Annotated in this window: 51 protein-coding genes, 2 tRNA genes and 1 pseudogene (1 of these 54 running past the window's edge); 18 read left to right on the top strand and 36 right to left on the bottom strand. The window is 43.6% G+C overall.

Features of this window, described 5'->3' with window-relative positions; all coding sequences use genetic code 11:
- The 4 genes from VB077_RS03610 to VB077_RS03595 form a co-directional block, all read right to left on the bottom strand.
- Positions 1-146, bottom strand: the start of a protein-coding gene (locus VB077_RS03610) for an NAD(P)/FAD-dependent oxidoreductase (protein ID WP_323413851.1). The gene continues 1,459 nt to the left of window position 1, outside the view; only the first 146 of its 1,605 coding nucleotides appear in the window; it begins with the start codon at positions 144-146; its stop codon lies beyond the left edge, outside the window.
- A 35-nt stretch (positions 147-181) separates the two neighbouring features.
- A complete protein-coding gene (locus tag VB077_RS03605) occupies positions 182-1,411 on the bottom strand; it encodes a YbbR-like domain-containing protein (RefSeq protein WP_323413850.1) in 1,230 nt (409 codons plus the stop codon).
- A 2-nt stretch (positions 1,412-1,413) separates the two neighbouring features.
- Entirely contained in the window at positions 1,414-2,226 is an 813-nt protein-coding gene (gene cdaA, locus VB077_RS03600) for a diadenylate cyclase CdaA (protein WP_323413849.1), read from the bottom strand.
- A gap of 203 nt (positions 2,227-2,429) precedes the next feature.
- Entirely contained in the window at positions 2,430-3,578 is a 1,149-nt protein-coding gene (locus tag VB077_RS03595; protein ID WP_323413848.1) for a DUF362 domain-containing protein, read from the bottom strand.
- Positions 3,579-3,760: 182 nt separating this feature from the next.
- Here VB077_RS03595 and VB077_RS03590 point away from each other — a divergent pair, with 182 nt between their 5' ends.
- The 5 genes from VB077_RS03590 to VB077_RS03570 all read left to right on the top strand — a co-directional run bounded on the left by VB077_RS03590 (position 3,761) and on the right by VB077_RS03570 (position 9,839).
- The gene (locus VB077_RS03590; protein ID WP_323413847.1) at positions 3,761-4,582 is read left to right on the top strand and encodes a CAP domain-containing protein; all 822 of its coding nucleotides are present in this window, start codon (positions 3,761-3,763) and stop codon (positions 4,580-4,582) included.
- 485 nt (positions 4,583-5,067) lie between these two features.
- A complete protein-coding gene (locus tag VB077_RS03585; RefSeq protein WP_323413846.1) occupies positions 5,068-5,709 on the top strand; it encodes a hypothetical protein in 642 nt (213 codons plus the stop codon).
- Positions 5,710-5,794: 85 nt separating this feature from the next.
- A complete protein-coding gene (locus tag VB077_RS03580) occupies positions 5,795-7,429 on the top strand; it encodes a hypothetical protein (protein ID WP_323413845.1) in 1,635 nt (544 codons plus the stop codon).
- A gap of 214 nt (positions 7,430-7,643) precedes the next feature.
- On the top strand, positions 7,644-8,651 hold the full coding sequence (locus VB077_RS03575) for a glycosyltransferase family 4 protein (protein ID WP_323413844.1): 1,008 nt from the start codon (positions 7,644-7,646) through the stop codon (positions 8,649-8,651).
- 156 nt (positions 8,652-8,807) lie between these two features.
- Positions 8,808-9,839 carry an ATP-binding protein gene (locus tag VB077_RS03570; protein WP_323413843.1) on the top strand — a complete coding sequence of 344 codons (1,032 nt, stop codon included), beginning with the start codon at positions 8,808-8,810 and terminating at the stop codon, positions 9,837-9,839.
- 79 nt (positions 9,840-9,918) lie between these two features.
- Here VB077_RS03570 and gap read toward each other — a convergent pair whose 3' ends face one another.
- The 11 genes from gap to VB077_RS03515 all read right to left on the bottom strand — a co-directional run bounded on the left by gap (position 9,919) and on the right by VB077_RS03515 (position 22,759).
- Positions 9,919-10,923, bottom strand: a complete 1,005-nt coding sequence (gene gap, locus VB077_RS03565; protein WP_323413842.1) for a type I glyceraldehyde-3-phosphate dehydrogenase — start codon at positions 10,921-10,923, stop codon at positions 9,919-9,921.
- 49 nt (positions 10,924-10,972) lie between these two features.
- Positions 10,973-12,412: an NAD-dependent succinate-semialdehyde dehydrogenase gene (locus VB077_RS03560; RefSeq protein WP_323413841.1), complete on the bottom strand. Its 1,440-nt coding sequence runs from the start codon at positions 12,410-12,412 to the stop codon at positions 10,973-10,975.
- Between the two features lie 66 nt (positions 12,413-12,478).
- Positions 12,479-13,657, bottom strand: a complete 1,179-nt coding sequence (locus VB077_RS03555; RefSeq protein ID WP_323413840.1) for a diphosphate--fructose-6-phosphate 1-phosphotransferase — start codon at positions 13,655-13,657, stop codon at positions 12,479-12,481.
- 35 nt (positions 13,658-13,692) lie between these two features.
- Entirely contained in the window at positions 13,693-14,796 is a 1,104-nt protein-coding gene (locus VB077_RS03550) for a M24 family metallopeptidase (RefSeq protein ID WP_323413839.1), read from the bottom strand.
- Positions 14,797-14,816: 20 nt separating this feature from the next.
- Complete coding sequence (locus tag VB077_RS03545) at positions 14,817-15,959, bottom strand: Gfo/Idh/MocA family oxidoreductase (RefSeq protein WP_323413838.1); 1,143 nt, start codon at positions 15,957-15,959, stop codon at positions 14,817-14,819.
- 9 nt (positions 15,960-15,968) lie between these two features.
- Entirely contained in the window at positions 15,969-17,342 is a 1,374-nt protein-coding gene (locus VB077_RS03540; RefSeq protein ID WP_323413837.1) for a Na+/H+ antiporter NhaC family protein, read from the bottom strand.
- A 23-nt stretch (positions 17,343-17,365) separates the two neighbouring features.
- Positions 17,366-18,697, bottom strand: a complete 1,332-nt coding sequence (locus VB077_RS03535) for an L-fucose/L-arabinose isomerase family protein (RefSeq protein ID WP_323413836.1) — start codon at positions 18,695-18,697, stop codon at positions 17,366-17,368.
- 81 nt (positions 18,698-18,778) lie between these two features.
- Entirely contained in the window at positions 18,779-19,624 is an 846-nt protein-coding gene (locus VB077_RS03530) for a carbohydrate ABC transporter permease (RefSeq protein ID WP_323413835.1), read from the bottom strand.
- A gap of 37 nt (positions 19,625-19,661) precedes the next feature.
- Positions 19,662-20,429 carry a sugar ABC transporter permease gene (locus VB077_RS03525; RefSeq protein ID WP_323413834.1) on the bottom strand — a complete coding sequence of 256 codons (768 nt, stop codon included), beginning with the start codon at positions 20,427-20,429 and terminating at the stop codon, positions 19,662-19,664.
- Between the two features lie 142 nt (positions 20,430-20,571).
- Positions 20,572-21,891 carry an extracellular solute-binding protein gene (locus tag VB077_RS03520; RefSeq protein WP_323413833.1) on the bottom strand — a complete coding sequence of 440 codons (1,320 nt, stop codon included), beginning with the start codon at positions 21,889-21,891 and terminating at the stop codon, positions 20,572-20,574.
- Positions 21,892-21,967: 76 nt separating this feature from the next.
- Positions 21,968-22,759: a GntR family transcriptional regulator gene (locus VB077_RS03515; RefSeq protein ID WP_323413832.1), complete on the bottom strand. Its 792-nt coding sequence runs from the start codon at positions 22,757-22,759 to the stop codon at positions 21,968-21,970.
- A 239-nt stretch (positions 22,760-22,998) separates the two neighbouring features.
- Here VB077_RS03515 and VB077_RS03510 point away from each other — a divergent pair, with 239 nt between their 5' ends.
- Complete coding sequence (locus VB077_RS03510) at positions 22,999-23,841, top strand: class II fructose-bisphosphate aldolase (protein ID WP_323413831.1); 843 nt, start codon at positions 22,999-23,001, stop codon at positions 23,839-23,841.
- Between the two features lie 76 nt (positions 23,842-23,917).
- Here the strand turns inward: VB077_RS03510 and VB077_RS03505 are convergent, their stop codons facing one another.
- The 6 genes from VB077_RS03505 to VB077_RS03480 all read right to left on the bottom strand — a co-directional run bounded on the left by VB077_RS03505 (position 23,918) and on the right by VB077_RS03480 (position 30,372).
- The gene (locus VB077_RS03505) at positions 23,918-24,688 is read right to left on the bottom strand and encodes a GntR family transcriptional regulator (RefSeq protein ID WP_323413830.1); all 771 of its coding nucleotides are present in this window, start codon (positions 24,686-24,688) and stop codon (positions 23,918-23,920) included.
- Positions 24,689-24,783: 95 nt separating this feature from the next.
- Complete coding sequence (locus VB077_RS03500; RefSeq protein WP_323413829.1) at positions 24,784-25,803, bottom strand: helix-turn-helix domain-containing protein; 1,020 nt, start codon at positions 25,801-25,803, stop codon at positions 24,784-24,786.
- Positions 25,804-25,855: 52 nt separating this feature from the next.
- Complete coding sequence (locus VB077_RS03495) at positions 25,856-26,953, bottom strand: sn-glycerol-3-phosphate ABC transporter ATP-binding protein UgpC (RefSeq protein WP_323413828.1); 1,098 nt, start codon at positions 26,951-26,953, stop codon at positions 25,856-25,858.
- A gap of 108 nt (positions 26,954-27,061) precedes the next feature.
- Positions 27,062-28,507 (bottom strand): lactate racemase domain-containing protein, encoded by a 1,446-nt coding sequence (locus tag VB077_RS03490; protein ID WP_323413827.1) that lies wholly within the window; start codon positions 28,505-28,507, stop codon positions 27,062-27,064.
- 103 nt (positions 28,508-28,610) lie between these two features.
- Positions 28,611-29,540 (bottom strand): triose-phosphate isomerase family protein, encoded by a 930-nt coding sequence (locus VB077_RS03485; protein ID WP_323413826.1) that lies wholly within the window; start codon positions 29,538-29,540, stop codon positions 28,611-28,613.
- A 46-nt stretch (positions 29,541-29,586) separates the two neighbouring features.
- Positions 29,587-30,372, bottom strand: a complete 786-nt coding sequence (locus tag VB077_RS03480; RefSeq protein WP_323413825.1) for a sulfite exporter TauE/SafE family protein — start codon at positions 30,370-30,372, stop codon at positions 29,587-29,589.
- Positions 30,373-30,710: 338 nt separating this feature from the next.
- Here VB077_RS03480 and VB077_RS03475 point away from each other — a divergent pair.
- The 4 genes and pseudogenes from VB077_RS03475 (at position 30,711) to VB077_RS03465 (ending at position 34,439) form a co-directional block, all read left to right on the top strand.
- Positions 30,711-30,786: transfer RNA gene (locus VB077_RS03475), tRNA-Thr, on the top strand.
- A 172-nt stretch (positions 30,787-30,958) separates the two neighbouring features.
- Positions 30,959-31,831 (top strand): annotated as a pseudogene (locus VB077_RS16550) (ABC transporter transmembrane domain-containing protein); the annotation flags it as partial.
- A gap of 252 nt (positions 31,832-32,083) precedes the next feature.
- On the top strand, positions 32,084-32,704 hold the full coding sequence (locus tag VB077_RS16545; protein ID WP_416337021.1) for an ATP-binding cassette domain-containing protein: 621 nt from the start codon (positions 32,084-32,086) through the stop codon (positions 32,702-32,704).
- A complete protein-coding gene (locus VB077_RS03465; protein ID WP_323413823.1) occupies positions 32,694-34,439 on the top strand; it encodes an ABC transporter ATP-binding protein in 1,746 nt (581 codons plus the stop codon). The genes VB077_RS16545 and VB077_RS03465 overlap by 11 nt, the downstream gene beginning before the upstream one ends.
- Here VB077_RS03465 and VB077_RS03460 read toward each other — a convergent pair.
- On the bottom strand, positions 34,436-35,212 hold the full coding sequence (locus VB077_RS03460; protein ID WP_323413822.1) for a histidinol-phosphatase HisJ family protein: 777 nt from the start codon (positions 35,210-35,212) through the stop codon (positions 34,436-34,438). The two genes, VB077_RS03465 and VB077_RS03460, sit on opposite strands and share 4 nt — an antisense overlap.
- A gap of 207 nt (positions 35,213-35,419) precedes the next feature.
- On the opposite strand from VB077_RS03460, the gene VB077_RS03455 reads away from it, so the two are divergent.
- The gene (locus VB077_RS03455) at positions 35,420-35,704 is read left to right on the top strand and encodes a hypothetical protein (protein WP_323413821.1); all 285 of its coding nucleotides are present in this window, start codon (positions 35,420-35,422) and stop codon (positions 35,702-35,704) included.
- 187 nt (positions 35,705-35,891) lie between these two features.
- Positions 35,892-37,163, top strand: coding sequence for a [Fe-Fe] hydrogenase large subunit C-terminal domain-containing protein (locus VB077_RS03450; protein ID WP_323413820.1), 1,272 nt, complete (start codon positions 35,892-35,894; stop codon positions 37,161-37,163).
- Positions 37,164-37,169: 6 nt separating this feature from the next.
- Here VB077_RS03450 and citF read toward each other — a convergent pair whose 3' ends face one another.
- From citF to citD, 3 genes are read right to left on the bottom strand one after another with little or no spacing between them, the layout of a single operon-like run.
- Positions 37,170-38,714, bottom strand: coding sequence for a citrate lyase subunit alpha (gene citF, locus VB077_RS03445; RefSeq protein WP_323413819.1), 1,545 nt, complete (start codon positions 38,712-38,714; stop codon positions 37,170-37,172).
- A 33-nt stretch (positions 38,715-38,747) separates the two neighbouring features.
- Positions 38,748-39,452, bottom strand: coding sequence for an HpcH/HpaI aldolase/citrate lyase family protein (locus VB077_RS03440; RefSeq protein WP_323413818.1), 705 nt, complete (start codon positions 39,450-39,452; stop codon positions 38,748-38,750).
- Positions 39,453-39,494: 42 nt separating this feature from the next.
- Positions 39,495-39,767 carry a citrate lyase acyl carrier protein gene (citD, locus tag VB077_RS03435; protein WP_323413817.1) on the bottom strand — a complete coding sequence of 91 codons (273 nt, stop codon included), beginning with the start codon at positions 39,765-39,767 and terminating at the stop codon, positions 39,495-39,497.
- 264 nt (positions 39,768-40,031) lie between these two features.
- On the opposite strand from citD, the gene VB077_RS03430 reads away from it, so the two are divergent.
- From VB077_RS03430 to VB077_RS03415, 4 genes are all read left to right on the top strand, one after another.
- A complete protein-coding gene (locus VB077_RS03430) occupies positions 40,032-40,508 on the top strand; it encodes a DsrE/DsrF/DrsH-like family protein (protein WP_323413816.1) in 477 nt (158 codons plus the stop codon).
- A gap of 530 nt (positions 40,509-41,038) precedes the next feature.
- Positions 41,039-41,113, top strand: a tRNA-Thr gene (locus tag VB077_RS03425).
- A gap of 534 nt (positions 41,114-41,647) precedes the next feature.
- Positions 41,648-42,637 (top strand): virulence RhuM family protein, encoded by a 990-nt coding sequence (locus VB077_RS03420; RefSeq protein ID WP_416337020.1) that lies wholly within the window; start codon positions 41,648-41,650, stop codon positions 42,635-42,637.
- A 386-nt stretch (positions 42,638-43,023) separates the two neighbouring features.
- Positions 43,024-43,623, top strand: coding sequence for a 4Fe-4S binding protein (locus tag VB077_RS03415; RefSeq protein ID WP_323413814.1), 600 nt, complete (start codon positions 43,024-43,026; stop codon positions 43,621-43,623).
- On the opposite strand, the gene VB077_RS03410 is transcribed toward VB077_RS03415, so the two are convergent.
- The 9 genes from VB077_RS03410 to VB077_RS03370 all read right to left on the bottom strand — a co-directional run bounded on the left by VB077_RS03410 (position 43,609) and on the right by VB077_RS03370 (position 53,780).
- A complete protein-coding gene (locus VB077_RS03410; RefSeq protein WP_323413813.1) occupies positions 43,609-44,370 on the bottom strand; it encodes an alpha/beta hydrolase in 762 nt (253 codons plus the stop codon). The genes VB077_RS03415 and VB077_RS03410 overlap by 15 nt on opposite strands.
- A gap of 114 nt (positions 44,371-44,484) precedes the next feature.
- Positions 44,485-45,819, bottom strand: a complete 1,335-nt coding sequence (locus tag VB077_RS03405; RefSeq protein ID WP_323413812.1) for an acetyl-CoA hydrolase/transferase family protein — start codon at positions 45,817-45,819, stop codon at positions 44,485-44,487.
- 49 nt (positions 45,820-45,868) lie between these two features.
- Positions 45,869-47,005 carry an acyl-CoA dehydrogenase family protein gene (locus tag VB077_RS03400; protein ID WP_323413811.1) on the bottom strand — a complete coding sequence of 379 codons (1,137 nt, stop codon included), beginning with the start codon at positions 47,003-47,005 and terminating at the stop codon, positions 45,869-45,871.
- Positions 47,006-47,020: 15 nt separating this feature from the next.
- Positions 47,021-48,199 carry a thiolase family protein gene (locus VB077_RS03395; protein WP_323413810.1) on the bottom strand — a complete coding sequence of 393 codons (1,179 nt, stop codon included), beginning with the start codon at positions 48,197-48,199 and terminating at the stop codon, positions 47,021-47,023.
- Entirely contained in the window at positions 48,199-49,062 is an 864-nt protein-coding gene (locus VB077_RS03390; protein ID WP_323413809.1) for a 3-hydroxybutyryl-CoA dehydrogenase, read from the bottom strand. Before VB077_RS03390 ends, VB077_RS03395 begins: the two co-directional genes overlap by 1 nt.
- Before the next feature lie 339 nt (positions 49,063-49,401).
- The gene (locus VB077_RS03385) at positions 49,402-50,232 is read right to left on the bottom strand and encodes a methyl-accepting chemotaxis protein (RefSeq protein ID WP_323413808.1); all 831 of its coding nucleotides are present in this window, start codon (positions 50,230-50,232) and stop codon (positions 49,402-49,404) included.
- Between the two features lie 170 nt (positions 50,233-50,402).
- The gene (locus tag VB077_RS03380; RefSeq protein ID WP_323413807.1) at positions 50,403-50,861 is read right to left on the bottom strand and encodes a ferritin-like domain-containing protein; all 459 of its coding nucleotides are present in this window, start codon (positions 50,859-50,861) and stop codon (positions 50,403-50,405) included.
- A gap of 226 nt (positions 50,862-51,087) precedes the next feature.
- Positions 51,088-52,383, bottom strand: a complete 1,296-nt coding sequence (locus VB077_RS03375; protein ID WP_323413806.1) for an aminotransferase class I/II-fold pyridoxal phosphate-dependent enzyme — start codon at positions 52,381-52,383, stop codon at positions 51,088-51,090.
- Between the two features lie 20 nt (positions 52,384-52,403).
- A complete protein-coding gene (locus VB077_RS03370) occupies positions 52,404-53,780 on the bottom strand; it encodes an aminotransferase class V-fold PLP-dependent enzyme (RefSeq protein ID WP_323413885.1) in 1,377 nt (458 codons plus the stop codon).
- A gap of 483 nt (positions 53,781-54,263) precedes the next feature.
- Between VB077_RS03370 and murC the strand changes: the two genes are divergently transcribed.
- Both murC and VB077_RS03360 read left to right on the top strand, forming a co-directional pair.
- Positions 54,264-55,613: a UDP-N-acetylmuramate--L-alanine ligase gene (gene murC / locus VB077_RS03365; protein ID WP_323413805.1), complete on the top strand. Its 1,350-nt coding sequence runs from the start codon at positions 54,264-54,266 to the stop codon at positions 55,611-55,613.
- Positions 55,614-55,860: 247 nt separating this feature from the next.
- The gene (locus VB077_RS03360; protein ID WP_323413804.1) at positions 55,861-56,187 is read left to right on the top strand and encodes a nitrous oxide-stimulated promoter family protein; all 327 of its coding nucleotides are present in this window, start codon (positions 55,861-55,863) and stop codon (positions 56,185-56,187) included.
- On the opposite strand, the gene VB077_RS03355 is transcribed toward VB077_RS03360, so the two are convergent.
- Together VB077_RS03355 and nadE are read right to left on the bottom strand one after the other, a co-directional pair.
- Entirely contained in the window at positions 56,129-56,722 is a 594-nt protein-coding gene (locus VB077_RS03355) for a 5' nucleotidase, NT5C type (protein ID WP_323413803.1), read from the bottom strand. The genes VB077_RS03360 and VB077_RS03355 overlap by 59 nt on opposite strands.
- 34 nt (positions 56,723-56,756) lie before the next feature.
- Positions 56,757-57,524 (bottom strand): NAD(+) synthase, encoded by a 768-nt coding sequence (nadE, locus tag VB077_RS03350; RefSeq protein ID WP_323413802.1) that lies wholly within the window; start codon positions 57,522-57,524, stop codon positions 56,757-56,759.
- Positions 57,525-57,671 lie beyond the last annotated feature (147 nt).

Genomic DNA, 57,671 nt, shown 5'->3' with positions numbered 1-57,671 from the left:
TTCTTCCGTGCATCCAGTGAGCGTCGGATAATTCTTAATCCTGAAATCGATTGAGGCGGGACTTTCAATTTATGGGCCATCTGGGAAGGGAGAAGGGACTCTTCCTCCTCGACAGGTACACGAAAGTTTGTCCAAATGAGGTCCAACCCAATACCCTCCTATAACTTGATCATCGAGTTAACTATTTCACTTTTAAACTGTAGGAAACACTGGGAGTGGATATCATCTTTACTCCCGAGGGAAGCTGCCAATAGACCTTTACATCCGAATGGCTTCCTTCTGCTTGGCCTGCGGCATCAACCCAGAGTAAGATTTGACCCGCTGTTAATTGGTTTAGAATTTCCGGTATCGCTTCCACCGTAATCTCAATCTTACCTGGGGGCTGATCAAGCACCAATTCATTGGGGATATTTCTGACTTCAACATTCATATCTGTCAGCGTTTTCGTTTGAGCTGCCTTCCCAATACTGGCAACCACGGTGAAGTTTGTGCCCGAACTCATGGAAACCCCCGCGGGAAGGTTCACTTTTTCGGAGTTAATTTGAAAGGTTTTATTCTCTGATAAGCCCGCGATGCTTACCGTCCCAAGGTCAAGTGCATTAATCGCATTCAAATCCCCGGGTTTTCCCCAAACCTGAACCCGATCCGGCACCGCCTGAAGCGAACGCAAGTTCATTCCTACAGCCGGTTCCCCTTCACTTTTAATGCTTACGGGGATCGTCTTACTGGCCGCATCCTTGGCCATAATGGGTACGATAACCTCAACACTCCCCGGACTGGCAAAGAGTGTCTCCATATTCGGGGCTGAGCTAAAGATACTTTGCCCTTGCTTATCTCTAAACATAATGGGAAGCGATTTCGTCACTGACTCCGTAGCTTCGGCTATGCTCATCTCAACGGTAACTTTGTCTAAGCCTGCAAGAACAGAACCCGGCCCGCGAACATTGACAATGGAAGGTTTAATAATAGGCTCCCCTGCCATCAATCCTTCCGCAGGAGTCCCGGTAATATTCGCTTGAACAGGAAGCATCTTTTCCTGAACTGTATCAATCGTTAAGTTAACCGTTTTAGGAGTCAGTTCGACGATTTGAACCCCGGGGATGGGATCCATTTGGATTGTATATTGATGTTCACCCGGATCCGCCCCTGACAGATCAACATACGTATACAGATCATTGACATTCACGCTTGGATTATTTCCTTTCAGCCGAACACGAACAGAGGGAAGTTTTGTCATCACGATGGAATTACTCGGAATATTTTTAGTCACCAACGTTACCGTTAATGTTTGATCTCCATTCAACGTTTGCGTGGGTGTTGTATTTGTATTTGTCACCCAGAGCCAAAATAATATGGCCAAGAGCAGGGAAACTATTTTATAACCTAGATTCCTTTTTAATACCTCATGCATTTTTACGACCTCCAAAAAGGTACATAGCTCTTGCTCGTTTTCACTTGCAATTTCGTTATCAATAAGTCCCTCAGCATTTTTTCATCCAAAAAGCGCGTGATTATACCATCTATGGCAACGGAAACAGCGCCTGTCTCCTCAGAAACGATAATAACCAGTGCGTCAGAGACCTCCGATAAACCGATTGCGGCCCGATGCCGAGTCCCCAGTTCCTTTTGAATATTGGGATTCTCCGATAAAGGCAAAAAGCAGCCCGCCGCCGCCACACGATCCCCGCGAATAATCACAGCTCCGTCATGAAGCGGCGTATTCGGAATAAAAACGTTCACCAGGAACTCTGATGAAACTACGCCATCGATTTTAATGCCGGTTTCAATAAACTCCTGCACACCTGTCTCCCGTTCAATCGCCATTAATGCTCCGATCCGGTTTTTCGATAAGACCTGACTGCAGCGCACTAACTCTTCGACCACTTGCTCAAAGGCCTCTTGTCCCAAAGCTGAGGTATGACTTATAAAAAAGCGACCACGGCCAATTTGTTCAAGCGCCCTACGCAGCTCCGGTTGGAATACAACCGGCAAGGCCACAAAGAGCATCGTCCAAACTCTATCCAAAAGCCAATCGATCGTATTCAGATGCAGGGACTTTGAAATATTCGAAACAATAAGGAGAACAGCAAGTCCCTTCAAAAGTTGTACGGCACGAGTTCCCTTTATCAGCATGATTAACTGATAGAGCACGACCGCAACAACAACAATATCTATGATATTACGCCAATCCAATGGTACGCGGATCTGCGAAAGAAACTGGGCCACGGTCTACCTCCTTTGTTAATCTGAAAAATCTTGTTCGTTATTTTCTTACTACATTTTCTTTCTACGGCCTAACGGAGAATCCCTTGCCTGTCTCGAAAATTAATTTTACACTTTTATTATCACAATTGAAATAAAGTTTTTATTAAATTTAGGAGGAAAAGCCACACTACTTTATTATACCCTTTTTTATAATTAAAGGAAAATCACTTAAAAATTGCCCTCCCCAGTCTTGGTTTCTTGATTTCAACAGCTTGATGAGGACAGAGCTCTTGACAGCAAAAGCAGCGAATACAAGCGTCAAGATCAACAACCGGTCGATTCTCTTCATTCATGACCAATGCTTTAGGCGGGCAATTATTAAAGCAATCTTTGCATCCGACACACAATTCATGCCGGAAATACGGACGCGGTCGAACCCGATTCATAATAAAGCCTCGTGCCGTTTTCGGCAAAGGGACCCTGTCGATAAAATTAACCGAAGATGTTTTCGGAAGAACGAAGTTCTGAATCCGCCAAAGGGAACGCGGATCTCCTATCCATTCCACCTCTTCCAAACGGCTTGCCAGTCCCTGTTCTCGGGCGGCCATAATCGTGGGAACCTTTTCCGGTTTTAACCCAATCAAGGACGTTGCAACAACATCTAGGGCAAAAGGATCCTGACTGATCAACAATGCACCAACAGAACGGGGTTTGCCTCCCGAAGGGCCATCTCCTTCCATTCCTACGATCCCGTCCATAATACTTAAAGCAGGTTTAATGCAAGTCGCAATGTCTACTAACAACCCGGCAAAGATTTTCAGATCCGGCATTTTGAGATGATACTCTGCTTTCAAAAGTCCGGGTATAACCCCAAACAAAATCTTTACGGCACCGGTAAAGGTCATCATCCCGTGGGTTTTCAGCTTCGATAACGTAATCACGACATCAGCATCAATCACGCTCTTCGTCACGGCAAGGCTCTTCACAATTTTGCCTTCCGGATGAGAAACCAACGTTTGCCCCACATCCCAATTTAAGAGGGCCCCTGTGCGATCGGCAACCTCTTTCATTCCCGAACGTGCATAAATTCCCTGCAAAGCGCCTGTAGTATAAGGCCCGCCGGGACTGTCGCCGATGATGGGAATACCTCCCGCCTCCTGTACTAAATGAACCACTGCTTCAACGACACTGGGATGCGTCGTAACCGCTTCTTCCGGTCTTTTTTTCATGAGAAGATTCACCTTGAGCAATACCTTTTGACCAGGCTTTACAAAAACTGACATTTCGCCCAGTCCTTGCAACCCTTGGCGTAGAATCTTTTCGACATCGGCAGTATATTCCGGACAATATTTCACAACAACTTTCGGCTGCATAACTCCTCCATGCAATTTTAATGCTAAAATATTATACACTTATTTTATTACAGATCGAAAAAATTTGCCCGAAAAAATGGAACAATGTACCGGTAGGCTTGTTTAATCGCTAATGTTATACTAAGGACGATCCGAACAGACAACTTCATTTTCTTTTAAAAGTTTTAGGAGGTAATAATTAAATGAAGAAGTTTTCAAAAGTCGCAATAAGTTTAACATTCATTTTTTCAATGGGAATAGCAGTTCCCGCACAAGCAGCAATCTATGCAGCGAACAATTATTCCTCTTCAAGCGGATACAGCATACCTTTACGCAGCTATGTTTATACATCTCCCACACAAGCAGCAGCTTCCACCCCCACGAATACAACGACCAATACGGGTGCTAATACAACTATAACACCACCGGTCGCCTCACAAGCAACCCCAAGTGCCGGCTCAAGTGTGATTTCCTTAAAACCATACTTCTTAAGTTACCCGACAACCAACACTACCCCATCTACCCCTGCTCCTGCTCCTGCTCCATCACCTACACCCGGTACCCCTGTTCCGGCTCCGGCTCCGGCCCCAACTCCTGCTCCAACAACCCCAACTAGTTCAAAGACAATTCCGGCCGCAACTTCAATCAGCACGCAAGAGCAGCAGATGATTGATGAAATTAACAAAGAACGAGCCAATGTCGGTCTGGCACCGCTCAAAGTGGATCTTCGCCTAGTGGGTGTTGCTCAGGTTAAGGCCAATGACATGAAAACCAATGGATATTTCAGTCACACTTCTCCGACGTACGGCAGCCCTTATGACATGATGAAAATGGCCGGAATCCAATACTATTCTGCCGGTGAAAATATCGCCCGCAACATCTCTGTTGATGCCGCCATGGCTGCCTTCATGAGCAGCTCCGGCCACAAAGCCAATATTCTCAATGCAAACTACACCCACGTCGGTGTCGGCATCGTTTACAGCAGTTCCGGAACGTATTTTGTTCAGGAATTTGCCAGAGAATAGATATTAAATAAACTATCGAATAAACTACCAATAAAATTTGAGTCAATTCAAAGCGCGGCAAGTCCGCGCTTTTTTTATATTATCTGAAGCCACAGCCAAAATTTAGCTTGTTTATACTCTATATCACACTATTCGAACATATTCTATATCGAGAAGCAATACACCATTACCTATAAACCGATCATTGGCTACAGCGACGCAATCGCACCGTGGCTGGACTGGGGTTTACTTCTATTTCTTATTCAGGCCTTTATCTAGCTTCCGATTCCGCCCTCTTTTCCGCAGCCTTAAGCAAAGCATCCGATGCAAAAAGTACATCATTAGGCGGGGACTTTGTTCACGAAAACGACTGGCAGAGACGGGCTATGGAAATTCAAAAACATCTCCCAGAAATTGCTTCTGATCCCTCTTTCTAATTCGTCACACTTAATTTCAGAATGAATATGATACCCCGAAACCAGGATTAAAGGAGGGATATATAACCCATGACAGATGCATTTCAATTCGATCCATATCAAGAAAGGGTTTGTATCATTGTCGAGAAAGTATTTTTCAGCTGCCAACAAAGAGAATGTTTCCCCGACTTTGAAGTCGAACTTCCGCAGTCAGGAGGACCCTTTACCTTTGTCAGTATCGCCTTTAACAATGGTATAATTCTCCCCGACAGCATTGTCATTACCCCAATCCCCGGGCGTCCAAACTTTGCCCGAGCTCAATTCACCGTTCGCATTTGCTTCACAGTTACCATTAGGAATGCCGTCGGCACCCTTATCCCTATCACTGGCTGCCTTCCGGATATTCAAAAAGACATCGTTATTTTCCATCCGCCGACACGCTCAGAATTCGACTTTAACCTTCGCGTCGAAACCCGCAGCGAACTCTTAGTTCCCGCAGTCGTTTCCGATGATGACCTTGTTCTTACGGTAGGTTCCTTTGTCATCTCAAAACTCACCGGATTTGTGCAGCTTTCAATTGATGCTTTCGGCTATTGCCCTGAGCCGCCTTTCTGTGAAGAATTCCCGTCAGAAACACCGTGCGTCGATTTCTTAAATCCAAACCTAACGCCTTTCCCAACCGATTTCTTCCCGCCTCAATTACCCCAAATCCTTAAGGATCTCAACAAATAGTCCCTTCTCTTGTTAATCCTTTAATCTGTAAAAACACTAGGGCTGTCTCAGGACAGCCCTAGCCTATAACAAGGAGGTGTATCCATTGCCCTATTTTCTTCCGGTCTCACAAACGTTAATCATTAATCAACATGCATCCTTCTTCCTTGATATCAATAATGAAGGACTCTCTTTATGCTCCAACTCAAATAAGCAGATGCTCTTCGAGTTGAAAGAGCCTGTCATACTTGCCCAAGGGATCGCCGAAAACCCTAACCGAGTTCATCTCGCTTATCTTAAAAAGACGGGGGAGCTCTGTTATTCCATTGTCACGATCACCGGTGAACATCAAACCATGACACTCGGAAAACTCGATACCCGGAACAGCCGCTATGATCGCCTCATTCTTCTTCCCGTGGAAAAGGTGATACATATCTTTTATGCCGCCTCGCATGACGCCCTTCCCGATGTTTGGCGCATCAATCATCTTTTATGGAACGGGCAAACTTGGAAATCGGCACAATTAGGTGATGTCGTCCACCCGCGTCATCCCCTGTATCATGTCTTTCTGGATTCAAAATCAAATCTCCATCTTCTTATGATGACTTTTCTCGGCAATCACTCTGTCCTCCTATCCAATTTCTTTAATGGAAGCTATCATATTTGGGCCAAAAACCAAGAATCCTTAACCATCCCACGCGAAGTCATCGATATGGCAGCCCTTATCACCCCTAATAATACCGGCTGCCTATTTTGGGGAGCAAAACAACCCGGCTCTGACAAATTTGAAATCGGCTTTGCAACTCAACCCAATATGTGTGACTTTACGAGCGCTTGGCGGATTGAACCTAATCCCGTCAATGATCTCAACGGCCCGTGGAAAGGCTTTGGCGTACTCAATTCCGAAGGAATCCTCAATATGCTCCTCAATACCGATCAAGAAAGACTGTTTCAGTTCCAGTTTAAACAGAAACACTGGACTTTCGCAGCAAGTTCCCCTCCTAAGCATTCAACACTCCACCTTATTCAAAAGACAGAGTCTGTAATCAATTACACGGAATGGCTGTTGAATCACGAGGAACCGTATACCCCGTTATTTCCCCATGAAATTCAGCTCTCATTTGAACTGCCTAAGAACTCAATCCCTCAAGCGCCCATAGAAGCCTCAAATTCGGTCCCCGTCTTTAAACAAACGGCTTCCTCGCAAATTCAGCCCGCTTTCGATCCCCGCTCCCTCCCCAAGGCGGTTCATGAATCAGAAAGTTCCCTAGCCAAGGTTTCGGGTAATAGGAATATAGCAGGGACGGGGATAGGGGCAGAAACAGAAATAGAAGCTAGGGTTGCAGTTGGGCCTGCTGTTGATACTGCAGTTGGATCTGCTCTTGAGTCCGCTATTGATACCGCTGTTGATACCGCTGTTGATACCGCTGTTGAGCCCGAACCCGTGCTTGACGAACCCGGGCTTGAGACCACCCATGAAACCGGGAAGGGGAGTGACTCCGCCGCACTGCTCAGTGATATTAATGAAAAACTCGAGGGTATTCCCGAATCCTTGAGGGAACTCCTTCAGGAAAAAACAGCCTCACTTATTGACACGATAGAATATCTTACCCTGCAAAGCCTTGAAACACAGGAAGCCCTCACTTCCCTAGAGAAAAGAGTTGACGATCTGATCGATTCTCAAGAATTGAAAAGGAAGAAAGGATTTTGGGCACGATGGTTAACATCCATGAAAGAATGAATTTAGGGGAACTGTTAAAGGAGCATCCGGAACTAAAATCTATCCTTGTTAGACATGGTATTCCGGCCGCCGGTTGAAAAGCACGCTATCTACTCTATATGAGTGTTGGGCAGGTTGCTCAGCAATACAATGTGAATGTTAAGACCTTAATCAAAGCTTTAAAAATCCATGCTAAATCTAAACCTTGAATTCAATTAATAAGGGGTTTTTCAATGTGAAAGTACTTTTCCAACTTCGATCAGACTATCGAAAGAATCCCGCGGGAGATACTGTCCAACTCCTGGGCACAGCTCAAGCCCTGCAAAAACTCGGCGTTCAAATATTTATATCAGCTGATCCCCATATTGAACTCAGTGAATATGACTTAGTTCATATTTTCAATGCCACTCGCGCTTCTGATGCTTCGATGTATATTGAAAATGCCAAACGCCAGAAAAAGCCTGTCGTTCTTTCCCCGATCTATTGGAATATGCAAAAATATCTAGAGAAGCAGGATGCAAACTCTATGGCCTTAAGACAATGGGAAGAACATCAGCCTTGGCGCAGCCAATTACTCAAAGACTGTGATCTGCTGCTCCCTAATGGTCAATTAGAAATGGACATGATCCGGGAAGATTTCCAAATCAATACGCCCTATCAGGTTATCCCGAATGGATTTCCCGAGGAATATCTCACGGTTGACGAAACTCTTTTCCGAGAGAAATGCCCCGGCTTACCGGATCAGTTTGTTCTTTCCATTGCTCGTATTTCCTCTCGCAAGAACCAAGTCTTACTGGCAAGATACTGTTATGAGCTCGGGCTAACCCTCGTTTTAGCGGGGCCTATCAATGACCCTTCTTATTTTGAACAGGTTCAGTCATATTCCAATGTGATCTATTTGGGAACCTTACAGGGACGTCTTCTTGCCTCTGCCTATGCTTCCGCAAAAATCCATGCGCTCCCCAGTTGGTTTGAAACGCCGGGACTCTCGAGCCTTGAAGCAGGAGCATGTGGCGCTGTTGTCCTATCTACCGACCAAGGATCGACCACCGAATACTTTAAAGATATGGCAGTTTATATGAATCCTTTCCAAGAAGCCAGCCTCAAAACTGCTCTGGAAACTTCTTTAGACTTTTCACCGGAACCTTTAACGAATCACATTCGCCATAATTTTACCTGGTCCAAGGTTGGCGAACTGACACTCGCCGCCTACGAAACTGTCCTAAATACACCATCAGTTTAAACTTTTCGGGAAGAAAAGGAAATGCATAGAATACGGGCATATCATAAATCTTCTGATAACTTCATTTCAAATCATTTGATCTTTAAAGGATTTTTCTTTTTTAAGTCGAATACTAAACTTGGTTTTTAAAGGATATTTAATTGGGAGGTCCTGACTTTGCTTGGTTATCCAGCATCTCTCGAACAGGTCATAAATAAAGAGAGCCTTGTTGACTTACTCGATACCTTGCCCGATTTTGTCTTTCTTCTGGCCCCCGATTTTACAATACCCTATTACAATCTCGCTTTTCGGCAATTGTTTGGAGATCCAAAACAGAAAAAATGCTTCCAGCTCATTCAGAAATGTGATCATCCCTGCTCAGACTGTCCCTCTGTTAAAACCAGAGTTTCTACAGGTCCTCATCAATGGGAAATGGAAACTCTGGATTCAAGAACATTTAATATTAACGAACGTCTTTTTATTGGACCGGACAATATCCCCTATATTTGTAAGAGCGGCGAGGAAATCACTGAAAAAAACGCCTATGCCCACTTCGACCGTCTTAACCTGCTTGCTGAAATGGCTGCAAGCCTTGCTCATGAAATTCGAAATCCAATCACGACTGTCAAAGGATTTCTTCAGATCCTTGGATCGAAAAATGAGTTTAGCTCATATCGGGATTATTATAATATCATGATAATGGAACTGGAGCGGGCAAACACGCTGATTACTGAATTTCTGTCCCTCACCAAAAACTCAACTCAGGATATGCGTATTCAAAATCTCAACACCATTATTGAAACCCTCTCCCCTTTAGTCCAGGCCGATACTATAAATGCAGGCATTACGTTAATATTGGAATTAGGAGAAATTGAAGATATCCTGCTGGGTGAGAAAGAAGTCCGTCAACTCATCCTTAACTTATTCCGCAATGCGATCGAAGCGACTGAACCCGGCAAATGTTTAACTCTAAAGACCTTTATGGATTCGGGACAAGTTATCCTAGCCATCCGTGACGAAGGCCCGGGTATTAGACCCGAAGTACTCGCTAAACTCGGCGTTCCCTTTTTTACAACGAAAGAAAAAGGCACAGGTTTAGGGCTGGCGATCTGCAATAATATCATAAAACGTCATCACGCGGAAATGGATATTGAAACTTCTTCTAAAGGGACAACCTTCTATATTAAGTTCAAGACATCCAAAAGCTAACTCCATACCTATCTTATTTATTCATAACTCAAACAGTGAACCGGATGATATCTGTAAAGGAAGTCATCCGGTTCTATCATTACTTATTTGCAATATATCTCACAAGATCAACGACACGATTGGAATAGGCCCATTCATTATCATACCAAGCCAGAACTTTAACCATCCGATCGCCAATCATTCGGGTTGAAAGACCGTCCACGATCGAACTATGAGGATCTCCGTTAAAATCACGGGAGACTAAAGGAAGCTCTGTATAGGATAAATATCGTTTAAGCGTTCCTTCTGATGCTTCCTTTAATTTAGCGTTGACTTCTTCTACCGTTGTCGGTTTTGATACGTTAGCCACAAAATCAACCAGGGAAACATTGGGAGTGGGAACCCGTACAGCTAACCCTGTAAGTTTTCCCTTGAGTTCAGGTAAGACTAACGCAACTGCTTTAGCCGCTCCTGTTGTGGTTGGAATCATAGATTGGAAGGCGGCACGTGCCCTGCGCCAATCATTATGTTCCAAATCCAATATTCGTTGGTCATTGGTTACGGAATGAGTTGTGGTCATCATCCCCTGCTCAATTCCGAACTCTTCAAGTAAAACTTTAGCAATAGGGGCTAAGCAGTTCGTCGTACAGGAGGCATTCGATAAAATGTGATGTTGGCTAGGGTCATATTGACCTTCATTCACTCCCATTACGATGGTAATATCTTCGTTTTTTCCCGGAGCGGTAATAACGACTTTTTTAGCCCCTCCTTTTATATGAAGGGCTGCCTTATCGCGTTGTGTAAAGCGACCGGTTGCCTCTATAACAATATCTACCCCCAGTTCTCTCCAGGGGAGTTTTTCCGGGTCCTTTTCAGCGAATAAACTGATAGATTGTCCATTAACCCTCATTGTTTTCCCATTGACTTTAACTTCAAAGGGAAGAGTCCCATGGGTAGAATCATATTTAAAGAGGTGTGCTAATAGATCTGGCTCTCCTAAATCATTAACTGCGACGATGTCAAGGGGGGATTCACTCTTGAGGGATGCTCTCAAGGCTAGTCTACCGATTCGTCCGAAACCATTAATTGCAACACGTACTGACATATGAACCTCCATTCCGCCGCTGCCACAGGCGGCACAACTCGACACGCTGTTAAAATTCTGCTGCCACGTACTTGATTTCCATAAATTCCATCAGACCCATTCTTGCCCCTTCACGACCCAGACCACTTTGTTTGACACCCCCCATCGGTGCATAGGCGACTGAAGGCAAGGCGTTATTGAGACCGATAATTCCAAACTTCAGGGCTTCTGTAACCCGGGTGGATCGCGCTAAATCATGGGTATAGACATAGGCCGCAAGCCCCATATCCGAATGATTTGCTTTTTTAATAACTTCATTCTCATCAGTGAACTTGAATATCGGCGCAACCGGAGCAAATAATTCTTCATGGGCAAGTGTTGCGCTTTCCGGGACGTTTTCCATAATAATCGGCGGAACATAATAACCTTCCGCAGGGACTTTGGCTTTGGGTACTAAATATGTCGCCCCAAGTGCTTCCGCTTCACTGACTATTTTTTCAACCCTGTTTTTGCTTTTTAAATCAACCATAGGTCCCAGATCAAGATTCTTCTCTTCCATGGGGTTCCCGATCTTCATTTTCGATATTTTATCAGCAAAGGCCGCGGCAAATTTGTCATAGACTTTTTCATGAACATAGAAGCGATTTGCACCGATGCAGGATTGGCCGTTGTTTCTGAATTTCGTAATCATCGCACCATTAACCGCTTTCTCGATATCCGCATCTTCAAATACAATGAAAGGTGCATTTCCGCCGAGTTCTAACGATAGATGCAATATTCCTTCGGCCGCTTGATGCATCAGACTCCGCCCTACGGCAGTGGAACCTGTAAAGCTCACGACACGTACGGCAGGATGTTTCATCATCGCCTCTGTTGTCGCGGCAGCCGGACCTTGAATTAAATTCGCCACTCCCTTTGGAATACCGGCATCTTGCAAACATTTGAATAACTCGACTACACTTAACGGCGCTAATTCAGAAGCCCTTGATACGACAGTACAGCCTGCCGCCAGGGCGGGTGCTAATTTTCGTGCCTGAATCGAAACCGGAAAATTCCAAGGCGAAAGGCACAGGGCAACCCCGGCCGGTTGTGAATAGGCAATATGACGTTTGTTCACCGCATCACTGGGGATCATTTCACCATAAGGTCTTCTGATCTCTTCAGCAAACCACTGAAAATATTCCGCCGCAAACATGATCTCCCCAACTGCCTGGGGAATTGGTTTTCCGGATTCGGCGGCCAATATTTCGGCGATATGATCTGCCCCTTGACGCAAGAGATCAGCCACACGATTTAAGATATTGGCCCTTTCACGTACAGAGGTTGAAGACCACGATACAAAAGCGGACTTGGCAGCCTCAACCGCTGCTAAAGCATCATCAACTCCGCCGTAACCTATCTCACAAAATACCTTTCCGGTCGCAGGGTTAACGATCCCCTTTTTTTCTTTTTTAATGGGCTCTTTCCATTCTCCATCAATAAAGAGTGACTTTTTAATCTCGCTGTACACAATCCTTTTCCTCCAGTCGATTTTCATTGTATCATTACTTATTCCTCAAAGTGACTTGTTTGATTTCTATTGGCAAGCCGCAAGCTTCCAGACTCGCAGGGCACTGTTTTCTTCGATCAAGGGATCCACTAAAGCGAGTTCCAACCATTCGGCAAAACAATCCGCAATCCCATTCTCAGTTAAGAAGCGTGGCTCGAGTGCACGTTCCTTGGAGGCAACCTTAGCCAATTGGATTAAATGCGCCGCATCACCCCTTAAATCTAACCCCGGACCTTTCAGTCCAACCATGACTTTGTTTTCTCCTTGCTTTAAAACATCATAAGCCTTCTGTCCTAAATAAATCGCCTCTTCCCGATCTCGTTTGGCAACAGTCCATGTGTTTGATCGTTGTAAAACACCAAAGTTTTCACTGCGGCAGGAAACTCCCTGTTGACGCAGAACATTTGCCAAAAATACGCCAACACCGCCGGGAATAGTGTTGCTTTCGTCTCCGCCGATTCTTTGGTCGGCAATCGCCGCATCGTTATCATCTTTAACACCCTCACTTACGACCACAAGTACACAAGGTTCGGTTTTCAAAAGCATCTTTATTCTCGCCACAAATTTTTCGATACTAAATGCCTTTTCCGGAGGATAAATTTCAATGGGAAGAAATCCCGGTATTTTCTTTCTTGTCAGTGCAGCCGCGGCCGCCAGCCATCCAACATTCCGTCCCATCACTTCAACGATACGAACCCTCTCAAAATTGCGCATGGACCAGAGATCGAAGGCCAGCGATCTCACACCTTCGGCGACGAACTTAGCGGCGCTTAAATAGCCGGGGGCATGATCCGTAAACCAAATATCGTTATCAATCGTTTTGGGAATCCCGACGATTTGTACTTCCGGTGCAACGGCCGCGATTTGATTAGCGGACCACATGGTTCCGTTCCCACCGATGAACACAAGCTGATCAATCTTCTTTTCGCGTAAGACATTTTTAACGAGCTGCATCCTTTCCTCAGTTAACGGATATCTCCCGGACCCCAGCACCGCCCCGGGCTGTCGTTTTAAGGCTTGAATTTCCCGATCGCTGATTCCACTCAATTCCAGTGTCCAGCCCTTGACCATTCCCTCGATCCCGTTTTGGAAACCAAGAATCTGCTGATTTTTATGATCAGATTTACATTCTTCGATAAACCCTGCCAAACTTGAATTCAACACGGATGTCGGTCCACCCGCTTGAACAACAGCAATATTTCCCATATTCTCACCTCAACTTATGCAGATATGGCATAGGGCTACCTTTCCAAAACAAGTGGTAATTGGATTTCTTGATTCGGAAGGGTTATCTTTTCTTGCGGCCACCACTCGGGAACAGAGGTTAAAACTTTCAGTTGATTATCGGGCATGAGCAATACTGTTTCCTCGACTTTTGTCCCGTCCACTGTCGGATTCCAAGCCAGCATTTGATTCGGTTGAAAAACTTCATGCTGAGTTTCCCCTATTCTGTATTCCCTGGGGATATAGCCAATCGCTCCGCCTTGGTGGTGACGCTTCCATTCATCAGGGAACCCGGCATTTGCATAGGCTTCGTTCCCTTTTTCAAACACTGTATTGCAATCAACGCCAATCTTGCAATTTTCCAAAAAGGTCTTTTCCACCGCTAAAGCAGCCTTGTAGTTATTTCTCAGTGTATCAGGCAAGCTTCCAAAATAAACAGAACGGGTAAGAGCGCTGTGCAGCCCGCCTTTTTCCCCTACCAAACCGATGATGACATAATTTTTAAGCCGTTTCGCCGTTGTTACAGGATGACGGAACCTTTTCCTTTCGTCTGCTGCCACGAGAAGAACGGCCGGTCGAACACCTTGGCTCATCAGTCTTTTTGAGAGTTCAGCCTGAATATCAAATTCAGATTGCCCAGGCACAATACTCAGGCACGTCGCCGCTATTTCTCTTGAACAAATCTCCGAAAGTTCTTCAGCCCTTTTTACTTCCTCTGCCGTTAAACTATACCGCAGCCGATTCAGCTCAGCCCCGAGTACCGGCCATTCGCCCATCGGCGTATCTGTCCCGATTTTCCGCTCCTTTACCAATTTCTTGATCGCATTGACTCTGCTTTCATACCATTCATAGGTCCACGGTTCAAAGCCTAGCCCCTGAACTTGTTCCTCCATAAACCGTTTGATTTCATTTTTAGGGGCAATCACATACTTCTTCTCGCCGAGTATGACAATCGCAGCCGCTCCGGTTTCCGACCCTGTAACGACTCGATTAATTCCGCCACCCGTTATCCATGAGAAATTATAAGCTTTTGATAAGCAAACCCCTTGTAAATTCAGCTTAGCCAACAGCTTTTCAATTTTCCGTAGCTTCTGGTCCACTTCTGACTCTTGCTCAGTCATGATATCGTCTCCTTTATATCCTATACGTTAATCCAGCGGCCTTCGTCAGAAGACTGTAATGCTGCCGAAATAATTTCCTGACAGCGCAATCCATCTTCAAATGTTGCTCCCCAGGGCGCTATATCTTCCCCTGTGGCAATGCAACGTAAAAAATGTTCAATCATATGGATGTGATAATGTTCCCATCCGAGATTATGACCGCGCGGCCACCAATATTTAGCATAATCGTGAGCTTCCGGTTCTGTGGCATTGATGGTTCGCATTCCTTGCAAATAAAGGGGATCATCCTTCGTAAAAAATTGGAGGTCATTGCCCTTTGATAAATCGAAGACAATACCGCCCTTACTGCCGTGGATTTCAATGCGCCACATTGTTTTATAGCCTGTGGCGACCTTACTCGCCTCGAACGTTGCCATAGCCCCATTCTCAAGTTTAAGCCACAGCGCGGATGCATCATCGGTATCAATCGGATGGACAATACCGTCAGAATCGTATCTTTTATCAATAAAAGTGGTATTCCAAGCCATGACCGACAGGGGTTCCGCTTGAAGTAAAAACCTCATCATATCTATCGCATGAGAGTTCAAATCCCCAAGCACTCCGCTGCCGGCTTGTTTTTTATCCAGACGCCATATAAATGGCGCCTGCGGATCTGAGAAACGATCCAGCAAGTATTGGGAACGGAAATGATAGATCCTTCCCAACCGGCCCTCCGCAATGATCCGGCGGGCCAGTCTTAAGGCCGGAGCAAACCGGTAATTAAAAGCAACAATACTCTTAATCCCTTTCTTATCGGCTTCCTTTGCCGCATTTGACATCCTTTTCGCTTCTTCTAAGTTAAGCGCGAAAGGTTTTTCAACGATCACATGCTTACCCGCCTGCAAAGCAGCAATGCAGGGTTCCTCATGCACGTTGTTGCTTCCGGTATTATCAAAAATATTAATGTCCGGGGCGCAAATCATTTCTCGCCAATCCGTATTCCATCTTTGATAGCCGTAACGTCGGGCCGCCTCTCGAACTTTGTCTTCGTTACGTCCGCAGATACTGATTAACTCCGTCTCGACAGGCATGGGATAAAATATATAATTTGCTTTTTTGAAAGCATTGGTATGAGCTTTACCCATGAACCCATAGCCGAGCATACCCACCCCAAGTTTTTGCACCAATTCCAGTCACTCCGTTTCATCAACACTTTTTTTTCCGAAAAATCCCGAAATAAAAGCAACCGACAACAAAATTATGGGAAAGAAGTTATAAGGTGCAGTTTGAAAGGCTCCTATTCCCAGTGTCCCTAAAACAAGGAAGTTCATATTTGACCATGGAACGAGGGCTGCAATCGCAAAGGACCCTTCAATCAAATCCTTGGACAGATGTTCGCTTTGCCAACCGGCCAAACGATATTTTTCCATCAGAAAAGGAGAGGGGACAAGAATAGCGGGAATAATCGCGCAGGTCATAGCTGAGATCAGCGTTCCCAGGAGCGTCGCCAAAGCATTGATCTTGCCGTGAAATATCTTCCGATTCATGAGACTGTTTAAAATAAGTTTAATCACACCGATCCGTTCCATTGTTAAGGCCCAGGCCGATGCCAATAACATCAGTTCAACCACATTGCCAAAGTTAATAACCCCGCCGCGCGTGAGTATTTGACCCAAAAGCGAATTTTGATTCAGGGTATAGCCAAAACTCATGGCTTGTATCACCGACATCAAGGAAAGGCCCTGCACTTTCATGGCAATTGCCGATGAAAACAGTAAATTAACGCCTAAAGCCGGAATAATCGGAACCCTGAAGAGGATGAGTAAAAACAAGACGACTACCGGTAAAAATAACCACGGACTAATTTGGAATAACGATAAAAGACCGTCACGAAGATATGAAACATCCGGAAGGGTCGTGTTTTTCAACCCAACCATACCGTAGAGAAGATAAAGAACCGCCGAGATCAAGAACACGGGAAGACCTCGTCTCAAGAGTAACCGTATCAATGTAGGAAGTTGACCCCCATTTTGACTAATGGCTAATGCCGATAAGTCACTCAGGGGTGAAACAAGGTGACCCGCCAGTCCTCCGGAAGTAATCGCCCCCACAATAATAGGCATCGGTAAACCCAAGGCTGTTCCCAATCCCAGCAAAGCAACCCCAATAGTACCAAAGGCCGCGGCATCCGAACCTGTGACAAGGGCCATGATAAACGTCAAGATAAAGGACTCTGTCAAGAAAAATGGGGGGGATAACCACTGAAGTCCATAAAATATGAAGGACGGGATAATCCCTGCCGCCATCCATATTCCAATCGTGGCGCCAATCAGCAATATGATAAGGACGGCAAAACTGCATTGACCCATTCCGTCCAAGGCCGCGCCTTCAATATCTGTCCAATGATAACCGAGACGGACCCCGATAAAACCCGAAAGAAAGATTCCAAAAATAAATGGGATTTGCAGCGGCAAGCCCACTTGACTTGCCGCAATAAGAGCCAAGATGGCAGGAACGGTTGCTATTAAAGCATATGACTTCGTAATGACTTTCGGTTCCGTTGCCATATCATTCAGATCCTTAACTATTATTAAAACTCAATCGTTTCAAGATCTAATAATTGGGCTAATTCTTGCAGCTCTTTAACATAATCTCCGTAGATAACAACATAATGGTGTTCTAAACCTTTCTTAAGTAAAGTTTGCAAAACGCCCTCCACTGGTGTCTCGGTGTGAACCGGAAGCGTATTGCCGCTATAAAGCATGGGTGCTTCAAGCCCGGTTCCTTTTCCGATTAAAAGACGAAGCTTTCCGTCTTGATCAGGGCTTATGCGGCAAATGGTGACCGGACCGTCTTTCAAAGGACCGTAAACGGATAACGGCATCTTGCGATTAGGATGAACACCGGCAACCGGTGGGTAGTTCGGAGAGAGTAAAGAACGAGGGCCATTCCCGCAATGCCAAAAGATGAGTTCATTTTTTTCTGAGTCGCCCGTGACTAGGTCAGCGATAAACGTTGCCTGTCCGGACAATATTTGACCGATTTGCATAGATACGGCTCCGTTCACATCGGCTTCACATGCGGCAACCACACCGTCATCATTTAATTGGCTGAGGGCAAAACAAACCGCGCCGCCATACTTAACCATAAAATCAGGCCAACATTCTACGGCTATGGCATCCAAGGATTTCTTTGCCATGACCTCTTTCAAAGCATAATAAGCGTTCACAGATTTTTGCGTGGCCGCGGTATCGACACGGTTCAGCCCTTCCAGGTTATCCACTAACGGATGAATATCACAGGACATCGAATTTCCTAGATCGAAAACTTCTTGTAAGGAGATGGTATTGACGGTTATTCCCAAGATACCGGCCAGGGCAATTTCATTAAAGTTCGACGGATAATAACCACCCGGACGATTCCCGACTATCCCGATCTTCTTCCCTTTCAGCGAGTTAACAACAACCGCCGCCCTGAGGAAAGCAAGCACATCGGCACACACTTTCGCCGAATCCGGATTTCCGTAGACTCCTTTGAACTTTTTGCCGGCAGCTGCTAAGGCGTGAGCGGCTAAGTTTAAACCACAGAAAGAATTGAGGCTGAGTCGTTCACCGGTCGGTTCTTCTTTAAAAGACCAGATGAGCAGTGGGAGGTCAATGCTATGCGCAAGAGAAAGAACCATTGAGGCATCTGTAAAAGTGCCTTGTACAACAACAACCGCCGTTAGCCGAGCCTTCTTAAGAACATCTACAACCCCGGAAACCTCAGCTTCAACCGTGATCGGCTGCGCAATCTTTTCGACATCAAACCCTGCTTGTTTAACAACCTGGGTTACGGATTCGTAATATTTTTCAGCTAGGGAAATTTCAAATTGGGGGCGTCCAAGCATCAATAATCCGATTTTATTTGCACTCTTATTCACAGTTTATTCTCCTTTTCACTTACATCAACATAAAGAAATAATCTTTAATTATTCTTTACGCTATATTCTCTTTTAAAGGTGTTAGCCTTTTACCGCGCCTCCTGTTAACCCATCAACAAGGTAACGCTGCAAGAGGATAAAAATAATGACGACAGGAATGGTCGAGAAGATACAGGCTGCCATCATGCCGCCCCAATTATGTTTGAACGCACCTGTGAACACTAAAACTAAGCCTGCAGGCAACGTTTTCATCGTGATATCATTCGTTAAAACCATGGGGAACAGAAGATTGTTCCAAGCATCCAAGAAAGCAAAGATACCGGTGGATACAATTCCCGGGATGGTGAGCGGAAGAACGACCTTTCTCATCGCCTGAAAACGCGTACACCCATCGACCATGGCTGCTTCCTCTATTTCAACAGGGACAGTATCAACGAACCCTTTAATCATCCAAATTCCAAACGGCAAAGCGAACGATGTAAAGGCAATTACCATGCCGACATACGTATTGAGCAAATGAGCCTTGTTATATAAAACATAGAGTGGTGCGAGCATAACAACTAAGGGAAACATTTGAGTAATTAAAACGCTGACCAAAATCTGATTTCTAAAACGGAACCGAAGCCTTGATAAAGCATATCCGGAAAAAGTAGCCAGAACAAGCGTAACAAGAACCGTGAGAACGGATGTAACAAAACTATTAAAAAAGAATCTCATAATCGGGGTTTCGGGTGAAAACAAACCCGCGTAATTCTCCATTGTAGGATTGGCCGGCCACCATTCCGGCGGCAATTGAAAAACATCGAGATTTGATTTGAAAGATGTTGAAAGCATCCAATAGATCGGAAAGAAAGTCCATAAAAGTAAAATTCCAATCGTTGCGCTGACTGAAATCGTCCAACCCAGCGTAAACTTCCTTCGGAACATCACATACCCTCCCTCACATTTGCAATTGGCTTGAATTCTAATCCTGCTTATATAAAACCTTTACATAAATGAGTGATACGGCTAAAAGAACAAGGCACCATACGATACCTACTGCGGAGGCATAACCAATATTAAATTGTTCAAAAGCCAAACGGTAAATATAGATCACTAGCGTTGTCGTTGAGTAAACCGGGCCCCCACCCGTCATCGTATAAACAATCGGGAAGTTGTTAAAATTCCGAATGACCATAAGCAAGCTGGTAATCACAATAATTCCCTTTAAATAGGGCAATGTTACATAACGGAATTCTTGCCGGCGACTTGCGCCTTCGCATATTGCCGCTTCTTTAACATCCATCGGGATCGATTTTAAACCGGCGGTAAACATTAAAATGTAAAAGGGGATCTGATTCCAGATATTGGCGACAATGACAGCAATCATTGCAAGATCCGCCCGCATCAGCCACGGCAAGAATTTCTGGATGAGACCGGCATTTTCCATAATGACATTCGCTACGCCAACTTCAACATCAAAGATTAACATAAACAGATAACCGACAATGACGCCCGGAATAATCCACGGCACCAGTAAGAATCCCCGCAGCCATGAAAATTTCTGAGATAATTGATCCACAACAATGGCACCCCATAAGCCGACAACCAAACTAATGACGACAGAAACCGCAGTAAAAACCAATGTATTTTTTAACGAAAGCCAGAAGGTGTCATCATTTAACATCGTTTGGTAATTCTTTAAAAAGTCGAATTTTATCTCATCCGGTCTTGTTAATTCATAGTGGAACAATGACAGCCCTGCTGAACTAATAAGCGGATATAGAATAACAATACTGAGGATCAATATTGACGGAAAAATTAACAGGAAAGGGAGAGACAAATGGGGTCTCCCCCATTTGCCCTTTCCCATCGGTTTTCTAGAAAACGATGGGTTACTTGCCATTCACAATTCCCTCCAGTTTTGTCTGCATGTTATTCAAGATTGTAGGGATTGGATCATTGGTCGTAATAATTTGTTGCACACCTGTCATAATTTCGGTGGATATCTTCGGCAAGTTTGGTCCGACCGGTAAAGATACAACACTCGGTATTACATCTTTGATAAAGGTCGCCCGAACGGGATCGCCGAATACATCCTGATATTGATCAAAGCCAATTTTTGTAGCCGGCAATACGCCGATTTTCGCATTGTATCCCTTGGCAGACTGTTCGCTATTAATTAAGAATTCTGCAAATTTCATGGCTGCTTCTTGATGCTTGGAATCTTTGAATAGGATAAGATGGTGATCATCCGGAGCCGAATAATGCTTGCCATCGATTCCCGCCGGAAGAGCCGACACACCCCATTCTTGATAAAAAGCTTCATCTGTCAGATTTTTATCAAGACTTTGCAGAATCCCTTTAAATTGAGGTTCATCAATCATGAACAGCAGATGATGTTGTGCCGCAATCGGTCTGAACTCACCGAACTTCTTACCCGGCAATGTGTAACCGCCTGTAACCATCTTTCTCAACCAAGTCGCATAGTTAACCATTTCGGGAGTGTTGACTTGAACTTTGTTGCCATCGACCGGGTTGACACCAAAGCTGCGCATAATCGGCCATTGTTGATCCAAACCGATTGTACGAACGGTGGTATCCAGGCCAATAATTAGATCCTCTTTCGGAAGCTTTTGACGTGCGGTATCCATCGCTTTCATGAACTCATCCCACGTTTTCGGCGGGTTGTTCGGATCAAGACCGGCTTCTTGCATTAACTTCTTATTGTAGTAGAAACCTTGGGGTTGCGGAGTCCAAGGCATTCCATAATGCTTGCCATTGACCGCTCCTAAATCCCAGGACTTTTTAAATGTGGAATCTGAGGCATAGTCTTTAGGAACCAGGCTGTCCGTTTGAGTCAAGATCCCCATATTGGCCAGCGTAACGCCTTCGTTAATATTGATTTGAGCAATATCCGGAGCACTACCTCCGGTTGTCATTGTTGTTAACTGATTTGCAATATCACTAATTGCGATAGGAACACTTTTCACGGTTATGTTAGGATTTTGGGTTTCAAAGTCTTGAATGACTTGATTGATATAGGGTCGAGACGATTCTTCGGCACTTGCCCAATTGACAAAGGTGATTTCTTCCTTTTGAGATCCCTGAGAAGAACTTTGATTGGATTGGCTGCCGCATCCTGCCAAGCTGAAAGTAAGAAAAACCGAACATGCAGCTAGAAGAGCAATGGTTTGTTTTTTTCTTCTGAACACAGTGGCTTCCCCTTTCCATTTATTATTTGACTAGGAATATGCCTCTTAAAAGTTTCACCCCTTTCAGTCTTGTATTTTACGGACTGGGATTCCCCGCGAGATAATACCCGGCCACATTCTGATCACTCTTTTCCAGAAGGACTTTATATTTATACCTATCGGCCCGGTATTCATTAATAGAAAGCTCGATCGGCCGGTTTTGCTCGTCATAAGCAATGCGCTCCATTGTCAAAACCGGAAACCCCACTTTTACATTCAAATGCTGAGCTACTTTTTTACGAGCAATGTCCGCACCCACAAACTGTTCTGCCCGAATTAAACATAGATTCAGTTCATTTTTGATAATGTCATAGATTCCTCGCTTCATTAAATCGAATTCGGCAATTTGAACCCCGTATTCGTATGGCCAAAAACTCCTCACATAGGCAATAGGCTCATTGTTGAGTTTTTGGATCTTTTCGATTAAAAACATACTTTCGTTTTGATCACTAAAAATCCTCAACTGCGGTACTTTTTCGAGTTCACTTGCGGATAATTTGACCTCGGAAACGTTTAATACTTCGGCGCAAGGATCATATCCATGAATAATCATTTCATCAAAAAATCCGGTAAGGGCCCCTAGCGTTTCCTCGATCGCGGCTTTTTTCACGAATGTACCTTTTCCCGGTTTACGCTCAAGCCATCCTTCCTGAACTAATTCCGCCACAGCACGTCTTACGGTAGTACTGCTTATCTCATATTTCCCCATTAATTCCTTGTCCGTTGGAAATAATTCGCCCACTCCCCATTTCTCTGCTTTTATACCCTCGCGAAGTACATTTGTCAGCTGGTAATGTAAAGGAATGTGCGTATCTTTGTTTAAACTCATCAGCAGTATACCACCACCTAATACCAAATATCGTATAGTAGTAATATTGCAATATTTGTTCTTGCGGATTAATTATATCCTTTTCGTGAATAAAAGGTCAAGGTATTTTAGACAAAAATTATTGTTTATTTATAATATTGCAATATTGTTGATTTGATTATATTCTATATATGGTAATGTTCAATTGAGTCTAAATGTGTTGCAGATAATAAACAAAAATTCGGAAGGAGTTGGAACGATTGTTAACCACTTCACTAGAAATCTTACAAAGGGCTCAAAAAAACGGGTATGCTGTCGGTGCGTTTAATTTCCATAATCTCGAGATTTTGCAGTCCATATTAGAAACAGCCGAGGCTGAGAGGGCCCCCGTGATTATTCAAACGACTCCTACCTATTTAGAAAACATGGGGGCATCCGCGGCCGCAGGGATGGCTAGAGCAGCTGCGGCCGCTGTAAAAGTTCCGGTTGCTTTACACCTGGATCATAGTGATAACCTAAAATGGATCATTTGGGCCCTGGCCAATGGCTTTACCTCTGTTATGATTGACGGTTCCCGGCTTCCCCTTAATGAAAATATCGCCATTACCACGCGGGCGACAAAAGCCGCTCATGCGGCCGGGGTTACTATCGAAGCTGAGATAGGGAGTATCGGCGGGGTTGAGGACTCTGCTGAAACAGGCCACTCGCCAAGCGGGCTGGCCGATCCCTATGAATCACAGCGGTTTGTTCTTGAAAGCGGCATTGATCTTCTCGCTCCCGCTTTAGGTACTGCCCATGGCATCTATAAGTCCACCCCGAAAATAGATTATGATCGTTTAGCACAAATTCATAATCTTATTCAAGTCCCTCTTGTTTTGCACGGTGGTTCCGGTGTTCCTGACCAAATGGTCCTGGAAGCTGTTGCTAAAGGCATAACAAAGGTAAACATCGGGACTGAGCTAAAAGTCGCTTGGGCACGCTCAATAACCGAAACATTAAAAAGTGAAACAGAACCGTGGAAAGTTGCCGTCAAGGTGCGTGCCGCCGTTCGTGAAGTTGTCCGGCATAAGATCGCTCTTTGCGGGAATAAGGGTAAAGCCTAATTCTGAAGTTAATATTACTACGTATAAGTATAAAAGAATGGGGAGTATCGCATTTTAACGATACTCCCCATTCTTGTTAATGGATAAAGTAACCGGCTACCCTTTGATCACTTTGCTTCAAAAGAACTTTGTATTTATACCTGTCGGCTCGGTATTCATTGATTGAAAGCTCCAGCGGCGAGTTTTGATCATCGTAAGCAATTCGTTGCATCGTTAAAATAGGGAATCCTTTCCTCACGTTTAGATATTCCGCCGTCTTTTTATGGGCAATATCGGCACCCACAAACTCTTCCGCCCTGATTAAATTTATTTCTAATTCCTTTTTGATAATGTCGTAAATGCCCCTTGTCGTTAAATCAAATTCGGCTATACGTGAGCCATAATCATACGGCCAATAACTCCTGACATAAGCAACCGGTTCACCGTTTAGCTTTTGTATCTTTTCAATCAAAAAGACTTTTTGCTCGTTAAATATCCTGAGTTGCGGAACCTTTTCCAATTCTTTATCATCGATATTTACCACGGAAAGGTTCAGAATATCTGCGCTGGGATGAAATCCATGACTGATCATTTCATCAAAAAAACCGGTTAAATTGCCTAATGTTTCTTCGACGGGTGCTTTTTTTACGAAAGTCCCCTTCCCCGGTTTACGTTCAAGCAATCCTTCTTGAACTAATTGGGCTACGGCTCGTCTTACGGTTGTACTGCTTATATTGTATTTCTCCATCAATTCTTTATCCGTCGGAAATAATTCGCCGACACCCCATTTTTCTTTGATTATTTCCCCTCGAAGATCGTTTGTTAATTGGTAATGCAAAGGAATGGGGGCATTCTTATCTAGACTCATTTACTAAACCTCGCCTCTATATACTATTGTATGTTAACAATATTGTATATTATATTTTATTTCCTTTAAATGATCAAGTCCCCCAAAATTATACACTATTTCTTGATCGTCTTTTGCAACCAAATACCAAGATAAAGATCAATGGCTTGTTTGAAGTCGCGAGGATTATGCCCTGTAAGGTTTGTTACCTTATCCAGGCGATAAATCAGGGTATTACGATGAATATAAAGTACACGGGATGCTTCAGAAAGATTCATGTTCAAAGCAAAAAACGTCTCCAACGTTTCCAGCAGCTCTTGATTAAGATCTGCTCCATTAAAAGCCTCTTGCAAAAATCGATGAACATTTTCTAAAGACGAATTTTCAATAAGTCTGTAAAGTCCTAATTTCCAAGAAACCAAGCCTACTTCGCCCGGAAAAAAATGGGGTTGTAAATCAGCGAGATTGAGAACCTCTTTATACCCTAGCCATATATTTGAGGAATCCGGATAGCCCACATACGTCGAAGCGAAGATTCCCAATTCATCACCCATCAATGAATGAATGGTTTGAATCAAGGATTCACACCATTGATATAAGTCTGTAGGTTTTGAGTATTCTAAAGCAATGGAACGCGTTGATATAAATACAAAGATATCGAGTTGATTCACCCAAAAAACTTTATACTTGGGCAATATATTTTTTAAAACGACAGGTACTTCCTCATTCCATTTACGCAGGCGAATAAGCATAGGAAATCCGTTGTCAAGCGTTGGCAGATGATGTATTTTTATGTTTTGTTCAAAGAAATCGTTGCTCCATTCCCCTTGAACAGCTGCCGCAAGCATCATCTCCCACGTCCATCTCTTCTCTTTGCCCACACCGTCCGCACTTTGGAGAATATTCATCGATATTTCCTCCGCCAAAAGCGTGAGTATTTGAACAGAGAATTCATGGGTACTTTCTTCATTATCGGGGACATACCCCAATTCGACGTTTTCCTTGGCCACCTGAAACGAAATCATGATTGGTTTTTCGCCTTGTAATGTTTGATTTCGCAAATTCCATTGAAAAAAACGAAGTCCTGTTTTCTCGCTTAAACGGAGACATAGAATATCAAGCTGATGTTGATCCATTTTCCGCTTACTCCTTAGTTAGGATGCATCATTCGTTTTTTGTTAGGGTTAATTAATGGAGAGACCCTTGTGTATCGGCATCAAAATAATGAACCGCCTGCATATCAAAGGCGATTTGAAGTGGTTTTGCTACTTGTGCCTTGCTCGTTGCTTCAAAACGGGCGGTAATATTGACCCCATTCACCGGGAAATGAACATAATTCTCCGAACCCATGGGTTCCACAACCTCAACTTCAACCTGAAAACTCCATTCAGGATGATTTGTGACAACCTCATCATCATAGATGTCTTCCGGACGAATGCCAAGCACAATTTCTTTGCCTACATAAGGAGCTAATTTAACTTTTTGTTCGTCAAGGGCCTGTACTCGGAAAACAGGTGTTTCCAGCCAGTAATGTCCTTGATCCTCGACAACTTTTGCCTTCTGAAAATTCATGGATGGAGAACCGATAAACCCGGCAACAAACATATTCTTCGGATGATCATACAAATTCATTGGCGTATCCACTTGATGGATAAAACCGTCTTTCATAACAACAATACGATCACCCATCGTCATAGCCTCAGTTTGATCGTGGGTAACATAAATGAACGTTGTCTGTATACGATGACGCAACTTCGCAATTTCCGAACGCATTTGAACTCTCAACTTAGCATCGAGATTTGATAAGGGTTCATCCATTAAAAACACTTGCGGCTCACGAACAATAGCTCTGCCTAACGCAACCCGTTGTCTTTGACCTCCGGATAAAGCCTTTGGCTTGCGGTCCAACAAATGTTCAATATCCATAATACGCGCCGCTTCTCTTACCTTGGTATCGATCTCTTGTTTAGGTATCTTACGCAATTTTAAGCCAAAAGCTATATTTTCATAAACGTTCATATGAGGATATAAAGCATAACTTTGAAATACCATCGCGATATCACGATCCTTAGGCTGAAGATCATTTACAAGTCGATCCCCGATGTAGATTTCTCCTTCTGTAATATCTTCCAAGCCCGCAACCATTCTAAGCGTCGTTGATTTACCACAACCCGAAGGTCCGACAAAGACAACAAATTCCTTATCTTGGATTTCAAGATTGAAGTCATGCACAACGGTATTTTCGTTAAATTTTTTGACTACATTTTTAAAGGTAATGGCTGCCATATGAATTCCTCCTATAAAAATGATATTCTATGATATCAGTTTATAGGAAGTCAGATATAAGGCCAATATTCAAAGTTACCAAAATGACTATACAAACCCAACAAAATTCTATTGACCTTCGCCCTTCATACAAAGATGAACGGCGGCGGTTTTAAAGGTCAAAGGCAAAGCCAAAATATTTGGGTTTTCACCAACGAATTTCTTCTTGGCATCGACTAAAGCTTCTTCAAAGGTTGCCCTCGTCTTCAGGCCCATTGCCCTGGCAATCCCCGGTTCCTGTGCTCCAACGATATAAATCGCCGAGGTATTCATTTCAGCGATATGACCGCAGGTCATCATCGAGAAACCATGGAAAGGATGAAATGCATTGCCATAACGGTATTTTCTAATATATTCTTGATTCGTTGCAAAATATTCAGCGTAACGGCTCATATCTGCCAGCGTATTCATATGATCTTTTTGAAACATACGGTAAAGCTCCGGGATATATGGCCATAACTCTTCGTGGAAATAACCGTTACATGTTGAGGAACATAGGATCACACAGTTATCCTTCATGATCCTCTTGTGGCGAATCACCTGGGCCGATAACGCCTGCATCATCATAATTGGATTGGTACCCATGCCATCCCCATAGTGGAAGGACTGTGGCATGCCAAATACCAAGACATCGTATTTTTTCTCCGCCCAATTGACGTAAGTACGTTTATCCGCGGTTTTCCACGAGATGGGCTGCATTTCCTTCGCATACCCGCTATTAATCTCAATTTGTCTTGATTTCGTATCCAAAACAGCATCACAACAGAAAAACTTTTTACCCATGCATTTTTCCATATGCTGACCTATTTCATCAAACTTAGTCCGCATCAGGGAGTGACTGCTGACAGGAGTAAAGTCCTTGCGATGCATCACTTCCGGTATGTGGTGTGAGGCAATGCTGCGCCAGTGGGTAATACCCGTTGCACAGTGTTTATAGCCTCCGGAATAACCCCCGTAAGGATTACCCTGAGTGTGACCGATTAATATAGCGACATCAGAATCATAAACATACTTATTCATCAGCACCGGATCTCCGCGATCTGTTGTACCAAGATCGACCAAATGCTTATAATCCTCACTGTCATGGTTGATAATCTGATGAGAATACCAAAACTCATGAAAAAGATCTGCCCCTAATACGTTGAAAATCTCTTCTTTCGTATTTTTTCTATGCAGACCATTGGAACAAATCAGTAAAATGTCCTTTTTCCCAACACCGGCTTTATAAAGTTCCTCCAGAATTATCGGAATTGATATTTTACGGTGAGACGTGGGCTGTTCCCCGCCTTTTACCCTGTCAGGAAAAACAATCACAACTTTGGAACCTTTTTTTGCTAATTGAGAGAGGGGTTCCATCCCTATAGGATGCAAAATGGATTTTCGAGTGGCGGCAACCAGCTGATCTTCCGGAATACACGGAGGATCCGGAACAGTGATTCCCGGAATAAAAACATCGGCGGTATCCGGCAAATCGGCAGACATCGTACCTTGACCATATTCAAACTCCAGTTTCATATGATCGCTCCCTATCTTTGTTTTTTTCTTTACGCCTGGGGACTGTACGGCATAAGTCGGCGATATGAACCAGGAATCCCCCGACTTTAGCCGCGGGGAGAAGTCAACGTATATATTGACTGATGATTTTCTTTAAGTCTTTCACATAAAATCCTATTTCGCCGGAGAAACGGGTAAGTGCCACCAGACCGCCATCAATCGTCTCGATGCTTGAAATCATTGCGGCATTTTCTTCTTTTAAACCGCCGCCGTAAACGACCGGAACATTAAAACCGTAAATTTCCTTGACCGTATCCTTTATGAACTTGGAAATCTGGGCGATGTATTCCCTGCCGGGAGGTGTTTTGCCCGGGCCAATGGCCCAAATGGGTTCATAACCTATAACAATCTTTCGATTGGGAAGATAGTCTATTCCGCCGCACAGACCGCGCTTCAATTGGCCATAAAGGACATTCTGGGTACGCCTCCGCTGCTCTTCAAAGTTGCCCCTACCCCGCTCTTCGGCAGTTTCACCGATGCAAAGCAGGACATCCATGCCCTGTTCCAGAGCAGACAATACCTCACGGTTAATAAGACTATCGACGGCGACAGCACACCGCTCCCGAAGAACATCCGACTGATTCCAATCGGGTTGAAATGCTCCGATAATTTCCTGCTTATCATGACGTTCCTCGGAATGTCCGATGATCGTCCATCGGCATCCCATTTGATAAGCACTGGCGGCCGGCATATTTGCGGTAAAAGCACCAAAATTCTCTCCGGCCTTAATATTGTTCCTAAATACACTTTGACAGCCCACTTTCAGATTGGCTCTCATATTTTCCGGATATTCCCTAAGCTTTTCTTGCGCGGGAATAATTAGGGCTTCCGGCACCATGTACACAACATTCACATTTTCTAAAGAGCCGATTCCCAGTTTCATACTTTCGGAAATGACCTCTTCTATCCACTCCTTAGCATTGTCCCTTGGGCAAACACCGCCTTTAGAACGAGGGACATCAAACCGTTTAAGGTTTATAAATATTTCTTTCATATTTGTCTTCAACTCCCTCACCCTGTTGTTTGCTGATTTTACATGATCAGATTGTAAATCTGACTAGGTTGTAAATATTTATGCCGACAATTACAATCATTAATCCGATAAACAGTTTGTCCACGACTTCCGCGGAGATTTTCTTATTGATACGGCCGCCTATTACTCCGCCAACTACACCTGCAAAAACCATTAATGCTAAAATCAAAGCACTGACCTGTGGGACAGTTCCGCCCACTACAGTTTGAAAAAGGCCTGCGAATTGAGAAAACATAATGATATACAAGGAATTTGCCGCTGCCTTTTTTGTATCCATTGATAAGAAATAGAATAAAACGGTAAGATTAATAGGGCCTCCGCCAATTCCAAGGAAAGTTGAAATCATACCCAGACCCAGGCCTATCAGAGCACATAACATCACGTTCTTAATATTGCGAGTATGTATTTTATGAGAATTCACACTGTACAAAAGGGAGCCTAAGGTAACAACAATCAATAGACCCGCCTGGACTGCTCCCAGATGATTTTCATTCTGAAAAATAGCCTTAACCAGTTCAAATATCCATTTACCCAGCACTCCGCCGATTATTCCGCCTATTGCAAGGGGTGTACTCGATTTAATATCGATAATTTCCTTCTTGCTTAAAAAATTCCTTAGAACGGAAATAGTCGACATGGATAGCACCGTACATCCGGACAGAAAGCTGATAGCACTGACGCTCATCGTTCCAGTGGCATCAAGTACCGGTTTGATGATAACACCGCCGCCAATTCCACAGATTTGTCCTATCGTCGATGCCAGAAAACTGACTAAAAAAAACAGTAGATACATATTAAGCTCCAATTAATTTAATGTATTTATCCGATGTTTTATCCGATGACTAACCGCCACTAAAACTTCCACTTCCTAATTTAGAGATAAGTGGCGCTAAGTCCCTGGATAAGTCAACTAAACTACAGGTTACCTGTAGTAAGTTTCCTATATCCGAAGATTTTTCTTTAGTTCATTACATGTTCATTTTACTACATTCAAACTTAAATTGATAAATTTCGTCAATAAATTTAATATATCCGATTCAGGTGAATTCAAGAAAGATATTTCATAAAAAGAGTTGAAAATCAAATTACCTTATGATATTATAAGCAAGTGTCACGGGACAACTGAGACATGCCGATGTAGCTCAATTGGTAGAGCAGCTGATTTGTAATCAGCAGGTTACAGGTTCGAGTCCTGCCATCGGCTCCATATGAAGCATAAGCCTGCAAACGATTGCAGGCTTTTATTATTACAGGGACAGGCTTTTGAGTGAGTAAGCCTGTCCCTTTTATTTTTACACAATAATGATTCCATCCGGTGTTTATCTTTACATAATCAATATCTCTGTCTATGATATAAACATTGGAAATGAGGTGGACTTATGGCAAATTTAAGGATAGAGCCTATGGAGCATCCCGATCGAATCATCAATTATTGGACAAGGGAAAAATTCGTTGTCGCCTGCATCATCATATTTGGCCTTGGGTTTAACAGTGCCACCATTTTAGGTCCTATTTATCAAGGCAAGATGATCGATGCTCTTGTCCGAGGGGATAGCTTAAGCGCTGTCCTCAAAGTTGCCGTTACCTTCGTTGCCGTTATCGCCATGATTCAACTGATGCGCTATTTTAAGCGCTTTTACATACGACGCTTTGCTAATAGTACAAGTGCCGTTATGCGGTTCATGATCTATAACGATATCATGAATAAAAACATTGCCGCGTTGGATCAAGAGAACATCGGCAACTTAATGACCCGGGCCATTTCCGATGTTGACCTCTGTGTCGAAGGGATGCGTAAGTTTTCCACCGAGATCTTTGATACGGGTGTACTTATGATCGCCTACCTTCTATCGATGATGGTTTATGATGTAAAAATCACGATCCTCTCCACCCTTTTCATCCCGGTTGCCATGTTGCTTGCGGAAAAACTAAAAATACTCATATATTCCTATTCGATTGAATTTCGCAAAAAAAGCAGTGAATTAACCGATATTACCTATGATACCCTTGAAAACGCGCTCGTCTATCGTGTTACCGGCATGGAAGCGCAAAACAGAGCAAAATATACCGTTGAATTAAAAGATCTGCAGAACAAGGCGATTAAAGCCAATCTCGTAGAAAGCTCGATGATGCCCCTCTACAAAGTGATCGGATCGTTAGGCATTGTTCTGGTCATTTACCTCGGCGGGTCAAAAGTGATTGAAGGAGGCTGGACGGTCGGTGTCTTTTCGACCTATCTCACGATGTTTACCTTGATGAGCGGTAAAGGAGGCCGAGCCGCAAAACTCTTTAATTCTATCCAAAAATCACAAGTCTCTTGGAAGCGGATCAAACCCTATCTTACCGAATACAAACGTAAAGATACTGCATCAAACATCGGTGATGGCGACACCCAACTCTCCGTTAAAAACCTCAGTTTTTCTTACCCGGACAGTGAGTCATCTATTCTTGAAAACATCAGTTTTGAAGGAAAACAAAGCGAAATCATTGGCATTACCGGTTCTATCGCTTCAGGGAAGTCTACCCTCGGACTCGCCTTATTGGGGTTATATCCCTATCACGGCAGCATCAAAATTGACGGCAAGGAGCTGAAAGATTACTCTGATTACGAACGGAGTCAGATGATTTCCTATCTCGGCCACAAGCCTCAATTGCTTTCAGACACCCTTTATAACAATATTACACTGGGTCAGGACCAAGACATCACGGCTGTTTTGGCGGATGTCTGCTTCGATACGGATTTAGCCGCAATGCCTGACGGAGAAAATACCTTAGTGGGTAACGGCGGAATTCGCTTAAGCGGCGGACAGCAAGCAAGAATCGCCCTGGCCAGAACCCTGTTAAATAAAAATAAAATTATTGTTTTAGACGACCCTTTTTCAGCCATTGACATGAAAACCGAAGAAAAAATCATTGAAAATCTAAAAAAGCATTACCAACAGAGCCTCATCCTTCTGATTTCGCACCGCTTAGCCATTTTCAATCAGATTAACCGGATTATGCTTCTCCATGAGGACAAGACTGTCGATTATGGGACTCATGAAGAACTGCTAAAAAGCGCCACACTTTATGCCACGATCTTTAATTTGCAATATGCCGAGGGGGCTGGCCGGATTGAACCCTAATTTAGTCCAAAAATCAATACTAAACGTTCTTAAGAAAAACCCTCGTCTTGATATTTTACTTGTCTTTACGATTTGCGGCATCGTTATTGTCTCGCTCATACCGCCCCAGATCTTAAAGCAGATTATTGATTATAACCTTGTCCCTAAAACTAAGGACAACCTTCTTAGCTTCGCCTTCGCCTATCTCGGCGCACTCTTTCTGATTGGTGTTTTGGGATCGCTCAGAGATGGTGGACTGACCATTTTCGGTCAAAAAATAACCAGCGAAATTCGAACCGGAATGATGGAAAAACTAGAAAAAGTGAGTTCTCTTTTCTTCTCTAACCATGAATCAGGCATCGTGGTCTCCCGTTTTACAAACGATGTCGATACAATTAACTCCATGTTCACTGACGGCATCGTCGGCTTGATCATCGACTGCTTTAAAATCATTGGTATTGTCATCTCAATCGGCCTCTTCAGCCGGAAACTAGGGTTGATCGTTCTCTTGCTGCTCCCTATTATTTACACCATTACGCGGGTTTTTCAAAAAAGGATGCTTAAGGCCCAAATTGCTAACCGTGTTTTGGTGGGCAAGGTGAATAACCATATTTCCGAGAGTTTAAACAATATCCGAATGATCAAATCTTTCAGCAAAGAAGATTATATGGAAAAGAATTATACCGCATATTTATTGGATAACTATAAGACTGTTGAGAAAATCAATTTTTATGACTCAGTGTATTCCCCCATCATCCTGATTCTCCGCGCGCTTGTCATCGCCACAATCGTCATTCTTTCCTCGGAACAGCTGAATTATTTAGGAATTTCATTAGGGATGGTTGCCGCTTCCATCGAGTTAGTTTCCGATTTATTTAAACCCGTTGAGAATCTGGGGATGGAGCTTCAAAACATTCAGCAATCCTTATCCGGTATTCAACGGGTCAATGAATTTTACCGTGAACCGGAAGATAACTTGAAAGACGCAAAGCTGAGTGCCGAAAGGATTATCCCCTCGCGGAAAGATGTTAAATTATCCTTCAATCATGTGAGCTTTCATTATGAAGAAGGAATTCAAGTTCTCAAAAACATCAATCTTCATATAAGCCCCCAGGAAAAAGTCACCTTTGTAGGGCGAACAGGGGTTGGCAAATCCACCTTGTTCAAGTTGGTGATGGGACTTATGAAGCCTTCTTTAGGGAGTATCACCCTCAATGGATTTGATGTTTATTCTATCCCTAACCTCGAGAAGCGCAGGATATTCGGTTATGTCAGCCAGAGTTTTAATTTGTTTAAAGGAACAGTGGCCGAGCAGATCAGTTTACAGGATGAGAGCATTTCACGCGAACAAATTGAAAAAGCGCTAGCTTTTGTCGGTCTGACGGATTATGTAGCTTCTTTAGAAAACGGCCTTGATACCCTGGTCACCCATGATACTCTTTTTTCGCAAGGACAAAAGCAATTGCTTTCCATCGCCAGAGCAATCGTCACAGACCCTCCCATTCTCCTGTTGGACGAAATTACCGCGAATCTCGATTCCATCACTGAGAAAAAAATAGTGTCTGTTTTGCAAAGGGCGAGTCAGGCTCACACCATCTTGTCCATATCCCATCGTTTATCCTCAATGATTGCCTGTGATACTGTCGTCATTCTCGAAAATGGCAAGGTCAAAAATTCAGGCTCTCCCGAGGAGCTTTTACAAAAGGATAATTGGTATCGCAGCCATATGGCCTTAGAAAAGCTGACGTGGAGTTAGAGCGCTATAAATGTAGGGTTCCGCTGTTCAAAGGCGCAGTAATAGCGGAAGCCGGTATCTCGAAGGGCTTGAAATCCTTCTTCCATCGTGTGCATAGAGCGATAATGATGGGCATCTGACCCGAGGGTAATAATTTCCCCGCCTATTTCCCTATAAAAGCGGAGAATCCGAAAATCTAAATCAATGAGCGGTACACGCGTATTTAATTCAATCCCCTTGCCCTGATCCACCAGGCCCTGAAGAATGGCGCGAATAAGATCATCATAATCACTCCAGTTAAAATCTGCAGGGCTTACATGCAACCGTTCAAAAAAGCGTTTGAACAACGTGATATGACCTAAAACCGAAAAATCAAAGAGGGTGATCCTTTCCAGCAGGGCTTGGAAATACGCTCTGACAGACTCTTGGATCCGATCGCTTCTAAAAAAGTTCCCCTTAAAAAGATCGACTTCATCAATAAAGTGCAAGGAGCCAATTAAAAAATCGAAGTCTTTGCCCTCTAAATAATCTGTAATCTGCTTTTTGGCCCTTTTATCAAAACCAATTTCCAATCCTACTTTCAGTGACAATTCCTTATGATATTTCCTTTGGGCTTTCTCGATCGAGCGTCTATATTCAGGGTAGTCTACCCAATCATTGTCTGCAAATTCAAGATGGTCTGTAAAACAAAGTTCTGAAATTCCCAGTTGGCTTGCCTTGTTACAAGCCTCCTCCATGGTCTGCATTCCATCCCTGGAAAATTGCGAATGGATGTGATAATCTGCTATTTTCATTCTTATGGCCTCCATAATTCCACCGTTATTATAACAAGTTTATACTGCTCATCCAACTAAAGCTAGTTCTAATTTATTTATCGATCGCAGTAAATCGACTATCTTTTTCGAACCTTGCAACATTAGCTAAAAAACTTTCCTTTCTTCCATAACGTTGTATAATAAAAAACGTATTCTAAAAGACAAAATATGTTTGAGGTGGTTTAAATGAGTATTTACGAAATTATCATGTTAGTTTGTTTTGGCGCCGCTTGGCCTTTTTCGATTTATAAATCATATACCTCACGCTCAAGTAAAGGCAAAAGCGCTTTTTTCTTAATGGTAGTTATCATTGGCTATATCGCGGGAATTCTAAACAAAATCTTTTATAGGTTTGATGGTGTAATCTATCTCTACATTCTTAACCTTGTCATGGTGTTAGCCGATCTTGTGCTTTATTATCGCAATAATAGAATTTCGGCTGAAGAACCCGAATCAGAGGGCTCCTTCTAAAATATAAATTCAATATAACCTCAATGGAAACTTAATAGAAATTCAATAGAAGTACTTTATAAAAAGCCTGACGGGGTAATCATGATTACTCCGTCAGGCTTTTTATAAAGTATGAAAGTCTATCCCCCTTATTTTTCCTTGTTGATTCGGACAAACTATGATGTGATTCAAACAAGGGGGATTATGAATGAGTAAACTGACCTATGCGCAAATCTTTAATCGGTTAGTCAGAGCATCCTACAACGGAAATCTTGAACAGGAAATTGAGGAAATTCAAGCGGACGGGGATGCAACGACGCAAAAATATGTTTATTATGCCCTGGGAAATGGGGATCCGGATAAAGTCGTTTTTCAATTGAACGATGAAAACGACAATTCGAAAGAAGATCTTCACCGAGAAGCACCTTGCCTCTTTGACGATATTGTTTACGACATGGAAGGAAAAGTTGTCGTCCAGGACCGAAACTGTGAGAACTGCGGTGAATTGATTGAAACCTGTTCCCTTAATAACCTTATCGATAAAAAGGAATTTATTCCCCTCATTGATATTCTTAAGAAAAAAGAGGTTCCTGTTTTCGCTATCGTTGCTCCTGCCATCATCGGTCAATTCGGAGAAAATGTGACCATGGGGCAGCTCCGCTCTGCATTTAAGCATCTTGGTTTTTTCGGCATGATCGAAGTCGCCATGTTTGCTGATATTCTCAGCCTAAAAGAGGCCCTGGAATTTGACAGAGCCGTAAATAGCCACGAGGATTTCGTTTTAACCAGCTGCTGCTGCCCCGTATGGGTCGCTATGGTAAAACGGGTTTATCACGCGTTGGTTCCTCATATTCTCCCCTCCGTATCCCCTATGGTCGCCTGTGGGCGAGGGATCAAACGGCTTCATCCGGAGGCTAAAGTTGTTTTCATCGGACCGTGTATCGCCAAAAAAGCAGAGGCCAAAGAACCCGATATCCGTGATGCTGTCGATGCGGTTCTTACGTTTGAAGAAGTCCAGCAAATCTTCGAGGCGACAGGCATCAACCCTGCGGAAATGGAGGATATTCCAAGTGAACATTCTTCAGCGGGGGGACGCATCTATGCGCGAACAGGCGGTGTCAGCAAAGCTATCTCAGACACTTTAGACCAGTTAAGACCGGATAAACCGATTAAAATTAAAGCCGTTCAAGCCAATGGAGCACGTGAATGCAAGGAGCTTTTGCAGGCTATCAGCAATGGAGATATAACCGCAAACTTTTATGAAGGCATGGGCTGTAAAGGAGGATGTGTCGGGGGCCCTAAGGCACTTCTAAAGCCCGAACTTGGGACCATCCATGTTAATGCTTATGGTCTTTCAGCCCATGCCCTCACGCCGGTAAATAATCCCTATGTTATGGAACTTCTAGATCATCTGGGGATAGAAGATGTGGAAAGTTTGCTCGAAGGTGAATCGGCACAGATTTTTCAGCGTAAATTTTAACGGAGTTTAGCCCAGTACTTTCCGAACAACGTCAATGACTGTCCCATCCCGATACTCAACGATAGCTACAACTTGATCTCCCACTTGAATGGGCTCAGGTTTTCCGGTTAAACGTTCCGCCAAATCTTTAAGCTCTTCTATCGTCTTCAGCGGCAAGTCCGTCCCTTTGAGTTTTTCGATGAGGTCAGTACGCCGCGGATTGACGGCAATTCCTCGTTCTGTTACAAGGACATCCACCGTCTCACCCGGAGTAGCAACCGTGGTTACCTTATCTTTCACAACAGGCAAACGTCCCTTGGTTAAGTTCGTAACAACAATCGAGATTTTTGAACCTGCCGCTGTATCATTATGACCACCCGATGCCCCGATAATGACACCATCAGAACCGGTCACAACATTAACATTGAAATCGGTGTCTATTTCCGTAGCTCCTAAAATCATGATGTCCAGATTATTGACCACCGCACCTCTGTTGTGCGGGTTGCCATAAAGTGAACCGCTCATCCATTGGTGTTTTTCGTTATCGCGCAAGGAAGCAATGGCTTTAAAGTCAAAGCACTGCACATCAAAGAGCGTCCTGAATAATCCTTCTTTGAGCATATCAACCATATAACCGGTGATTCCGCCGGCAGCGAAGCTTCCTACGACATTCTTTTCCTTCATGAATTTCCTGACTTCAGCTGCAACGGCCAAGGAGGTTCCTCCCGCACCGGTTTGGAAAGACATACCCTCTTTAATATAGCCTGTCGCTTCGATCACTTGAGCAGCAAGCTTAGCAATCCGTAAACCGACGGGGTCCTTGGTTACGGTCAAGGTTCCGGAAACAATACCATTGGGATCGCCGATTGAATCGACCTTCACGACGTAATCGACAAGGTCCTGTGTAATCTCAATCGGGCAAGCCGGATAGGGAACAAGATTATCCGTAATTGCTACGACACAGTCTGCATATTGGGCATCAGGAACTGCATAAGCTAGAGTTCCGCAGGCGGCCTTTCCATAAACGCCGTTCATGTTTCCATAATCGTCACACGTCGGAGCAGCAATAAAGGCCACATCAATATGAATATCACCGCTTTCAATCGCGCGAGGACGTCCGCCGTGACTCATAAGTACCGCCGGGTTCTTCAAAAGTCCTTTGGAAATCGCCTTTGCTACCGGACCGGGGGCAATATAGTTAACATTGATCCCCGTAACTGTCCCGTCCTTGATCATTTCGACCAAGGGTTCATGAATCGGGAAGATGCCTGTTGCAGCAATGGTAATATCCTTAATTCCGCGTTTGGCGATTGCTGCCATGACCAGATTCAGTACATAGTCTCCGTTTCTTAGATGGTGATGGAACGAAACCGTCATGCCATCACGAATTCCTACTTTATCTAAAACCTCATCAATCGTATCAATCAGTTTAACTTCACCCGGTTTTTTGGAACGCAGTTTCACAGTTGTTTTACAACGATCTCCATAGTTGGCGAAGGCCCCTTCAAAAGGCTTAACTTTACCATATCCTTCAATATATTCCGGGATTTCACGACCTACACTATTTTTCATGTCATTCCCCTCGTTTCAATTCAATTATGTTAATTAAGCAAATATGCGATGAATGATATCGATTTGACGACCATTGATGGCTGCTTTGCCGCTAAAGCCTAAGTTATGCGCCTTACTTGCATCTATCTCCAATCCCTCGGGATCATTACCGTCATTATAAGGGGTATCAAAGCTGTCCAGGCCTGCCACCCGACAAGCTAAAGCTACTTTGCTCCGAGCATAAAGAATTTCTTCGCCCTCTCTCGTTCGGGTTATGCCCAATTCTTTGGCTAATCCGTCTCCATTGAAGAATACACCGGCAACTCTTGTTGAAGCGGCAAGTATAGAGGAAACGTCTTCAAGCGCTTTGACCGATTCAATAACCGGATATAGTTTTATTTTACCTTGCTCTAATCCTGCCTCTTTCTCAGCCTTATCAAGCCGTTTCTCGACATCTTGAAGTGTTTTGACACTTGCCTGAGGAATCATTAAGGCGGCAGGATTAGCCTTGGCTACAACTTCAATGTCCTCTGCACCAAAACCGGATTCAAGGGTATTAATTCTTACGACAATATCGACATTTTCATAATCCATAAACCCAATGGCTTCTTTAACCAGCAAGCGTGCACAATCTTTTTCCTCGTTTGACACTCCCTCTGCCAAATCCAGTACAAGTAGATCCGGATTAAATACAGAGGCATCTTGAAGCCGCTTCGGACTATTTCCTGAAATAATCAGCATACTTCTGTTATGACTCATCTTCGATTCTCCCTTTCATTATTTTAAATCTATAACATCTGGTTAGGACGCAGCCCTTTCCAGTGCGGCTTGAACTCTCGCCCGAAGCGTATAATCTAAAGACCCTTTGTCTTGAGCTTTAACGATTACATCTTCAAAGCCAAGTTCTTCAACCGTTTCACGAATCACTTTCTTGATTTGCCGACCAAATTGTTTCTCAATAACTCGTTTGGTTTCGAGTTCTACCTTAATCCCACCCTCTAGATTCGGAGCAACTGTGATAAGTACATCACTTGATTCTACTGCTCCGGCCTGTGCTGTTTTTGTGATTTTCATGCATTAGCCCTCCTTAACCCTAATTTTTCTTCGAAAATTAAAAATATCTTCCCTAAACTTATAATATCTGTATATTATCGAATTTTGTCAAATCTTGAATTCCGCTGATTATAATATATTGTGCACGATTACGAGGATTATGATGACTTAAGAGACTGTTTTTCTAATTTTAAGAAAAATACACCCTGTGTATACTTTCTAAACTTTTGAAGAAAATAAAGAAGAAAATGAAATAGAAATTAAAGTAAATAACGAGGAAGCAATATGAATAAGAAAATGAATTTACTGATCTTCAGCGGCGACTATGATAAAGCTCTGGCAGCATTGATCCTGGCAAATGCGGGTCGTGAAATGGGCATGGATGTTACCCTGTTCTTTTCCTTCTGGGGGCTCATGCTTGTTCGGGATCCCGAAAAGCTTAGTTTTGAGGATAAAACTCCTTTTGAGCAAATGTTTGGGCTTGTTACCCCTAAAGGAATAGAAGATTTGCCCTTATCCAAAATGAACTTCGCAGGCTTAGGCAAAGCAATGCTCCAAGACATGATGGAGGATGACAAAACACCCTCCTTAACCGATTTCCTGAACGGAGCACGTAAGAAGGGCGTTAAATTTTACGGGTGTAAACTTTCCGTTGAAGTTATGGGTTTAAAGGAAGAAGAGCTTTTGCCTGAGGTAGAAGTCATAACTGCCAAACAATATCTGGAAGATGCCCTTGAATCGCAAATTCAGCTTTTCATTTAAAACTTAACTTTCCGTTTAAAATCTAAAATCAAATAAAATTTGGAATCAAATAGAAGAATCCCCACGTCTGGGGATTCTTTGCGCAAGCCTGAAAGATTATAAGCGTCTAGTTTTTATTGGACTAGATTGCTTATCTTCCTGACTCTTACAAAAAAGTATCACGTAGCATGCTTAAAGTCAATGTTTTCTACAAATATAGACATCAAAACCTATGACAAATCCCTGAATTTGGGACTTAATATTGCAAAAGATAAAGAAATTTATCCGATAACTAACCACCACTGAGACTCCCACTTCTTAAGGGGGAGATAAGTGGCGCTAAGTCCCTGGACATAGGAAGCTTGCTTGCTTGCTTGCTTTGCAAGTTTAGCTGACTTGTCCTCTGTGGGGATAAGTCAACTAAACTTCAGATGAATTAAACTCCACCTGAAGTAAGTTTCCTTTATTATAGAGAAGCGATTGGTGAATTAGATTTACGATAGCTGTTGACTTTAGCCTCTAAATAAAGTAAAATGATACACGTCTCAAATGCCGATGTGGCTCAGAGGTAGAGCAGCTCACTCGTAATGAGCAGGTCGTCGGTTCGATTCCGACCATCGGCTCCAGTAGAACGTAGACCCCGCAAGCGATTGCGGGGTTTTTGGTTTTATAATTTGACCAGTTCATGTTGCCATTTAAGCTTTTATTTGACAATCAGTTGATAAAGTCTTTACGGGAAAAAGCATACATATTTTCACAAGGAATTAGGGTAATCAAACCTAAAGAACCAGATAAGCTTTAATCTAATCTTTATCCACTATTCCCCCGTTAATATAGAAGGAATAAACTTAAATATGTTGAAATCAATTCCATATAATAGACAAGCATGGAATTGGTGCAATAGCCGGTGTGAAAACAGCAAAGACGTGGTTCAGATGTTCGCGGGGCTGGTCAAGTGTTCAAAATGCCGCCCGTCCCTAAACGTCAGCTTCGATATCTTGGTATAATAAATCTAAATAGACAAATTTCTCGATCGATTTTACCCCCCGAATTCGATGGATTTAAAATCTTAACTACTAAATTACTTCACAGCAGGGGTAATTTATTTCATATATGGAAGGTGATACGAGTTGGAGCACGAAGATAAAATCATTTTATATATGACGGACAGCGGTAAAGTGGCTGTTTCAGTTCGCTTTGAAGATGAAGACTTTTGGATGACGCAAAAAGCGATTGCGGAGCTGTTTGAAACGGAACGGAGCGTTATAACAAAGCATCTTTCCAATATCTATAAGGAAGAAGAATTGGATAAAAACTCAACCTGTGCAAAATTTGCACAGGTTCAATACGAGGGCAGCCGCGAGGTTTCTCGTTTAGTGGATTTCTATAACCTTGATGCAATCATAGCCGTTGGATACCGTGTTAATTCAAAAAAAGCCACACGATTTCGGCAGTGGGCGACAAAAACTCTGCACGAATATATCCAAAAAGGCTTTGTCTTAAATAATGAGTTGCTTAAAAACGGAAGGCCTTTTGGTAAGGATTATTTTGATGAATTGCTGGAACGCATCCGTGAGATTCGGGCCAGTGAGCGAAGAGCTTACCAGAAAATTGCTGATGTGTTCGAACAATGCAGCTACGATTATGATAAAAAAAGCAACCTTACGCGGGAGTTTTATGCCTTTGTGCAGAACAAGCTTCACTATGCCATCACAGGAAAAACTGCGGCAGAGTTGATTGCCAAGAGAGCCAACTCTGAGCATCCAACAATGGGACTAACTACTTGGAAGGCAGCCCCGGACGGGAAAATCATTAAGCAAGATGTAGTAATTGCAAAAAATTATCTAAGTGAAAAAGAACTATCACGAATGAACCGAATCGTGGCAATGTTCATTGACTATGCGGAGTTAATGGCGGAGGATGAGATCCCGATGAGCATGGCTGACTGGCTTCGGGAAACTGATAATTTTCTGAAGAACAACCGCAGAAAAGTCCTCGAAGGGAAAGGTAAAGTTTCCCATGGGGATGCTGTAAAAAAAGCCGAGGGAATTTATGAGCAGTTCCGTGTGCGACAGGATAAGAATTATATTTCGCAGTTTGATAAAGAGATGTCCAAATATCTGAAAGGGGAAACGGATAAGGACGAGTAGAAGTTAAGCGGGGTTTGTTTTAGAGGAGGTGCATCTGATGATTGAGAAATGTTCAGAAACAAAAATTAGGTATTTAGAACTGATACAAAATATCATTACACGAATGGCTAATAATAGCTTTATGCTAAAAGGGTGGGCTAACCCCTCCCTCACCAGATTATGAAAGCAAAACATAGTAGCATCGAACAACCACCGGTCGTCGGTTCGATTCCGACCATCGGCTCCAGTAGAACGTAGACCCCGCAAGAAATTGCGGGGTTTTTGGTTTTATTGACTTACTCTTTTTTATATTTTCATAGAATATGTGATTCAAAACACGGTCCGTTCCTTAATTCATGGGTAAGATGAAACTAGAATATCATTCATGCATAAATTGGAGGTATGAAATGAGCAAATTACCCGATTATTTTATAGAGCATTGCCGTCCAAATTGTTCACTAGCAGCAATGGATTGGTCAGAGTTTAACCAAGAGCTTGAAGAAGGTCTGCAAAAGCTTGACCTTAATGCGACTCTAAAAGAACGTTTTCGAGTGTATCTTTACCACCATGTTCCCAAAATCGCCTTGGCGGGATGCCCCAATAGATGTTCTCAACCCCAAATTAAGGATATTGGTGTTACAGGCTTTATAACCCCCCAACTTTCTGAAAACTTTTGTTCGGGATGCCAAACATGTGTCTCTACTTGTTCGGAAAATGCAATTACTTGGCATAATGAGCAAATAAATATTGATCCCAATCTTTGTGTATCCTGTGGTATGTGTATTCGCAGTTGCCCTACTGAAAAAATTATCCCTAAAGAGTCAGGCTGGATGCTTAGTTTAGGAGGTCGCTTAGGAAGGCATCCCCGATTTGCTCAAACTTCAGGAAAAGTCTCAAGTGGGGAAGAAGCTATAAACTGGATCTTAGGTATCTTCCAGGATTATTGTAAGCATGGATTGAGCGAGGAAAGGCTTACTCATTTTCTTGAACGTTCAAAATTGGTTTAGGATTGACTCTGCTATCGCCTTATTGACCGCTTCGGGGTTTTCTCGCATGCTCATATGCCCGGCTGACGGGACCATAACGTATGTAGACATGGGTAATGCTTCATGAAGAGCATGAGAGTACTTCGGAGGTGTCATTTGATCATACTCTCCGCAAAGAATACAGGCAGGTATATTTATATTCTGAATGTCTTTACTCCGATCAAAAGCATCGCACGCTTGGAAATCTGCCAAATAAACTTCCGCTGGGACGCTTTTCATCTCCTCTAACGCCTGGCTGAGTATTTCCAGAGCACTGTTCCGGCTATAAAGGTAAGGAATAATATTGAAAGGCAATTTTCCCTCTGCCAGTTGCTCGAGGGTTTCCGTTTTTACCCGAAGACGCGCTCCCGAATCTACCACAACGATTTCCTTGAGCCATTTGGGCTGAGACAGAGCACATTCTAAAACAATTCCCCCGCCCATCGAATGCCCGGCGAGAATGACTGATTTTAAGTCTAAGGCCTTGATGAAGTCCGCAATAAAGCGGCTATAGTCTTTGATATCATTCATAGCGTTCCCTTCCGAGTGCCCATGCCCGGGTAAATCTAAAGCCAGTAAACGATATCCCTCAATTTGGGAAAGCTGGTTTGCCCAAACTTCACTTGAACCTCCCGCACCATGAATAAATAACACAGCAGAATCGTTACGGCTTGGCGAGGAGCTTTCATTATAGAAAATCTTCTTCCCGTTAACTTGACAGTATGCCATTTTATCTTCCCTCTTCTACAAAAATATAAAATCATCGGATAAAGGAACTTGCTTCAGACTTGGGAATTATCCTCATCTGAAGCAAGTTCAATTTTTTAAAATTATTTATTGCTTCTACGCCAAACTCTTGCTTCTACGCCAAACTCCGAGTTTCTCTGCCTCTTTGATCAAATCCTCACGGAAGTCAGGATGGGCAATTGAAATCAAAGCTTCAGCGCGTTCCCAGGTTGATTTTCCTTTCAAGTTCACAATTCCATACTCGGTGACCAAGTATTGAACGATTGCGCGATGGGTTGTGATCACCGCTCCCGGGGCTAAAATCGGGTTAATCCTCGAACGAAGTTCGCCGCCTTTCTTATAGGTCGACTCCATGGCAATGAAGGATTTTCCCCCCTTAGAACGATACGAACCATAGGCAAAATCAAACTGTCCCCCGGTTCCGCTGATTTGACGGGTTCCCGAAGATTCTGAGCAAACTTGACCCGTTAAATCCACCTCGATACAGTTGTTAATGGAAACAACCTTATCATTTTGGGCAATAATTAACGGATCGTTGGTATAATCAACGGGATAGGCGGCACACATCGGATTATTGTGTAAAAAGTCATAAGTTTTCTGGGTTCCAAAGGAGAATGAATAAGTCACCTTATAGCGATCAAGCGTCTTCTTCGTTCCATTCACACGTCCCGATTCTACCATATCAACCATAGACTCTGTGAACATCTCGCTATGAATACCCAAATCCTTGAGATCGGATTGGGCAATCATCCGACCTACGGCATTCGGCATACCCCCGATACCCAGCTGGATGCAGCTCCCGTCTTCAATCTCAGACATGATATACGTTGCAATTTTCTCCTCGATCTCTGTCGGGGTACCGCTCGGAACCTGGGGCATCTTCCAATTGGCTTCAACAATATAATCCACTTCTGAAATATGGATACTTTCTTCTTTTCCTCCCAAACAGCGCGGTATATTGGGGTTAACCTCAAGAATAATCACTTTTGCCTTGTCACAAATGGCCTTGGTATGGGAAACTTGGGGACCAAAGTTAAAATATCCATGCGTATCCATCGGAGTCACCGGGAGCATTGCCACATCAATATCAAGAAAACGTCGATAATACCCGGGAAGTTCATGGTAAAGCAAAGGAGTATGATAGCAAAGTCCTTGATCATGAAGTTTGCGGTCGAGACCACTAAAATGCCAGTTATTATACACGAAATGTTGCCCGTCCGGATCAACTTTGACGATTTCCGGAGGTCTCAGCGCCGTAACCGCACGTATCTTTACATCAAAAAGTTCATGCTTGCGGGCCGCTAATGCTTTGTCAAGCTCAACAACCTGCCCTGTAAACGAACCATAATCCACCCAATCACCGGACTTGACCACACGAACAGCTTCCTCAGGGGTTACTAATTTTTTCCGGTATTCCTCATTAAAACGCATAAAGCCCCTCCTCTGGATATTTTTCTTCTCACTCACTTCCTAAATCTGCTTATCGTAAAATGTTATTGGCAATGACAACTCGCTGAATTTGGTTTGTTCCTTCGTAAATTTGCATGATCTTGGCATCCCGCATATATTTCTCAACCGAATACTCTTTGACATATCCATACCCGCCTAAAACTTGTACAGCATCGACAGTAACCTTCATCGCTGTGTCTCCTGCGAAAGCTTTTGCGAAGGAAGCCATTTGCGTAAAGGGCAGACCTTGTTCTCTCAGGTAACATGCTTTATGCACAAACAGACGTGAAGCTTCAATTTCCATGGCCATATCTGCCAGCATAAACTGGATCGCTTGGAATGTGGCAATCGGTTTTCCGAAGGCAATCCGCTCTTTTGCGTATTTTACCGCCGCTTCATAAGCAGCCTGAGCAATTCCGACCGCCATCGCCGCAATAAAGGGACGGGAAATATCCAAGGATTTCATGCAAATCGACCAGCCTTCACCCTCTTCACCTAGGCGATTTTCAACCGGAACTTTGACATCTTCAAAAACCACTTGACAGGTATCAGACGTCCGAATCCCCATTTTATTTTCTTTCTTCCCAATGCTGATCCCCGGAGTATGCGCATCAACCATGAAGGCGACTATTCCTTTATGGCGCAGGGATTTATTGGTTGTCGCAAAAACGGTAAAGATATCTGCTACTCCGCCGTTGGAGATAAACTGTTTTGTCCCATTGAGGATATAGTAATCTCCTTCCCGACGTGCGGTAGTCGATAAGCTCACCGCATCCGAACCGGCCCCCGGCTCGGTCAAACAAAAAGCGGTAAGTTTTCCTTCATTCATAACATTATAGAAACGTCTTTTCTGATCATCATTTGCACCAACTAAAACGGGGTTTGCACCCAGCAGATTACTGGCAACCACCGTTGTGGACGTGCCCGCATCTCCAAAGGCGAGTTCCTCGGCAACTAAGGCCTGGGTTGTGGGATCCAAACCCGGTCCGCCATATTCCTCCGGGACTCCGATTGTTAAAAGCCCAACTTCATGAAGCTTATGGATTAACTCCCAAGGAAACTCATCCTTTTCATCATATGCTCCGGCCACCGGGGCTATCTCTCTTTCCGCAAACTTTCTGGCAACTAAACGCATCGCTTCCTGTTCATCGGTATATTTGAAATCCATTATTTTTTCCTCCCCTTATAGAAGTTCAATTACGGTAGCAACTGCAGGACCGCCGCCGGCACACAAAGATGCACAGCCGTATCTCGCTTTGCGGCGCCGCATTTCATGCAGCAGGCTCACAATTAAGCGGACACCGGTATTACCGACCGGATGCCCCAAGGAAATCCCCGAACCATTCGCATTGACTTTATCCATGCTGATATTGAGTTCGCGATTGCAAGCTAAGAATTGAGCGGCAAAAGCTTCGTTCAGTTCCCAGTAATCAATATCCTCCAGGCTTAATTGAGCAAACTTTAAGGCTCTTTTCACGGCCGGAACTACGCCAATCCCCATAATCTTAGGATCTACCGCAGCCGATGCGGTTGAAACAATTTTAGCCAAGGGCTTAATACCCAGCTCAGCCGCCTTCTCAGCCGCCATCAGGATTAGCGCCGAACCTCCATCATTTAAGCCCGAAGCATTCCCTGCGGTAACCGTACCATCCTTTTTAAACGCCGTTTTTAACTTTGCCAGAGCCTCCGCACTCGTTGAAGCATTGGGATGCTCATCCGTGTCAACTACGGTAACTCCTTTTTTGGTCTTGATTTCAACCGGCACAATTTCTTCTTTAAATTTGTCGGTTTGAATGGCTTGAATTGCGCGTTGGTGGCTCAACAGCGCCAGTTCATCCTGCTCTTCACGAGAAATCCCGTACTGATCCGCTAAGTTTTCCGCTGTCATGCCCATATGATAGTCATAGAAAGCGTCAAACAAGCCATCATTGAGCATAGCGTCGACGATTACCCCATTTCCCATCCGATAACCGCTCCGTGCCTTGGGTATAAGATAAGGAACGTTTGACATACTCTCCATACCGACCGCTGCCCCAATATCCACCTTACCCAGGGCAATCTCTTGGGCTAAGATTTCCGTGGCCCGCATTGATGATGGGCATAATTGATTGACCGTCACGGCCACGGTTTCTAAAGGACACCCTGCTTTCAAGGCAACTTGACGTGCTGGGTTCCCTTTCAGACCCGCTTGGAAAACGTTCCCTGCCACCACTTCTTCAATCTGTCCGGCATCCAAGGAGGCCTTTTCCAGGGCTGCTTTCAAAGCGGTTATCCCAAGATCGATCGCAGTCAGATCTTTTAATGAACCAAGATAATCTCCGATAGGTGTACGCTGTGCACCTACAATGACAACTTCACGCATTACTTATTCACCTTCCTATAATCATAGAAGCCCTTGCCGGTTTTCACGCCCAAATGGCCGGCCCTAACCATTTGTTTAAGCAAAAGAGCCGGGCGATATTTTGAATCGTTAAACTCCTGATAAAATACTTCCATTACCGCTAAAACGACATCAATTCCAACCATATCCGCCAAAGCAAGCGGCCCCATCGGGAAATTAGCCCCCAGCTTCATCGCCATATCAATATCTTCGGCAGATCCGACCCCTTCTTGATACGCTTGAATGGCTTCATTGATCATCGGAACGAGTATACGGTTAACAATAAATCCCGGGGACTCCTTGGCATTAATCGGAACCTTTCCAAATTGTTGAGCCAGTTTCATGACCAAACCAACCGCTTCTTCGCTCGTTTCAATTCCGGGAATGACCTCTACCAACTTCATGACGGGTACGGGATTGAAGAAATGCATTCCGATTACGCGACCCGGATTTTGGGTCGCTGCTCCAATCTCCGTGATCGAGAGAGAGGATGTATTACTGGCTAAAATCGCCTGCTTCGGGCAAATCTGATCCAATTCTGCGTAAACCTTTTTCTTTAGCTCCATATTTTCCACTATGGCTTCGATGACAATATCTACATCTTTAAAATTCTCAAGACCGACTTTTCCTTCGATCCTTGACAAAATGCCCGCTCTTTCATCAGCGGGAAGCTTTCCCTTTTCCACAAGTTTTTGCAGCGCGTTTCCCATCCGTTCAAGTCCACGATGAACAAACTCTTCGCTGACATCAACTAAAACAACTTTAAATCCGCTCTGGGCGGCAGCTTGAGCAATTCCTGCTCCCATCGTGCCGGCACCTAGAACGCCAATTTTGCTGATCCCCACAGAAAATTCCACCTCGTTTCTTTAGTTTTTCAAAAAAAGTATTCCTTGATTTTCATGTCCACCTCAAATCGTTCCTAGATAACATTTATTATTGCAAAAATGGTTCCAACATTCTGAAAATTCTCTACGTTAGAAATATATTTTTGAAATAGCGGAATATTCTATACTTTTATATCCCATTCATTCTAAATTGAGTTAAGTGAAAGTGATATCTTTTATCTTTTGTCTCTTAAAAGAGACAATCATTAAACAATTTCGGAAAAAAATGTCGCACCTCCTAGTGCGACAAGCTTTGTGATTATATTAAACTAATGTTCCATTATTGAGACACATTTCTTCTTAAATAGACATTTCTTTTCTTCCGTTTTGAACCAAGTTCTCTGCCAAATGTCTGATTTGGTCCAGAGCACTGCTTAGTTCACTTATACCGGCGGCTTGCTCTTCACTCACCGCAGCAAGATTAGCAAAAGTATCGACTAACATGCCCACCGATTCTTGGACCTTCTTAATATTTTCTTCAATGCTAACCGCAGATTCCTTGCTCGTATCAGCAAGTTTCCGTATCTCCTCAGCCACTACAGCAAATCCCCTTCCGACTTCTCCGGCCCGGGCTGCCTCGATCGAAGAATTTATCCCCAGAATGTTGCTTCTCGCTGCAATTGACTTCATCTGTCCTGTAATCTTGGCGACATCAATAATTTCTTTTTGAACTGATTCTGTTTCTTTGCTCATCTCTTGTGTATTTGCAGACAATTCCTCGCCTGCATCGGCTAAACTCCCCGCCGCCGCAGAAATTTGCTCGACGGCTGCCAATATCTCTTCGCCTGTAGTGAGCAGCGTATCAAAGGCTTCGGTGGACATGACAACCGTCATTCCCCCGACAAAATCAGTCTGATCATAGATTGGATTAGAAATAGCGACATACGGAATTCCGAATTGAGACTTTGTGAGATCTACCTTCCCCACCAAGCGCTGCTGTGTCGTTATTGTTCGATAAGACATAGTTGATTTGAGATCCTCTAAAGGTTGTCCTACATAGACCCCGAGATTTAGTTTAGGATGATTAATGGCTGCCAAAGCCTTTTCCTTGTCAAAAACATAAACTGATATATCCTCTTCATACCATTGTTGTAAATATGGGGCAATATCCACTGCAGACTGAATAAGCATCCTTTTCCTCCTTACCAACTTCATATATATTTATGTTACATGAAATGATTTCAAAAATCTATATATTATAATTCTCTCTTAAAAGTTATTTAAATTGTTAGCGGTAAAATTTATTTAATAATCATATCACATTTTACCTTTTATGTAACTTCCATGTATAAATATATATTTTAACCGTTTGAGGCTTCAATGAGCTTGGCAAAAATAGCCGTATGCTGATCTTCATCGACATAATTATATTTAAGCAGCTTGCAAAGCTCACTTTGAGGACCCTCGCCCTCTTTCTCAACACGGGTGATAAGTTCACTATAGTCACTCATAGCCTTTTCTTCGAGTTTGATATTGATTTTTAAAACCATGTTGAGTCCGGTCATTGAAAGGATTGTTCCTAAAGAAACCCCCATTATCGAAGAAATGACTTCTCCTGTTTGTGTTGGGATTCCACCCAGCTCTTTTATTTTTGCACCGATGAGATCGCGATGATCTTCTTCCACCTGTGCCGCTCGTTCAAAAACCAAACCTCCGTAATGATCCTTAAATACTTTACTCTGAGCAAAGTACAAATCAGCTTGACTTGTTTCCAGACTATAAAACCAGTTGAGAGACTTTATGAGCTCTTCCTTATCCATTGTTTCTTTCCCTCGCCTTCTTATTTAAATAATGTTAAATGTTTGATCCTACTTTCGTCTTCCTTATTTTTTGTTACTTATTACTTATTACTTATTACTCTGTACAAAAGGCAAAAAAATAACCTTCCCCCTAAAGAAAAAAAATAGAAAATTGTCAATGCATTAACTTTAAGTCAATCCAGAGACAATTTCCTATTCTTAATTTAAAATGAATTTCTAAGGGCGACTAGGACGCTTCTAAATCCTTCACGCCTTGATAAATCAGCTCAAAGAGCTCTTCGATCTGATTTTCCTCGACGCAGGAGAAAGCAATACGAATATCGGTTTGACCGAGGGCAATCACCCCGACACCATATTTTTCAAGAAGATACTGCCGTAAAGCTTCAGCGTTTACGTGCTTTAATTTCAAGCACATGAAATAGCCCGAGTTGAAAGGATATTCCTTCCACACCTCTTGATAACGGTCATTTTTCAGTACCTCTTTCACCTTTAAAGCCCGTTTTTTGATGATATCGACCTTTTCTTGTTTCTGTGGCCAAAAATCAGGAGACTTTAACCCCCCTAGGACAAAGGTCTGTGATGAGTGAGAAACATTGGAGATGGTTCCCCTGAGGATTCCCATCGTCTTGCTTTCTAAGGCGTTCAAGACTTCCGGGTATTCAGAAGCAAATGTAATAAACCCAACGCGGAACCCCCAAACAAATTCTTCCTTAGTTGCGCCATCCACTTTTACGGGGAAAACCCGGGGATGCACGTCAGCAAGTCGGCCAAATAAAGACTCTGTGATTGAATCCCCAAAGAACAAACCAAAATAAGCGTCATCCAAAATGACAACGAGATTAATACCTTCCTCGGCAACCTCACGAATCGCTTCAACGATTGCCTCAGCCTCTTTTTCAGTAGGGGTATAACCTGTCGGATTGTTTGGGAAGTTCAAGAGCAATATCGCCTTGCCATACTCTTTTTGAGCAAGTAAGGCCTCTTTCATCCCTGTTATATTAAGCTCCTCATTTGCGTTATAAAAGGGAAAGGTCACTTGCCTGGCTCCCCGTCTTGTCCCGAAAATCATACTATAATTACCCCAGTTTTTATCCGGTAAAACCAGCGGGTCTCCGGGATTCACAAATAAATCGGCGGTAATACTCAGCCCATGGGTCAAGGCATTCGTAACTATGGGCAGGCCCGTATTTTTTCCTCTCAAAGATGGATTCTCCTTCTCCATCTTTTCTTTCCAACGTTTTCTCAGCTCTAATTTCCCTGCAGGGGGAGCATAGGTATACAGCTCGGAAGGCTCATAAGCTGACAAATTATCTTGGATAACGGGTAAGTACATGGGATGACCTTCCTCGGTTGCAATCCCAATCGTGGCATTAAAGCGAAAGGCTTTTTGATCTGCTTCAGCGGATTGTGTCAAAATTCCTTTGGGATAGTAGAGCTCCTTGCCTAAATCTGACAAAAGATCATATATGTAGGGGTTAGCCCCAAGAATTTGTTCATTTAACTTTTGAGCTATTTCATGCATCCTTGTACATCCTTTGCAGTTTATATATTATTATTATAATACGAGAACGTTTTGCTCGTATACCCTTGTTTTACAGAATTGGACAATAATTTCGTTTTTCTTTGCTCTAAAATGATGATTCCTTGAAGTACGGACAGCATCTGATTGACTTCCTCAAGGGTATTATATAACCCAAAGCTGATTCTTACAATTCCTGGGTGAGGAAGTAAGGGATTATTAATAATATTTCCCAGTTCCCTATCGGATATCCTTAATAGCTTTTGAACATAAGGTGAAGCACAAAAGCAGCCATTTCTCACCGCGATCCCGCCTTCCCTAGAAAGGGCTTGGGCAACCTCTTCATGATCCATTCCGACAACATTGAAGGGAATAACCCCGATTCTTGGCGTATTTAAAGGAGCATAAAGCTCAATTCCCGTCATCTTCTCCATTTTTTTCTGAGTATAATTCAGAAGACGTTCTTCTTGCTTATAGACCGTTTTCATACCAATACTTCTTAAGGTTTCTATAGCTGCAACAAGGGCCACAACTCCAAGGATATTGGGTGTACCCGCTTCCTCTTTATGAGGGGGATCATCCCAAAAGACTTGATCTTTTGTCACAAACTTTACTGTTCCACCCCCGCTGTATTCGGGATTTCCCTGTTCAAAAACCTGACTGGGCCCAATTAAAACACCAATCCCAAAAGGAGCATACATTTTATGAGCGGAAAAGGCAAGAAAATCGATATGTTCCGGAGAATGATGGGGTCGCATATCGATCGCCGCATGGGGAGCAAGCTGAGCGGCATCCACAAGTATCCTTGCTTGGTATCGATGGGCTATTTCCGCAATCCGATGGATAGGATTCATAATCCCTGTGACATTAGAAGCTCCCGAGACAGCCACAAGTTTCACCGCCCCTTGATAATGCAGCAGTTTTTGTTCAAGGTCTTCCAAATTTAGACCACCCTGCTCATTAAGCTCCACATAATCAACCTGATATTTATCCCTCCAGGGGAGAAGATTGGAATGATGCTCCATCCAGGTAGTCAGGATCACCTCTTTTTTCCGCGGATTCCATAGACGATAAGAAAGTTTGTTAATGGCCTCAGTCGTATTTTTCACGAAAATTACGGTATTTAGGTCTGACAAACCTCCCACAAACGCAAGTACCGTTTTGCGTGCCCTTTCGTAGATCTGTGAGGAAAGAACCGATTTATACCCCGCTCCTCGGTGGATAGAGGAATAGAAGGGGGCAAACTGATTGATTTCAGCCATTACCTTCATTAACGGGGGGGTTGTAGCTGCATTATCGAAATTAATAGCAGGCGCTAAACCACCCTTAACCTGCGGAACTAAGGCATCGAGTCCTACAAACAATTCCCGGTAATTCGGTTGAAACGGAAACACATGCATCAAAAGCTCTCCTCCTCATTTTACTTCTCTGCATTATATTTCCGAAACGCAAGGAGGGTTCTTCCTACCATAAATTCCTGCAGAAATAGGGCTAAATCCCAAAATAATCATCTTGCAAGGACATATTTTCCTTTCCATCATAAAATTGCTTCTTGAACTTCGACACAATAAATGGTATTTTGTCATAGTCAGGATGATAAGTCGTACCAGAACCTGACATTGCGCAATGAATCCCGGACGCGGGGTTCGTTAAGTCTACTTCGTTACCCTAAACAGGAGATGGAGTTAAGCTTTGCTTAATTCCGTCTCTTGTTTTATGCGGTGAGTGGCGCTAAATCCCCTTAAAAATGGGAAGATATTTCGTATTAAAGTTGAAGAGCTAATTTTCTTTTGGAAAAATTTTTAACGATAAAATGATACCTTTTGACTTGATATTGGGTATAATGGAAAGAGTAGATTTTGAATTTGAAGGGAAGATGGATCTTGCCATTACATATTCATTTTGTAGGAGTTAAAGGAACCGGAATGAGCGCTTTGGCACAAGTAAGCGCCCGGGTTGAAAATGCAGATATAACGGGTTCAGACGTATCCGAACGTTTTTTCACAGATGCTGTCCTTGAACGAGCCCACATCCCCGTCTTAAATTTTGACGCACATAACGTCGATCATGCTGATCTTGTTGTGGCCTCTGCCGCCTATGGCAAGGATCATCCGGAAATCGCCCAAGCTCATAAATTAAACATTCCGGTACTCACATACCCTCAATATTTGGGCCGGCTGATGTCCAAAAAGAAAGGAATTGCAGTTTCCGGTACACACGGCAAAACAACAACAACGGCTATGGCGGGGCTGTGCATGCTTAATGCAGGGCTTGATCCCACGATTATCGTGGGAAGTGATGTACCCAGCATTGGCGGGAATGCTTATTCCGGCAAGGGCGAGTTTTTTCTGGCAGAGTCCTGTGAGTATCGCCGTCATTTTCTCAATTATTCCCCTGAATATTTGATCATAACGAATATTGAATTTGACCATCCGGATTATTTTAAGGACATCGATGATGTCATCTCGGCTTTTGCTGAGTTGGCTCAGAAAGTCCCGGCCGACGGCCGAGTCTTCATTTGGGCGGAAGAACCTAACCGTAAATATATTCAAAGCCAAGCCCCAATTACGACCTTCGGTTTTTCCGAGGAAGCAGACATCCAAGCCCGTGATGTTAAATTTCATGATGAAGGAAGCTCCATGAAGATCTATGCCTTTGGGCAATACCTTGGTGAGATGCACCTTCATGTTGCCGGAAAGCATAATATCCTAGACGCCTTGGCAGCCATTGCCTTAAGCTTGGAATTAGGGATTCCCGCACCTCAAGTTCTCACAAGTTTAAGCCAATTCAGCGGTACCAAACGTCGTTTTGAGCATATCGGCATGAGCGACGGAGCCCTTATTGTGGATGACTATGCTCATCATCCCACTGAAATTCGCTCCACCCTAGAAGGGGCCCGGCTGTCTTTCCCCGAACGCCGGATCAGGGCTATCTTCCAACCCCATACTTTCAGCCGCACTGAGAAACTGCTTGACGACTTCTCGCATGCGTTTAGTTCCGCTGATGAAGTCGTTATCGCCGAAATATTTGCTTCAGCCCGTGAACAGAATCTGAATACCATTTCCGCCTCTGTCCTAGCCGACCAAATACGCAGTCAAGGCATAAATGTTCGATTTATTGATTCTTTGGATGGGATCAAGACTTATCTTGCCCAAACGCTGACCCCTAAGGATTTGGTCATCACTCTTGGGGCCGGAGATATTTATAAAGTCGGACAAAGTCTTGTAAGCTAAGACAGGTTTTCCGGTTTTCGAGATTTCGAGATTTCGAGATTTCAGGATTAGGGGATTTTATCATAACGCTTGCCGTAAATTTTTATTACGGAAAACGGGGCTGTTTCAAAAGCAAAACAGCCCCGTTTTCGTGCGCCCATAATTAAACGACCCAAACCCCGGTTAAAATGTGATCAAAGTCATCACTCGGTTACAAACAGTAATGCTATACTAAAAACAAATACAACTCTACAGCGGAGGGAAACGAATGAAAACGTCGAGAATCGAGAAAGAAAAACAAACCGTAGGATTAATGATTGAGCTTTACTGCCACAATAAACATCATCCGCAGGGAATTCTCTGTGAGGATTGTCAGAACCTGCTTAATTATGCTCAACAGCGTCTTGAGCACTGCAAGTTTGGAGAAGATAAGACAGTCTGCGGCGACTGCATAGTCCATTGCTATAAAAAGGAGATGCGTGAAAAAATCGTTGGCATTATGCGGTATTCCGGCCCGCGCATGATTTTTAAACATCCTATCGCCGCAATTCAACACCTTGTTGATAAGCGAACCCATCCCCAGAAAGGGAAGTAACCGCGCGAACAATTTCTGTCCAATTGCGGCAGCGTGTGACCCCTCTGACAAGCTCTCCTTGGTTATACGTCGCATTAAGCAATAATACCGGGATTCCGGCTTGAGCAATCGCCAGCGCGTTTTTGGTATAATCTTCGATGAAGAGTTCAAGCTGCCATTGTTTCACCAAATCAACCTTGCTTTGAAGATCGGAAAATACAACATTCTTATACGGAATTTTATACTTGTCCATCCAGCGCAGCGTAACCTCTTCCTCATCGGCGGCCCGCGCTGTCACATAAACGATTTCATGGCCTTGGGCGATAAGGGACTCAAGTCCCTGTTTTGCCCCTTTCACAGGCTGGGGCATCATAAAAAGATGCTCCATATTCTCCTTAAAAAAGCGATTCATCTCGTCCCAAGAAACATCATATACCTGATGGATATCATAGTTATCGATAACGGAAATATTCTTGCTAAAATATCGATTCAATTCCCCAAGCCACACTGTAAAGCTATCTGCAGTTACTCCGTCAATGTCTACACCGATACGCAATCCAATAAACTCCCTTACCTATAATCTTTTAAGTCTATAATTTTTTAAGCTTGGGCAGATCCAATGCCGGTGGAGTATGTCTCTTATGCTCGCTTTGGCGATGGAGTTTTTCAATCTTAGCGATTTCTTCCGCCGAAATTTCTTCCCCTAACAGATAACGGTCGATATGATCATAGGTGATTCCCATTTCATTCTCATCGGTTTGCCCGGGCCACAAGCCCGCCGAAGGTACACGATTCACAAGTTTATCGGGAAGTCCGAGTTGAGCCGCCCAGGCACGAACTTCAGCCTTGGTCAGCGAAGAAATGGGTAAAACATCAACACCGCCGTCCCCATACTTCGTGAAATACCCTGTATAACTTTCGGGGGCATTATCCGTACCTACCACAAGATAATTCAGTGCATTGGCCACTGTATAGAGCGTTGCCATACGCAGCCGAGCCTTCAGATTACCCTGGCTCAGCTGTCCCTCAAAGCTTAACCCCTGTTCTTGCAAACCATCCTGAACCTTTTCCAGAATCCCTTGATGGACTTCTTCCAAACCGACTTCCACAACTTTTAAGCCATAGGTCTCGGCGGCAAGCAGTGCATCTTCGCGATCTTCCGGAGCTGACTGGGAAGGCATAATTACCCCTATCGAATTTTCGGGAAAAGCCCCCTTGCAAAGTCCTGCTACAACAGCAGAATCTACTCCGCCGGATAATCCGACGACTAACCCCCGAGCCTTCGCGTTAGCCGCCTGCTCACGCAACCAGGCCACCGCCGTTTCAATCCGGTTCTCTAATTCAGGGTTCGACCACATCACTTATCCTCCTCGTATAATATGATTTGTTCCTAGCTCCACGAGTCCTTTTTAAATGGAACGTGGAGTTTTAATTTAGCCAAGTTATAACTGGAAATTTCTTTGAGCAATAGGGTGCGCGCAGTATAACGCATACCCCATGCAGCC

Origin of the sequence: Desulfitobacterium sp. (genome assembly GCF_034927245.1) — a bacterium.
Taxonomy (GTDB): domain Bacteria; phylum Bacillota; class Desulfitobacteriia; order Desulfitobacteriales; family Desulfitobacteriaceae; genus Desulfitobacterium_A.
The sequence above is the reverse complement of the archived record's forward strand: the minus strand, read 5'-3'. Positions and strand labels throughout refer to the sequence as shown.

Bases quoted from the DNA above. Each gene is read 5' to 3' on its own strand.
- VB077_RS03500 (WP_323413829.1), bottom strand. From the start codon at position 25,803: ATGGATCAACATCAGCTTGATATTCTATGTCTCCGTTTAAGCGAGAAA.
- VB077_RS03360 (WP_323413804.1), top strand. From the start codon at position 55,861: ATGAAAACGTCGAGAATCGAGAAAGAAAAACAAACCGTAGGATTAATG.
- VB077_RS03550 (WP_323413839.1), bottom strand. From the start codon at position 14,796: ATGACTGAGCAAGAGTCAGAAGTGGACCAGAAGCTACGGAAAATTGAA.
- VB077_RS03555 (WP_323413840.1), bottom strand. From the start codon at position 13,657: ATGGGAAATATTGCTGTTGTTCAAGCGGGTGGACCGACATCCGTGTTG.
- VB077_RS03450 (WP_323413820.1), top strand. From the start codon at position 35,892: ATGAGTAAACTGACCTATGCGCAAATCTTTAATCGGTTAGTCAGAGCA.
- VB077_RS03370 (WP_323413885.1), bottom strand. From the start codon at position 53,780: ATGCATGTGTTTCCGTTTCAACCGAATTACCGGGAATTGTTTGTAGGA.
- VB077_RS03415 (WP_323413814.1), top strand. From the start codon at position 43,024: ATGAGCAAATTACCCGATTATTTTATAGAGCATTGCCGTCCAAATTGT.
- VB077_RS03395 (WP_323413810.1), bottom strand. From the start codon at position 48,199: ATGCGTGAAGTTGTCATTGTAGGTGCACAGCGTACACCTATCGGAGAT.
- VB077_RS03440 (WP_323413818.1), bottom strand. From the start codon at position 39,452: ATGAGTCATAACAGAAGTATGCTGATTATTTCAGGAAATAGTCCGAAG.
- VB077_RS03455 (WP_323413821.1), top strand. From the start codon at position 35,420: ATGAGTATTTACGAAATTATCATGTTAGTTTGTTTTGGCGCCGCTTGG.
- VB077_RS03385 (WP_323413808.1), bottom strand. From the start codon at position 50,232: ATGCTTATTCAGTCTGCAGTGGATATTGCCCCATATTTACAACAATGG.
- VB077_RS03585 (WP_323413846.1), top strand. From the start codon at position 5,068: ATGACAGATGCATTTCAATTCGATCCATATCAAGAAAGGGTTTGTATC.
- VB077_RS03410 (WP_323413813.1), bottom strand. From the start codon at position 44,370: ATGGCATACTGTCAAGTTAACGGGAAGAAGATTTTCTATAATGAAAGC.
- VB077_RS03490 (WP_323413827.1), bottom strand. From the start codon at position 28,507: ATGAAACTGGAGTTTGAATATGGTCAAGGTACGATGTCTGCCGATTTG.
- VB077_RS03495 (WP_323413828.1), bottom strand. From the start codon at position 26,953: ATGGCAGCCATTACCTTTAAAAATGTAGTCAAAAAATTTAACGAAAAT.
- nadE (WP_323413802.1), bottom strand. From the start codon at position 57,524: ATGTGGTCGAACCCTGAATTAGAGAACCGGATTGAAACGGCGGTGGCC.
- VB077_RS03460 (WP_323413822.1), bottom strand. From the start codon at position 35,212: ATGAAAATAGCAGATTATCACATCCATTCGCAATTTTCCAGGGATGGA.
- VB077_RS03540 (WP_323413837.1), bottom strand. From the start codon at position 17,342: ATGGCAACGGAACCGAAAGTCATTACGAAGTCATATGCTTTAATAGCA.
- VB077_RS03485 (WP_323413826.1), bottom strand. From the start codon at position 29,540: ATGAAAGAAATATTTATAAACCTTAAACGGTTTGATGTCCCTCGTTCT.
- VB077_RS03375 (WP_323413806.1), bottom strand. From the start codon at position 52,383: ATGCATGAAATAGCTCAAAAGTTAAATGAACAAATTCTTGGGGCTAAC.
- citD (WP_323413817.1), bottom strand. From the start codon at position 39,767: ATGAAAATCACAAAAACAGCACAGGCCGGAGCAGTAGAATCAAGTGAT.
- VB077_RS03590 (WP_323413847.1), top strand. From the start codon at position 3,761: ATGAAGAAGTTTTCAAAAGTCGCAATAAGTTTAACATTCATTTTTTCA.
- citF (WP_323413819.1), bottom strand. From the start codon at position 38,714: ATGAAAAATAGTGTAGGTCGTGAAATCCCGGAATATATTGAAGGATAT.
- VB077_RS03530 (WP_323413835.1), bottom strand. From the start codon at position 19,624: ATGTTCCGAAGGAAGTTTACGCTGGGTTGGACGATTTCAGTCAGCGCA.
- VB077_RS03400 (WP_323413811.1), bottom strand. From the start codon at position 47,005: ATGGATTTCAAATATACCGATGAACAGGAAGCGATGCGTTTAGTTGCC.
- VB077_RS03380 (WP_323413807.1), bottom strand. From the start codon at position 50,861: ATGGATAAGGAAGAGCTCATAAAGTCTCTCAACTGGTTTTATAGTCTG.
- gap (WP_323413842.1), bottom strand. From the start codon at position 10,923: ATGTCAGTACGTGTTGCAATTAATGGTTTCGGACGAATCGGTAGACTA.
- VB077_RS03515 (WP_323413832.1), bottom strand. From the start codon at position 22,759: ATGAGTTTAAACAAAGATACGCACATTCCTTTACATTACCAGCTGACA.
- VB077_RS03605 (WP_323413850.1), bottom strand. From the start codon at position 1,411: ATGCATGAGGTATTAAAAAGGAATCTAGGTTATAAAATAGTTTCCCTG.
- VB077_RS03430 (WP_323413816.1), top strand. From the start codon at position 40,032: ATGAATAAGAAAATGAATTTACTGATCTTCAGCGGCGACTATGATAAA.
- VB077_RS03505 (WP_323413830.1), bottom strand. From the start codon at position 24,688: ATGAGTCTAGATAAGAATGCCCCCATTCCTTTGCATTACCAATTAACA.
- VB077_RS03405 (WP_323413812.1), bottom strand. From the start codon at position 45,819: ATGCGTTTTAATGAGGAATACCGGAAAAAATTAGTAACCCCTGAGGAA.
- VB077_RS03420 (WP_416337020.1), top strand. From the start codon at position 41,648: ATGACGGACAGCGGTAAAGTGGCTGTTTCAGTTCGCTTTGAAGATGAA.
- VB077_RS03595 (WP_323413848.1), bottom strand. From the start codon at position 3,578: ATGCAGCCGAAAGTTGTTGTGAAATATTGTCCGGAATATACTGCCGAT.
- VB077_RS03480 (WP_323413825.1), bottom strand. From the start codon at position 30,372: ATGTATCTACTGTTTTTTTTAGTCAGTTTTCTGGCATCGACGATAGGA.